The 43,117-nt window shown below is 32.4% G+C and carries 44 protein-coding genes and 3 tRNA genes; 32 read left to right on the forward strand and 15 right to left on the reverse strand.

Features of this window, described 5'->3' with window-relative positions:
- From N4A31_04325 to N4A31_04335, 3 genes are all read left to right on the forward strand, one after another.
- A partial coding sequence (locus tag N4A31_04325; GenBank protein MCT4635455.1) for a S1 RNA-binding domain-containing protein occupies positions 1-366 on the forward strand: 366 nt, incomplete at its 5' end.
- Positions 366-1,046 carry a ribosome biogenesis GTP-binding protein YihA/YsxC gene (yihA, locus tag N4A31_04330; protein ID MCT4635456.1) on the forward strand — a complete coding sequence of 227 codons (681 nt, stop codon included), beginning with the start codon at positions 366-368 and terminating at the stop codon, positions 1,044-1,046. The genes N4A31_04325 and yihA, both read left to right, overlap by 1 nt.
- Before the next feature lie 4 nt (positions 1,047-1,050).
- A complete protein-coding gene (locus N4A31_04335; protein ID MCT4635457.1) occupies positions 1,051-1,920 on the forward strand; it encodes a hypothetical protein in 870 nt (289 codons plus the stop codon).
- On the opposite strand, the gene N4A31_04340 is transcribed toward N4A31_04335, so the two are convergent.
- The 5 genes from N4A31_04340 to infA all read right to left on the reverse strand — a co-directional run bounded on the left by N4A31_04340 (position 1,917) and on the right by infA (position 5,038).
- A complete protein-coding gene (locus N4A31_04340; protein MCT4635458.1) occupies positions 1,917-2,807 on the reverse strand; it encodes a hypothetical protein in 891 nt (296 codons plus the stop codon). The genes N4A31_04335 and N4A31_04340 overlap by 4 nt on opposite strands.
- Before the next feature lie 86 nt (positions 2,808-2,893).
- Complete coding sequence (locus tag N4A31_04345; GenBank protein MCT4635459.1) at positions 2,894-3,232, reverse strand: hypothetical protein; 339 nt, start codon at positions 3,230-3,232, stop codon at positions 2,894-2,896.
- Between the two features lie 187 nt (positions 3,233-3,419).
- Complete coding sequence (locus tag N4A31_04350) at positions 3,420-4,244, reverse strand: 4-(cytidine 5'-diphospho)-2-C-methyl-D-erythritol kinase (protein MCT4635460.1); 825 nt, start codon at positions 4,242-4,244, stop codon at positions 3,420-3,422.
- Positions 4,219-4,815, reverse strand: a complete 597-nt coding sequence (locus N4A31_04355) for a Maf family protein (GenBank protein ID MCT4635461.1) — start codon at positions 4,813-4,815, stop codon at positions 4,219-4,221. Before N4A31_04355 ends, N4A31_04350 begins: the two co-directional genes overlap by 26 nt.
- Positions 4,816-4,819: 4 nt before the next feature.
- Complete coding sequence (infA, locus tag N4A31_04360) at positions 4,820-5,038, reverse strand: translation initiation factor IF-1 (protein ID MCT4635462.1); 219 nt, start codon at positions 5,036-5,038, stop codon at positions 4,820-4,822.
- Between the two features lie 333 nt (positions 5,039-5,371).
- On the opposite strand from infA, the gene rho reads away from it, so the two are divergent.
- The 12 genes from rho (at position 5,372) to N4A31_04420 (ending at position 17,216) form a co-directional block, all read left to right on the forward strand.
- Positions 5,372-6,766 carry a transcription termination factor Rho gene (gene rho / locus N4A31_04365; protein MCT4635463.1) on the forward strand — a complete coding sequence of 465 codons (1,395 nt, stop codon included), beginning with the start codon at positions 5,372-5,374 and terminating at the stop codon, positions 6,764-6,766.
- A 72-nt stretch (positions 6,767-6,838) separates the two neighbouring features.
- Positions 6,839-7,786 carry a malate dehydrogenase gene (mdh, locus tag N4A31_04370; GenBank protein ID MCT4635464.1) on the forward strand — a complete coding sequence of 316 codons (948 nt, stop codon included), beginning with the start codon at positions 6,839-6,841 and terminating at the stop codon, positions 7,784-7,786.
- A gap of 12 nt (positions 7,787-7,798) precedes the next feature.
- Positions 7,799-8,962 carry an ADP-forming succinate--CoA ligase subunit beta gene (gene sucC / locus N4A31_04375; GenBank protein MCT4635465.1) on the forward strand — a complete coding sequence of 388 codons (1,164 nt, stop codon included), beginning with the start codon at positions 7,799-7,801 and terminating at the stop codon, positions 8,960-8,962.
- Between the two features lies 1 nt (position 8,963).
- Complete coding sequence (gene sucD / locus N4A31_04380) at positions 8,964-9,839, forward strand: succinate--CoA ligase subunit alpha (protein MCT4635466.1); 876 nt, start codon at positions 8,964-8,966, stop codon at positions 9,837-9,839.
- Positions 9,840-10,500: 661 nt separating this feature from the next.
- Positions 10,501-11,412, forward strand: coding sequence for a DMT family transporter (locus N4A31_04385; protein MCT4635467.1), 912 nt, complete (start codon positions 10,501-10,503; stop codon positions 11,410-11,412).
- A gap of 63 nt (positions 11,413-11,475) precedes the next feature.
- Positions 11,476-12,111: an SCO family protein gene (locus N4A31_04390; protein MCT4635468.1), complete on the forward strand. Its 636-nt coding sequence runs from the start codon at positions 11,476-11,478 to the stop codon at positions 12,109-12,111.
- A gap of 22 nt (positions 12,112-12,133) precedes the next feature.
- Positions 12,134-12,415 (forward strand): hypothetical protein, encoded by a 282-nt coding sequence (locus N4A31_04395; protein MCT4635469.1) that lies wholly within the window; start codon positions 12,134-12,136, stop codon positions 12,413-12,415.
- On the forward strand, positions 12,399-13,136 hold the full coding sequence (gene tatC, locus N4A31_04400) for a twin-arginine translocase subunit TatC (GenBank protein ID MCT4635470.1): 738 nt from the start codon (positions 12,399-12,401) through the stop codon (positions 13,134-13,136). The genes N4A31_04395 and tatC overlap by 17 nt, the downstream gene beginning before the upstream one ends.
- A complete protein-coding gene (gene serS, locus N4A31_04405) occupies positions 13,136-14,407 on the forward strand; it encodes a serine--tRNA ligase (protein MCT4635471.1) in 1,272 nt (423 codons plus the stop codon). The genes tatC and serS overlap by 1 nt, the downstream gene beginning before the upstream one ends.
- A 26-nt stretch (positions 14,408-14,433) precedes the next feature.
- Positions 14,434-15,225: a hypothetical protein gene (locus N4A31_04410; GenBank protein MCT4635472.1), complete on the forward strand. Its 792-nt coding sequence runs from the start codon at positions 14,434-14,436 to the stop codon at positions 15,223-15,225.
- The gene (gene ubiG, locus N4A31_04415; GenBank protein ID MCT4635473.1) at positions 15,222-15,938 is read left to right on the forward strand and encodes a bifunctional 2-polyprenyl-6-hydroxyphenol methylase/3-demethylubiquinol 3-O-methyltransferase UbiG; all 717 of its coding nucleotides are present in this window, start codon (positions 15,222-15,224) and stop codon (positions 15,936-15,938) included. Before N4A31_04410 ends, ubiG begins: the two co-directional genes overlap by 4 nt.
- A gap of 72 nt (positions 15,939-16,010) precedes the next feature.
- A complete protein-coding gene (locus N4A31_04420; protein MCT4635474.1) occupies positions 16,011-17,216 on the forward strand; it encodes a hypothetical protein in 1,206 nt (401 codons plus the stop codon).
- On the opposite strand, the gene N4A31_04425 is transcribed toward N4A31_04420, so the two are convergent.
- Positions 17,217-18,506 (reverse strand): sodium:proton antiporter, encoded by a 1,290-nt coding sequence (locus N4A31_04425; protein MCT4635475.1) that lies wholly within the window; start codon positions 18,504-18,506, stop codon positions 17,217-17,219.
- 207 nt (positions 18,507-18,713) lie between these two features.
- On the opposite strand from N4A31_04425, the gene N4A31_04430 reads away from it, so the two are divergent.
- The 4 genes from N4A31_04430 to N4A31_04445 all read left to right on the forward strand — a co-directional run bounded on the left by N4A31_04430 (position 18,714) and on the right by N4A31_04445 (position 21,869).
- Positions 18,714-19,853: a sulfate/molybdate ABC transporter ATP-binding protein gene (locus N4A31_04430; GenBank protein MCT4635476.1), complete on the forward strand. Its 1,140-nt coding sequence runs from the start codon at positions 18,714-18,716 to the stop codon at positions 19,851-19,853.
- A 112-nt stretch (positions 19,854-19,965) separates the two neighbouring features.
- Positions 19,966-20,042: transfer RNA gene (locus N4A31_04435), tRNA-His, on the forward strand.
- 74 nt (positions 20,043-20,116) lie between these two features.
- Positions 20,117-20,809: a 4-hydroxy-tetrahydrodipicolinate reductase gene (locus N4A31_04440; GenBank protein ID MCT4635477.1), complete on the forward strand. Its 693-nt coding sequence runs from the start codon at positions 20,117-20,119 to the stop codon at positions 20,807-20,809.
- Positions 20,802-21,869, forward strand: coding sequence for a methyltransferase (locus N4A31_04445; protein MCT4635478.1), 1,068 nt, complete (start codon positions 20,802-20,804; stop codon positions 21,867-21,869). The genes N4A31_04440 and N4A31_04445 overlap by 8 nt, the downstream gene beginning before the upstream one ends.
- Here N4A31_04445 and N4A31_04450 read toward each other — a convergent pair.
- Genes N4A31_04450 through N4A31_04465 form a run of 4 tightly spaced genes read right to left on the reverse strand, consistent with a single transcriptional unit; the run spans position 21,857 to position 24,528 of the window.
- Positions 21,857-22,246 (reverse strand): hypothetical protein, encoded by a 390-nt coding sequence (locus tag N4A31_04450; GenBank protein ID MCT4635479.1) that lies wholly within the window; start codon positions 22,244-22,246, stop codon positions 21,857-21,859. The two genes, N4A31_04445 and N4A31_04450, sit on opposite strands and share 13 nt — an antisense overlap.
- Before the next feature lie 10 nt (positions 22,247-22,256).
- On the reverse strand, positions 22,257-23,360 hold the full coding sequence (ispF, locus tag N4A31_04455) for a 2-C-methyl-D-erythritol 2,4-cyclodiphosphate synthase (protein MCT4635480.1): 1,104 nt from the start codon (positions 23,358-23,360) through the stop codon (positions 22,257-22,259).
- 43 nt (positions 23,361-23,403) lie between these two features.
- A complete protein-coding gene (locus N4A31_04460; protein ID MCT4635481.1) occupies positions 23,404-24,234 on the reverse strand; it encodes an SDR family oxidoreductase in 831 nt (276 codons plus the stop codon).
- Positions 24,235-24,237: 3 nt separating this feature from the next.
- Positions 24,238-24,528, reverse strand: coding sequence for a hypothetical protein (locus N4A31_04465; GenBank protein ID MCT4635482.1), 291 nt, complete (start codon positions 24,526-24,528; stop codon positions 24,238-24,240).
- A gap of 510 nt (positions 24,529-25,038) precedes the next feature.
- Between N4A31_04465 and N4A31_04470 the strand changes: the two genes are divergently transcribed.
- The 8 genes from N4A31_04470 (at position 25,039) to N4A31_04505 (ending at position 33,877) form a co-directional block, all read left to right on the forward strand.
- The gene (locus N4A31_04470) at positions 25,039-25,482 is read left to right on the forward strand and encodes a GNAT family N-acetyltransferase (GenBank protein MCT4635483.1); all 444 of its coding nucleotides are present in this window, start codon (positions 25,039-25,041) and stop codon (positions 25,480-25,482) included.
- 124 nt (positions 25,483-25,606) lie between these two features.
- Positions 25,607-28,759, forward strand: a complete 3,153-nt coding sequence (gene ileS, locus N4A31_04475; GenBank protein MCT4635484.1) for an isoleucine--tRNA ligase — start codon at positions 25,607-25,609, stop codon at positions 28,757-28,759.
- Positions 28,760-29,048: 289 nt separating this feature from the next.
- Complete coding sequence (locus N4A31_04480; GenBank protein ID MCT4635485.1) at positions 29,049-29,558, forward strand: CarD family transcriptional regulator; 510 nt, start codon at positions 29,049-29,051, stop codon at positions 29,556-29,558.
- A 99-nt stretch (positions 29,559-29,657) separates the two neighbouring features.
- Complete coding sequence (locus tag N4A31_04485) at positions 29,658-30,347, forward strand: phosphatidylserine decarboxylase (GenBank protein MCT4635486.1); 690 nt, start codon at positions 29,658-29,660, stop codon at positions 30,345-30,347.
- Entirely contained in the window at positions 30,347-31,117 is a 771-nt protein-coding gene (locus tag N4A31_04490; GenBank protein MCT4635487.1) for a phosphatidylcholine/phosphatidylserine synthase, read from the forward strand. The genes N4A31_04485 and N4A31_04490 overlap by 1 nt, the downstream gene beginning before the upstream one ends.
- 297 nt (positions 31,118-31,414) lie before the next feature.
- On the forward strand, positions 31,415-31,900 hold the full coding sequence (locus N4A31_04495; protein ID MCT4635488.1) for a DUF374 domain-containing protein: 486 nt from the start codon (positions 31,415-31,417) through the stop codon (positions 31,898-31,900).
- A gap of 1 nt (position 31,901) precedes the next feature.
- A complete protein-coding gene (locus N4A31_04500) occupies positions 31,902-33,158 on the forward strand; it encodes a 3-deoxy-D-manno-octulosonic acid transferase (GenBank protein ID MCT4635489.1) in 1,257 nt (418 codons plus the stop codon).
- A 14-nt stretch (positions 33,159-33,172) separates the two neighbouring features.
- Positions 33,173-33,877, forward strand: a complete 705-nt coding sequence (locus N4A31_04505) for a hypothetical protein (protein MCT4635490.1) — start codon at positions 33,173-33,175, stop codon at positions 33,875-33,877.
- Positions 33,878-33,893: 16 nt separating this feature from the next.
- Here N4A31_04505 and N4A31_04510 read toward each other — a convergent pair whose 3' ends face one another.
- Both N4A31_04510 and N4A31_04515 read right to left on the reverse strand, forming a co-directional pair.
- On the reverse strand, positions 33,894-34,352 hold the full coding sequence (locus tag N4A31_04510; GenBank protein ID MCT4635491.1) for a transcriptional repressor: 459 nt from the start codon (positions 34,350-34,352) through the stop codon (positions 33,894-33,896).
- A gap of 8 nt (positions 34,353-34,360) precedes the next feature.
- Positions 34,361-34,624 carry a succinate dehydrogenase assembly factor 2 gene (locus tag N4A31_04515; GenBank protein MCT4635492.1) on the reverse strand — a complete coding sequence of 88 codons (264 nt, stop codon included), beginning with the start codon at positions 34,622-34,624 and terminating at the stop codon, positions 34,361-34,363.
- Between the two features lie 65 nt (positions 34,625-34,689).
- Here N4A31_04515 and N4A31_04520 point away from each other — a divergent pair, with 65 nt between their 5' ends.
- Both N4A31_04520 and N4A31_04525 read left to right on the forward strand, forming a co-directional pair.
- Complete coding sequence (locus N4A31_04520; GenBank protein MCT4635493.1) at positions 34,690-35,703, forward strand: HlyD family secretion protein; 1,014 nt, start codon at positions 34,690-34,692, stop codon at positions 35,701-35,703.
- Positions 35,693-37,249, forward strand: coding sequence for a DHA2 family efflux MFS transporter permease subunit (locus N4A31_04525; protein ID MCT4635494.1), 1,557 nt, complete (start codon positions 35,693-35,695; stop codon positions 37,247-37,249). Before N4A31_04520 ends, N4A31_04525 begins: the two co-directional genes overlap by 11 nt.
- Here N4A31_04525 and N4A31_04530 read toward each other — a convergent pair.
- From N4A31_04530 to rlmB, 3 genes are all read right to left on the reverse strand, one after another.
- Positions 37,239-38,900, reverse strand: a complete 1,662-nt coding sequence (locus tag N4A31_04530) for an ankyrin repeat domain-containing protein (protein ID MCT4635495.1) — start codon at positions 38,898-38,900, stop codon at positions 37,239-37,241. The genes N4A31_04525 and N4A31_04530 overlap by 11 nt on opposite strands.
- 6 nt (positions 38,901-38,906) lie before the next feature.
- Positions 38,907-40,700 carry a hypothetical protein gene (locus N4A31_04535; protein MCT4635496.1) on the reverse strand — a complete coding sequence of 598 codons (1,794 nt, stop codon included), beginning with the start codon at positions 40,698-40,700 and terminating at the stop codon, positions 38,907-38,909.
- A gap of 116 nt (positions 40,701-40,816) precedes the next feature.
- The gene (gene rlmB / locus N4A31_04540) at positions 40,817-41,566 is read right to left on the reverse strand and encodes a 23S rRNA (guanosine(2251)-2'-O)-methyltransferase RlmB (protein ID MCT4635497.1); all 750 of its coding nucleotides are present in this window, start codon (positions 41,564-41,566) and stop codon (positions 40,817-40,819) included.
- A 121-nt stretch (positions 41,567-41,687) separates the two neighbouring features.
- On the opposite strand from rlmB, the gene N4A31_04545 reads away from it, so the two are divergent.
- The 3 genes from N4A31_04545 to tuf all read left to right on the forward strand — a co-directional run.
- Positions 41,688-41,774: transfer RNA gene (locus N4A31_04545), tRNA-Tyr, on the forward strand.
- A gap of 8 nt (positions 41,775-41,782) precedes the next feature.
- Positions 41,783-41,856: transfer RNA gene (locus N4A31_04550), tRNA-Gly, on the forward strand.
- 71 nt (positions 41,857-41,927) lie between these two features.
- On the forward strand, positions 41,928-43,117 hold a 1,190-nt coding region (tuf, locus tag N4A31_04555; GenBank protein ID MCT4635498.1), incomplete at its 3' end, for an elongation factor Tu.

Raw genomic sequence — 43,117 nt, forward strand, 5'->3', positions numbered from 1 at the left:
GTTAAAATTATGGAATTTGGTGCTTTTGTTAATCTTGTGGGTGCACGCGATGGCTTCTTACATATTAGTGAAATTGCTAATGAAAAAACAGCTGACATCAATGACGCCTTAACAGAAGGAAATCAGGTATGGGTTAAAGTGATTGGCTATGACCAAAGAGGCAAAGTTAAATTGTCTATGAAAGTTGTAAACCAAGAAACTGGTGAAAATTTAGCTGAAGATGTTGAAGTAAAGCCTAAAAACACTTCAGATAAACCTAACAGAGAATCTAAATCTGGCAATGGAAATAGACGTTCATCTTCTCCTCGCAAAGAGAAAGAAGCTGAACCACAAGCTAAAACTGAAAAAAGGAAGTATTTCAGTTAATGCAAAAGAAAGCCATTAATCTTGACGGAGGAGAGTTAAATTATAACGTAGAGCTAATGAAAGATGCCGAACGTTTCTTTAGCTCTCCTTGTCAATTTGTAATTGGTGTTACAGATTATTCTCTCTTTCCTCCAGATAAAGTTCCTGAATTTGCGTTTATTGGCAGATCCAACGTAGGAAAATCAACTCTTTTAAATAAACTAGTAAAACGCAAAGGCTTGGCTAGAGTTTCAGTAACTCCAGGACGAACCCAACAAGTGAACTTCTTTCAACTTGGAGAGAAAGCTGATAAGTCTATAATGTTAGCTGATTTGCCAGGATATGGCTTTGCTAAAGCACCAAAAAACTTGGTCAAAGCTTGGGAAAGAATGAGCTTAGGATACTTAAAAAACAGAAGAAGCTTAAAGCGTTTATTTTTATTGATTGATTCTAGACATGGATTCAAAGATAACGATTTAGAATTTATGAAGCAGTTAGATAAATTTGCCATATCATATCAAATAGTTCTAACTAAATTAGATAAAACCAATAAAGAACAAGTAGAAAAAATAATAGAAATTGCTAAAGAATGCCTTCTAAATCATGCGGCCATGTTTCCAGATATTATACTCTCTAGTAGTAAATCTGGACATGGTATAGAAAATTTAAGAAATTACATGTATAACTTATTGATCGGTTAAAATTATGACTAATTCAATTAGTATCTTAAAAGATGCTTTTACAAAACTCAAAGAATACTCCAATGACACATTTGTGATAACATGTGATGGAGAATTGCTAGAAAACGATAATCTTCTGACTGCATTCTGTGAAGATGTAGTTATGTTAAAAAACGCTGGAGTGAATGTTGTTTTAGTTCATGATGGAACTAACATAGTAAACTCAATGATGGAAAAGTTTTCTTTAAAAGGAGCTTCTGCTAATTTGGCTTGCACTGATCAAGCCACTGTAGAAATTGCTGAAATGATTCTTTCTGGCCATGTAAATAAAAAAATAGCTTCAAAAATCAATCTAGCTGGTGGAAGTGCAATAGGTATTTCTGGTAAAGATGGTCATTTCTTGGTGGCAAAGCGCTCTAAAATTGCTAAATATGATAATAACGCCTGTGATAACGTTCTTCATTTTGGTTTTCTTGGTGAATTGGCTTTGATGAATCCTGATATATTATTAATATTAGAAGATAGTAATTTAATTCCGGTGATTTCACCAATAGCTATTGGAGAAGATAATAGAACATATAAAATTGATGCTCATGATATTGCAGGAGCTGTTTCTGCTATACTTAGCGCCAGTAAGCTAATTTTTACTTCTGATATTCCTGGTATAACTAACTTAAAAGGAGAAATCATCCCCGAAATTAATTTAGAACAAGCAAATAAGATTATCAATGAAGATAAAAAAGAGAGTTCTATTTCTGCAAAGCTTAGATCAGGGATAATGGCCTTTGAACAAAACACAGACACAGTCCATATTATCAATGGAAAAATCCCCCATTCTCTAATCCTAGAAATCTTCACCGATAATCTAGTGGGAACTAAGATAAAGGGAGTTTAAGAAGATCCTCCTCCCCATCCAAACAATGAACCAATCGTTTCTATTATACCACCACCAGAAGCTTGATTGTTAAGTTGAGTTATCACGTCTTGTGGGTTTAATACATTATTACCTTCAACTATATCATATTCATCAACTGTATTATCAATTGCTTCCTCTTCTACCCATACTACATCTTCTTCTGCTCCTTGGTGGACTCTAATTTGCTCCAATATCTGTGGTAAATTATTTACAATTTCTTCTAATCTTAATCTAAATGCATCCTCTTGCACTAGAGGATGTACAATAATAGCTCCAGTTTCTGGCGTAAGAGTTAAACCTTCCTCAACAGTAACATTATCTGCATCTTCTTGTTGTTCTCTGGCTTCCAATATTCTCTGTAATAAATCTCTTGCAAACCCTTGTTCTCTTGCTCTATTAGCATCACTCTGTACTACTATATCTATAATACTTGGTAAGTTTACACCTTCACCAAAAGATAAAATTCTTCCAGCAGAAAGATAATCCATCAGTGTTTGTAGAACTTGATTACCTTCTTCCCCTGCTCCCTCAAGATCTGCTCCAATTTGAAGAGCTGCTGCTTCATCTATTTCTCCTTCTTCTACTCGTGGCTTCTCATTCCCTTCTTGAACCCCACCATGTTCATCCACCATTCTATTAAGCTCAGTTATCGCTAATTCTCTATAATACGCTTCTAACAATGAAGCAATATTATTCATAACATTGTCTTCTTGCTGAGTTTCTTTCTTAGCCTCTTCTTCTGCCTGTTTTGCCCTGGCTGCTGCAACATTCTTTTCTATCTCAGCTCTCTTAACTGCTAATTCCCTTTGTTTTAACTCTTCTTGTTTAGCTTTCTTTTTAGCTGGATTTCTTGATTTCTTACCCATAATTTTTACCTATTGTTTTTTTATGTTGTACAAATTATTTTAAAATTAAATAGAGAAGTATTTTTATAGATTATAATCTCATGACCTCAAGAAACTTCTTCTAGCAGAGGAGAATTATTATCTCCTCTAAATGTTAGCCCTGTATAACCACTCTCCTCATCGACTGTTATATTTATATGATGAACCATTACAAGACCATTCTTTTCTTCTTCTTCTCTTTCATCTGCTTGTCTTCTTAATTCTTCTTCTCTTTGATTTTGCAGCCTCTCCTCTTCCCTTTGAGCTTCCATTTCTTCTGGAGTAAGTTTTCTGTCTTCAGAATCAATTTTTTTAGTGTTATCTTCTTTCTTAAAACAATTGTGAAAGGCTGAGATAATCACAGAACTTACTCCACCAGGAAATTTAGGAATAAATTTACTTCTCATATAAATCTCCAATTATTAAAAAATCATCTTATTAATATAATGATATAAGTAAAAAATTTATAAAACAATATTGAAAACAAAAAATCAAACGTCTAATACCATTAAATCTGAAAGATTACAGGCTATGTTAAGCAATAATAAAATTATTTATTTAATAGAGGGAAATTAAGAAAAAATATTAGAGAAATTAGATGCTACTATACCTAACCCAATAATGTGGATGGATATCTTCTATATCTTCTTTTGCTTTTATGGCATATTTTTTTGTTTTAAAAACAGCAAAACAGGTTGGACCAGATCCTGACATTCTAGAAACAAAGCAACCATCTTGCGATTGAAGCAATTCTAAAATATCTTTAATTTCTGGCATTAACATAACAGCAGATTCTGTTAAATCATTAGAAAGAGGGGATATAAACTCTATAAGCTTTTCGACATTACCGTTAAAATCTACAGGCTTATTTCCAATTGAAGGAGTATTTATTTTGCTATTATTTATAAACACATCTTTAGTGAGCAAAGTTTTATTTGGATTTACTAAAACTAAATGAGCTTTTGGAAAATTTTTAATTGGCTCAATAACTTCACCAATTCCACCACAAAACGCTGGAGCATCATGATAGCAAATTGGCAAATCAGCTCCTATTTCTAATAATTCTTTTGATATATTTTCTTTAGAAATATATTTAGCAACCATTGCTGCGTCAGATGAGCCACCACCTAACCCTGCTCCAATTGGAATATTTTTAGTAAGCTTGCAATGATATTTAACATTACTAGTGAATTTTTCTAGAACATTATCAATTAAATTATTTTTTTCATTGATAAGTAAAGAAGCAAAATCTCCTCCTTCAATAGAGGTGGAGTTAACTTCAAACTCAGTAATCTCAATTAAATCATATACATCATCAGCGAACACCACTAGGCTTTCTATTAAATGATATCCATCATTACGCTTACCGATAATTTGAAAAAAAAGATTTATTTTAGCTCTTGGTTTTATTATATGCATTATAACCCACTCCCTTTAAGAGGTTCGCTGTTTCGTATAATGGTAATCCAACAATTCCTGAGTAAGATCCAGACACCCATTTCACTAAAGTTTCTCCCAAACCTTGAATGGCAAACCCACCTGCAACACCAATACCATGATTACTATCTAAATAATGCTCAATCTCTTCATGGCTAAAGCGCTTAAATTTTACAATGCTAGTTGATAATTTTTGGCCCAATTTAGTAACTTCTTCATTCTCTATTTGAAGAGCAGCAATAGCACTATGTATGGCTATTCTTCTTCCTGAAAAGAATTGTAAAAAGCTTTCTACTTCTTCTCTAGTATTTGCCTTATCAAATACTTTAGCTTTTGTGGCCACAATAGTATCGGCAGCTAAAACAAATCCATTGTCTATTTTTATAGAATTTACTTTCTCTAAAGCTAATCTTGTAGCCAATTTTTCAGGCTTTTCTTTTGCTAAAATGCTCTCATCAATATTAGGAGATATTATTTTATCTGGATGGACTGATATACTTTGCAACAATGCAAGTCTTCTTGGAGAGGACGATGCTAAAATAAGTTTCTGCATTCAACTATTTTAAACGTAGTTTAATTCTTGCTTTAGTTAAATCATAAGGAGTCATTTCCACCGTTACCTTATCAGCAAGCAAAATTCTAATTCTATTCTTACGCATTTTACCAGAGGTGTGAGCAATAACTTCGTGACCATTATCTAACACCACTCTAAACATTGCGTTAGGCAATAATTCTGCTACCACCCCATTAAATTCAATTAATTCTTCTTTAGCCATAAACCTATGTGTTATCCTAATTTATAAAAAACTTTTAACAGTTATATATATTACATATATTTATGCTCTTGGGAAGTTATTTTATACAAATAACAATAATAACACTTGTAGGATAGTATAAATATGCTACACTTCAAACTTAGAATAGTTTTAGAACTACTAATAAAACAAACAATCCTGGGCCTCCCAGGAAAGACTATGGCTTTATAGTTATTTCTTGAAAAAAGATAATCTGACATTGTTGCTTAATTTATAATTTAATCTAAAATGCTTAAATTTAAAAATAGCACCATGTTTTATAATTAATCCTATTAATCTAATATCAAAAAAAATATGACAAAAATCGAAGAAAGCTCAGAGACACTTAAGGCTCCTGCAAAAAAATCTCCTCATAAGAAAACTGAACCTGCTGTAAAAAACACTCCTATAAGTAAAACCGAGGAGTCTGTAGAAAAAACACCACAAAGAGTTGTATATTTGCAGGATCTTAAACAAAAGAACCCTGAAGAATTACGTATATTTGCAGAAGAAAGCGGCATTGAAAATGCTGGGATGATGCTTAAACAAGACATGATCTTTTTAATACTAAAGAAACTTGCTGAGCAAAATGTTGCTATTATTGGAGTGGGCGTAATAGAAGTATTGCAAGATGGATTCGGATTCTTAAGATCTTCAGATGCTAATTATGCTGCTGGGCCTGATGATATTTATGTTTCGCCTAGTCAAATCAGAAGATTTGCACTTAACACTGGAGATACAGTCCAAGGACAAATTAGAGCTCCAAAAGCAGGAGAAAGATATTTTGCTTTGTTAAAAGTTATTGAAATAAATTTTGATAAGCCAGAAAGGGCAACTCACAGAGTAAAATTTGATAATCTTACCCCTCTGTATCCTGATCAATTACTAAAACTTGAAGTCGAGAACTCCGAAAACAAAGACTTAAGCACAAGAGTTATTGATCTTGTATGCCCTATGGGTAAAGGACAAAGAGCTCTAATAGTAGCCCCCCCAAGAACAGGTAAAACTGTTTTAATGCAAAATATTGCTCACTCCATCACCACTAATCACCCAGAAGTGACCTTAATTGTTTTGTTAATTGATGAAAGGCCTGAAGAAGTTACTGATATGGCAAGATCTGTCAAAGGGGAAGTAGTCAGCTCAACTTTTGATGAACCAGCTGTTCGTCACGTACAGCTTGCTGAAATGGTCATAGAAAAAGCAAAACGCTTAGTTGAACACAAACATGATGTGGTTATTCTATTAGATTCTATCACTAGACTTGCCAGAGCATATAACACTGTAGTTCCTTCATCAGGAAAAGTTTTAACTGGTGGTGTTGATTCCAATGCCCTACAAAGACCTAAAAGATTCTTTGGAGCTGCTCGTAATATTGAACATGGCGGATCTTTAACTATCATATCTACTGCGTTAGTCGATACCGGATCAAGAATGGATGAAGTTATTTTTGAAGAATTCAAAGGAACTGGTAACTCAGAAATTATTCTTGATCGTAAACTTTCTGATAAAAGAACTTATCCTGCTATTGATATTAATAGGTCTGGCACTAGAAAAGAAGAGTTATTCTTTGATAAAGCTACTCTATCTAAAAGATGGGTATTACGCAGGATTCTTAATCCTATGGGAACCATTGATGCAATTGAATTCTTGACCGACAAGCTAAAACACTCTAAAACTAATGGAGACTTCTTTGACTCAATGAATAATTAATTTTGTTTTGTTTTATACTGTGATAAAATTATAGCGTTGTAAAGTAATGAACATGCAAGGAGTAAGTTTATGATAGCCAAAAGAAAAAAAATTGCGTTATTAGGAAGTGGCAATATAGGTGGAACTTTAGCACATTTAGCTAGTTCAAAAGAGTTAGGAGATGTTGTCTTATTTGACATCGCTGAAGGAATCCCACAGGGAAAAGCTTTAGATATCTCTCAAAGTAATTCAGTTGACGGATTTGATAATAAAATTTCTGGAAGCAATGACTACTCAGATATAAAAGATGCTGATGTAGTTATTGTTACAGCTGGAATGCCTAGAAAACCAGGAATGAGTCGAGATGATTTAATATCAATCAATAGTGAAGTTATGAAATCTGTTGGCAAAGGAATTAAAGAAAATGCTCCAAATGCCTTTGTGATTGTGGTAACTAACCCTCTTGACGCTATGGTTTGGGTAATGAGAGAAGTTACTGGATTTGCTCATAATAAAGTAATCGGCATGGGAGGAGTATTAGACTCTTCTAGATTTAGTTACTTCCTCGCAGAAGAATTTAATGTATCCATAAAAGATGTTAACTCTTTTGTATTAGGTGGACATGGTGATACTATGGTCCCATTAATGCGTTACTCAACAGTTGCAGGAATTCCTATACCCGATCTAATAAAAATGGGTTGGTCTACTAAAGAAAAGATTGAAGCCATTATAAAAAGAACTCGTGAAGGTGGTGCTGAAATTGTTGGGCTATTAAAAACTGGCTCAGCTTTTTATGCTCCAGCTACAGCTGCTATTACTATGGCAGAAAGTTATTTAAAAGATCAAAAAAGAGTTTTACCATGTGCTGCTTATATTAATGGAGAATATGGTGTAAAAGATCTTTATGTTGGTGTACCTGTAGTTATAGGTGCCAACGGTGTTGAAAGAATTGTTGAAATTGAATTGAATGAAGAAGAGAAATCTGCTTTCAATAAATCAGTAGATGCAGTAAGAAATTTAATAAGTACTATAAAACTATAATTCGGAGAGAATATGAATATTCATGAATATCAAGCTAAGACTATTCTTTCGTCATATGTCCCTGTACCAAGGGGAGCAGTTGCGCTCAACATAGGCGAAATTAAATCAGCCGTTGCTGAAATAACTACACCTGTTATTGTAGTTAAATCTCAAATTCATGCAGGTGGTAGAGGTAAAGCTGGTGGTGTTAAATTAGCCAAATCAAAAGAAGAAGCAGAAATCATTGCTAAATCAATGTTTGGCATGACATTAGTAACTCCTCAAACTGGTCCTGAAGGTCAAAAAGTTAGGCGTGTTTACTTCGAAGAAGGATCCAACATAGAAAAAGAATTTTACTTAAGTGCAGTAGTTGATCGTAGTAGCAACTCCATCTTATTTATGGCTTCTTGCGAAGGTGGTATGGAAATTGAAGAAGTTGCTGCTAAAAATCCAGAAAAAATATTTAAAATTAGTATTGATCCAGCAACTGGAATGAAACCATTCCATGGCAGAAAATTAGCTTTCCTTCTTGGACTAACAGGAAAACAAGTTGGTAAGTTCACCAAAATGGCCTTAGGTTTATATCAAGCATTTATAGACCATGATGCAAGCCAAGTGGAAGTGAATCCTTTGGTTCTCACAAGAGAGGGAGAAGTTATAGCTTTAGATGCTAAATTCAATTTTGATGATAATGCATTATACAAACACCCTAAAATTGTTGAAATGCGTGACGAATCAGAAGAAGATGAATATGAATTAAAAGCAGCTAAATCTGATATCAGCTATGTGAAAATGGATGGTGAAATTGGATGTATGGTTAACGGCGCAGGACTTGCAATGGCAACCATGGATATTATCAAACTTTATGGCGCAGAACCTGCTAATTTCTTAGATGTTGGTGGTGGAGCTGACAAAGAAAAAGTTACTGAAGCGTTTAGAATTATCTTCTCTGACCCTGGTGTAAGAGGTGTATTAATTAATATCTTTGGTGGAATCACTCGTTGTGATGTAATTGCTGAAGGGATCATTGCTGCCGCAAAAGAAGTAGACGTAAAAGTACCATTAGTTGTTAGACTAGCTGGAACTAATTTTGAATTAGGTAAAAAATTACTTGATGAATCAGATTTAGAAATCACCTCTGCAGATGACCTTGCAGACGCCGCAGAAAAAATAGTTAAAGCAGTTAAGGGGAAATAATATGTCGATATTAGTTGATAAAAATACAAAAGTTATCTGCCAAGGGTTCACAGGATCTCAAGGCACATTCCACTCAACACAAGCTATTGAATATGGTACAAAAATGGTTGGTGGTGTTACTCCTGGTAAAGGTGGCGCAAGCCATCTAGATTTACCAGTATTTAATACAGTAGAAGAAGCTGTAGCAAAAACTGGAGCAAATGCTTCCGTTATTTATGTTCCACCTCCATTTGCTGCAGATTCAATTTTAGAAGCTATCGATGCGCAAGTCCCATTAGTTGTTTGTATAACTGAAGGAATACCTGTGTTAGATATGATTACAGTTAAACGTGCTTTACAAGGTTCAAAAACTCGTTTAATTGGACCTAACTGTCCTGGTGTCATCACACCTGGTGAATGTAAAATTGGTATTATGCCAGGACATATTCACAAGAAAGGTAGAGTGGGTATCATCTCCAAATCAGGAACTTTAACCTATGAAGCAGTTGCTCAAATTACAGCTGAAGGATATGGTCAAAGTAGTTGTGTTGGTATTGGTGGAGATCCAATTCAAGGAAGTAGCTTTATTGATATGTTAGAGTTGTTCCTAAAAGATGACGAAACAGACTCAATTATCATGATTGGTGAGATTGGTGGTTCTGCAGAAGAAGAAGCAGCTGAATTCATCAAACAAAATAAAGTTAAAAAACCAATGGTTGGATTTATTGCTGGTAGAACCGCTCCTGAAGGCAAGAGAATGGGACATGCTGGCGCAGTTATTCTTGGTGGCATGGGGAGTGCTGAAGGAAAAATTGAAGCAATGAAAAGTGCTGGATTTTCTGTAGCTGAATCTCCTGCATTAATTGGCCGCACAATGATAAATCTACTAAAAAAATAATATTCTTTGAATTAGGCTAGTTTTAAACTAGCCTAATTTAACTCCTTCCCTTCACAAAAAGCTTTATTACTTCATGGAATATTATATGTTTATTATTTATTTAAATAGAAGCATAAACCATTAAACTAGTTAGTATTAATACTGTTATATTCAATAACTCTGACAGTATGATAACTAAATATGCAAAAACTACCGAGACTTCAAAAGAAAGTATATTTGAACAAATAAAATGGGCTCCCACCACTTTTTCCAATTGCATTTATTGATATCATAGCTAGATACATCCCTTACTCACTAAGATATATTCCATTGATAATTATAACTAGGATGGTTTGTTCCACTTTAAAAATTTAATATACAAATTTTCTGCATTAAATGGATTAAACATAACATTATATCATTAACCTCACTATCAGCTATAAGCTCTATATTACCTTATATCTACCACCTCTATAATTATTTTTATTCAGAAATAGACAATAATAATATATTACCCTTCTATTAGAGATGAGCGGGATGAATGAACATATAACTAAAACCCAACAAAATGAATTATAAATATTATTTGGACATCAACTTCTGATACAGATATAAATTCTTCTATTATAGCATGAACATTAATGTTATAAGTTCTATATTCAAAAATTTCTGAGTCTTTACAATGACAAAAACTTCATTATCGCACCGTAATAACCTCAAAGGCATAATATTCATGATACTTCATGCATTGTCTGCCTCTATGTTATTTGCTTTAGTAAAAACACTCTCAAAGGATATCAGCTCTAATCAAGTGGTATTCTTATATAAATTTACATTGCTTCTAATAATCTCTCCTTGGATAATTAAAAACGGATTAAAAGTTTTTTATACTGAAAGGTTAAAAACTTATATAGTGAGTGGTATATTTGGCACCTCAGCAACTTTATGCTTAATGTATGGAATACAACATATCCCTCTAGCCAATGTAACCGCCTTATGGTATATGGAGAAAATATTCTTGGTTATTATTGGGGTTATTTTTTTTAAGGAAAAAATAGATATAAAAAGAGCAACAGCAATTATTTTAAGCTTTATTGGAGCTATAATTGTGATTCTACCTCGTCTAAACCTATCTAATTTTAACAACTATTATTATTTTATATTCGCAGCAGTCATATTATGGTTGTTATATTGCCTAACTATAAAGTCTTTAGGAAAAACTGAAAAACTAACAACCCAAACTTTGTATAATATATTAGTTTCAACTATATTATCTTCTCCAATAGCTTTTATTGGTTACTCTAATGGAAATTTTAGCTGGACAACACAAACTATCGAGTTAATACACCTCCCTTTTCTTCTTCTAACCTCGCTATGCTATTTAATAGTATGCACTTCTAACTTTAAATCTTTTCAATGCGGAGATCTTAGTGTAGTTGGGCCCTTCGGATATACAAAGATTATATTTGCGGGAATACTTGGAATGATATTCTTCAATGAATATCCACTGATAAATAGTTATATTGGTTACATTATAATTGGTTTATGTTCATGGTATTTAGTCAAAACAGCTATTAAAACAAAGACTATTTAGTTGATCTACGTCCAATAGATATGATATAAAATAAATATTATTAATTCTAAGGAACAAAACGGCATGAGCAAAAAAGCACTAATCCTAATGGTATTATTTAGTCTAATATTAATTATATCTTCATTATATGTAATAAAAACCTTGGATCCAGGAGAAAAACCTAAACCAACTTCTGAAATCACTAATATTCCTAATAATACTATTGTGGTAAATACTGATTTTAAACTCATGTCAGACAATGGAAAAGAATTTAACTATAATGATCTAAAAGGAAAATTCACCGTAATGTATTTAGGCTTCAGTTATTGCCCTGATATATGCCCTGTTGTTTTACAACAACTCAGCAAACTTGCAGATTCTTTTGAAGCGTCACAATTAGATAAAATCCAATTTCTTTTTGTTTCTGTTGATCCTTCAAGAGATACTCCAGAAACTTTAAATAACTTTGTTTCTCAATTTGGCGACAAAGTTATAGGTATAACTGGTGATAAACTTGAAATAGATAAGCTAGCGTCTTCTTTAAAAGGATATTATGCAAAAGCAGAAAATAAAGAAGACCCTGACAATTACTACGTAGATCATTCATCTTTCATTTATTTGCTTGATCCACAAGCAAATTTAGTTAGTCAATTCACTTCAGGGGCTTCTGTAGAAGAGATGTACAATAGCCTAAAAGAGAGATTAGCTAAATCTGAATAAATAATATGCTTGAGGATTATAAATGTTTGATATTGGGTGGACTGAAATTATTGTAGTGGTTATAGTGTCCTGTCTTGCATTAGATATAAAAGATATACCTAAGATTCTAAGAACCATTAAACAAGCCATGCGCTATTTAGGCAATCTAACTGATGAAATTAAAACATTCTTTATTGACTTAGAAGAAGAAACTAAAACCATCCTTGATTTAGATGGAAAAGAACAAAAAACTTACGATTTAAATCATATAAAACCAGATATAAAAAATTCTAAAAGTGATGAAGATAATGAGAAAAAATTATAATCTAACATCACATTTTAACGAACTTAAACTAAGGATTTTTTACACCTTAAGTTTTTTCTTTTTTTGCTTTATTTTAGCATATATTTACTCTGAGCAAATTTATAAATTTCTTCTAATTCCATTGGTTGATACCTGGATCAGCCAAGATAAACATATGATTTATACCAATCTATCTGAAATATTCTTTAGCTATCTAAAGTTATCTTATTACTCAGCTTTATTTTTAGCCATACCTTTCTTTATTTGCCAAGTTTATATTTTCATTGCCCCAGGTTTATATAAACATGAAAAAAAAACTTTCTTACCATTTTTAATATTATCACCAATTCTATTTGCTCTAGGTATGATATTTGTTTATTATATTATCTTTCCGTTAGCATGGAGTTTTTTCTTAAGCTTTGAACAACATACTGTAGGAAGCTTACCGGTAAAACTTGAAGCTAAAGTTAGTGAATATCTAACGCTTGTGATCAACATGTTACTTGCATTTGGTACTGCCTTTCAGATGCCAATTTTGCTAGTATTATTAGCCAAGCTTGATATAATCACTGGACAAAGTTTAAAAAACAAAAGGCGCTTCGCTATTGTATTAATATTTATATTGGCAGCAATTCTAACTCCACCAGATGCGGTAAGCCAAATTGGCCTTGCTATTCCAATGTTAATACTTTATGAATTGTCGATATTAGCTTGCACAAAAATAAATAAGGGTAAAACGTAATGCATGATATAAAATGGATTAGAGAAAACACTGAAGAATTTGATATAGCTTTAAAAAAACGTGGTATTGATCCAATATCTCAAGAAATTCTTGTGTTAGATGAATCAAAACGCAAATTAGTAACTTTAATCCAGAAATTACAACATGCCAAAAAAGAAAAAGCTGCTCTAATAGCTAAACACGGTAATGTTCATACTCCAGAGTTAGTAACTTTAAAACGTGATGCTAGCCACATAAAAGATAAATTATCCGAATTAGAGTCAAAACTTCATAGTGAAGTAGAACTAGAAAAATTATTATCTACTCTTCCTAATATTCCAAGCGATGAAGTTCCCGTAGGGGAAAATGAAGATTCTAATATTGAAATTAGAAAATGGGGTGAAATTCCTAAGTTTTCTTTTACTCCCAAAGCTCATTGCGATCTTGGTGAAACAATGGGAACAATAGATTTTGTTCAAAGTGCTAAAATATCTGGTAGTAGATTTGTAACACTAAAAGATGGACTCGCAAAACTTGAAAGAGCTCTGGTAAACTTCATGCTCGATCTTAATACTACAAAATTTAACTATACCGAAATTAGCCCCCCTCTTTTAGTAAGAGATAGCGCAATGTATAATGCAGGACAGCTACCTAAATTTGCTGAAGATTCCTTTCTAACAACTGACGGGCATAGATTAATCCCAACATCTGAAGTATCTCTAGTTAATCTAGTATCTGACCACATTATTAATGCTGAATCGCTACCTTTACGATTTACTGCATTTACTCCTTGTTTTCGCTCTGAAGCTGGTGCTGCTGGAAAAGACACAAAAGGAATGATTAGACTACATCAATTCTCCAAAGTAGAACTAGTAAGCATTACCACTCCTGAAGAATCAGAAGCAGAACATGAACGCATTACTTCCATAGCTGAAGAAATGTTAAAATTACTTGGTCTTCCTTACAGAGTGATGTTATTATGCACTGGAGATATGGGGTTCACCTCTAAAAAAACTTATGATTTAGAAGTATGGCTTCCAAGTCAAAATAAATATCGTGAAATATCGAGTTGTTCTAATTGTGGAGATTTCCAAGCGCGAAGACTAAAGGCAAGATATGTAGCTAATGCCTCTAGTCGTGAGAAAAATTTAGTTCATACTCTCAATGGATCAGCTTTAGCTGTTGGAAGAACCATTGTAGCTATTTTAGAAAACTATCAACAAAAAGATGGTAGTATTCAGATACCAGAAATTCTTATACCTTATATGCATGGGGTTAAAACATTAAAATAAAACAACTTTAGAATAGGTAAACAACCATGAAAGTATTTTTATTATTATTAAGTATATTGATTCCATTTATTTGTTTTGCAACAGAAAAACCTACAATAGAAAAAACTCCTACAAAGGTTTTTATTGTTTTAAATGTTGATCATACCATAGTTGATAAAATTACTCCCCAAGGACCAACTGCTAATAATGAATCAGCATCAAAGTTAGTTGAAAAAGGTCTTCTAGTTCAAAATTTTGAGTTCTATAGTAAAAAAGAAGAAGACCCTTTATTTGAACTTTATAAAACGAAAAAAAATTCTCAAATGTTAGTGGAAATAGAATCTGAAGATAAAATAAAAATATCTGAAATGATTGCTATTCGTCCAAGTATCTCTGACTTCCTTCACGAAATAACAAAATTAAAATTACCTACACATATTCTCATTTGTCCAAGAGGAAATAACGATAGGGCTAAAAGCATTGTAAACAGTCTTAAGTTGGATATTAATGAAAAACCTTTCAAAGATGCTGTAGATTTTGTCTCTGGTGAAAAATGCCGGGCACAAATTAAATCCATTTCATCTCATAAAACGGGTGGAAAAAGTGCTTGGCAGCTTAGAAAGAAATATAATGGTAAATTTGGAAGAATAAAAAAAGATGATTATGTAGTATCAATAGATCAACTACCTAACCATCGTTTTATATATTCAAACCCTGAGAAAGATTTAAACATTAATCTTCCTCCATTCTATAGTAAGAACTATGAAACAAATACAAATAATGATAAAAAAAACATGGATTTGGCGCTTAAAAAAATCAAGGAATTCATTAAAAAATGACCATTTCTACATCCTCAGCTAGAGAAATTGTTAAATTTGAATCAATGGCTGAAGAATGGTGGAATCCTCATGGGAAATTTAAACCTTTGCATGACTTGACACCGTTGCGCCTTGAATATATTACTAGCCTAGCTAAACAACATTTTAAAAAAGATTCACTTAAAGGAATTAAAACTCTTGATATAGGCTGTGGAGGTGGATTAATAAGTGAGCCTTTAAGTAGGCTTGGCACTAAAATTACTGGAATTGATGCTAGCTCTGTTAATATTAATATAGCTAGATCTCATGCTAATAAATGCAACCTTAATATTAACTATCAACAGATTTTAGCTGAAGACTTAGCTAAAACTAAACAAAAATTTCAATTAATTTTAGCACTAGAAATTATAGAACACGTTGAAAATATTGAATTATTTATTAAATCATGCGCTACATTACTTGAAGAAGGAGGCATCATCATTTTCTCTACCATCAACAGAACTAGCAAATCATTCTTAGAATCTATTGTTGCCGCAGAATATATCTTAAGATGGTTACCTATTGGAACTCATTCTTGGTCAAAATTTGTGAAGCCATCTGAAATTAATAAATATGCTATTAGGTTTGGATTAAAAGAACCAAATATTCAAGGACTTTCATTTTCTCTAACCTCATCTTCTTGGAATTTAAGTGATGACATTAGAAACAATTATTTTATTAGCTACACTTCTTAGAGAAATATATTGAATATTATTTCAAACATATTAACTTATAAGATATACAGAAACATAGTTTAAAGATAAAAAATGACAAACCTAACTTATTTATTCCACCTAGAAAAACCACCTCAAATAACCATTGATGCTTATAATTTAATAAGTCATTTTTATACAAATAGTCCTACTTTATCATCAAGATCTCTAGGAGTGGTACTTAAATACACAGCCCAAGAATTTTTTTTAAAAGAAAATGTACTCACTCAAGATGGAAACCCAACAGTTACTAATGTTATAAGAGAAGGAGTGAATGTTATACCTTTGTCCTACAATACTTACAAAGGAGAAAAACATACTGCTGGAAGAAATGAAACTTTAGAAGGAATATATTTGCTTGGACAAGAAACTAGATTTTTGTGCAAAGCAATTCCACAATATATATCTGGTGGAGACACAACTTATGCTAGGCTCCTGAATATAGGCTGCGACTCCCCTTCTATAATGGGCAATCATTTATCTAAAATTAGTCAACATAACCCAAATCAAAAAGTATATTGGTTCTGGAAAGAGGAAGACCCTTCCATAAAAAACATATGGGTATGGGACTTTATTAAAGAAAAAGCTACTCCTGATTATATTAGGGAAGCTATAACAACAGCTGGAATAAAAGCTATAATTCTAGACCAATTGGGTGAAGTAATAAAAGTAATAACAAAATCATCCATTGTTAAATCTTCATATCAATATATAGCCTCCTCACAGGAAGGGATAGTAAATATAATATCTTCTAATCCAGTTTCTAACAACATTAATAAACTAATTGGTTATGCTCTTCCAAAAAAATATATAGCAGAATGGGCAGAAAAATCTATAACAGGTGAATTATTATTAAGTGGTTCTTTCTCTATATTCAACTCTGCACTGCCGGATTTATTTATCACTGGACCTTTTATGCTTTCTATGTCAAATGATATTGTCAGAATGTATAATACTGCCACAGAGAAAGAGGGTAATGCCATTCTGTTTAATAGCTTCTTACTATTTACATTTAAAAATCAATTATTTTCATTAGCAACAGAAGCAGCCCCCTATACCCTACCAATTTTAGCAATCTTCCTTGCGTCAGATGAGGAATATGATAAATTTAAAAATCAAGTGTCAGAAGATTTAGAAGTCATATATTTAAAAGAACAAGACTATATTTCTTACGCTATAGAGGAAATTGGTAATTTACCTTCAAACACTATAAACTTCTTAATTGGAGAAAACGGATTCTATCCAGATGATCCTTGTTAATTATTTTTCATCTTTATGAATCTTATGCATTATAATATGTGCAATTGTTACTGCTCCTAGAATGTAGCAGTAATAAACATGCGGAGTTACACTTAAAGGAGAAACTCCTGCAATTATGCTCACCAATAATACTTGCGCTCCATAAGGTATGATTCCCTGACAAACGCAAGAAAATATATCTATCCAAGCAGCGCTATAGTGGGCTGGTATTTTATGTTTTTTAGATATGTCTCTTACAATTTCACCACTAAATATTATAGCAATAGTATTATTAGCTAGTAATATATCAAAAATACAAACAATCTTAGCTATAACAAACTGAGCCATTCTTCTACTTCCATGCTTAGATATCCAATCTCCCAATTTTTGTGCAAGCTCTTTAGAACCACTACCTATAAGCCCAGAAAGACCACCAACTAATAAAGAAAGTATCATTATCTCCTGCATATTGGCAAAACCTTCGGTAATATCATGACTTAAAGATAAAATGCTATACTCACTACTTATAAAACCTGTTAACCCAGCAAATACCAAACTAACAACCAAAGCTACAAAAACATTAAGACCAGAAATAGCTAACATGATTAAAAATATATATGGAGCAACCAAAAGAGGAGAATAATCTCCAGCTTCTATTAGCTCGTTACCACCATTATTGATCAGTAAAACTGCAATAGTGACAATCGCAGCAATTAAGGCCACCTTAGCATTAAGTGCTAACTTTGGTTTTATCTTAGCTTTTTGTGACATAACTGAAGCTATGGTTGTGTCAGAAACAATAGATAAATTATCACCAAACATAGCACCACCAACTACAGTTGCCGCTCCTAATGCTGCTGGAAAAGCCCCCTGAGCGCTTAATCCCGCTGCAATAGGAGCAATTGTTGCTATTGTTCCCATAGAAGTACCAATAGAAGTGGCAATAAAAGCAGATGTTAAAAACAAACCTATAAGTAGAAACTTAGAAGGAATAAAAGACAAAGAGAGATTCACTGTAGCCTCTACACTACCTATAGACCTGGTAACAGCACTAAATGCCCCAGCTAATAAAAATATTATACACATTGTTATAACATCTCTATGCCTAACTCCATCAAGAAAGGCGTGCATTCTATCTTCTGTGGTTCCACGATGCAGCAACCACCCTAGCATTATTGCAGGTATTATAGCAGCCAAAGGGGAAAGTTGGTAAAAAGCATTATCAACCCCCATCCAAGTAAAATATACCCCACTACCAACAAAAATAGAAACAAATAAAAGAACAGGTAAGAAACCTCTAGTATAAGACATTCACTAACTCAATGATTAAAAAAAACAATAATATATTTATTAATATATCTCCTATTTTTTATAAACGTAAAACTCATAATTTTCAAGTATAAACTAGTTTATAAGTAAATGTTATAACGAAAAATATACTTTAAATCACCTAATGCAATATCATATAAACTATAGTATAGTGCTTATAATATTTAAGTAATACATTGAGGAATGTATATGCAAATAAGACTCAACCAAGTAAGCAAATCTTATAAAGAATGCCAAGCTTTAGAAGCCATCTCCATGACAGTTGAAGAAGGAGAGCTCATTGCTGTAATTGGACCTTCTGGCTCTGGTAAAAGCACTTTACTTAAAATTATTTCCGGTCTTGAAACTCTAACTCAAGGACAAATACATATCAACAGTAAAAATGTTACTAAGTCATCACCAAAAGATCGTGACATAGGATTTGTCTTTCAGCATTATGCTCTTTTCAAACACATGACTGTGTTTGAAAATATTGCTTTTGGTCATAGAGTAAAAGAAAAAAAACATCGCTTACCTAATCAAGAAATTGAAAATAGAGTAAATAAGTTATTAGAATTAGTACAAATTAACAACCTACATAATCGTTATCCCCACGAATTATCAGGAGGACAAAGACAAAGAGTAGCCTTAGCTAGAGCCTTAGCAGTGGAACCAAAAATATTACTATTAGACGAACCATTTGCTGCACTTGATGCAAAATTAAAACTTGAACTCAGAAGATGGTTACGTAAATTACAAAAACAAACTAAAATTACCATCATTTTAGTAACTCACGATCAAGAAGAAGCATTAGACATTGCAGATAAAGTCATGGTGCTAAATAATGGGCATATTGAACAAATTGGAACCCCTAAAGAAATATACCACACACCTAATAATCCTTTTGTTTATAACTTTATAGGACATTACAATGTGTTTAATGCTATTAAGAATAATAACGGAAAAATATCTATTCTTAATAAAGAAGCAAGTAGCACTATTAAAAAAGAAAAATGGTATAACAAACATAAAATTGTTTCTAATATAGCAAGCATATTTAACCCCAATAAATTGGAAACTGTAAATGACCAAAAAATAGAAGAATATTTTGAGGTATTTGTTAGACCTCATGATATAGAAATTTCTAATAAACCCGTTGATAATGAACATATAGAAGCTACTATTACTCATATAAATCTAGCTGCTCCTTTAGTTAAATTAGAGCTTGAATCCCCTAAATATGAATTGATTCAAGCTGAAATTACTCAAGACATGTTTAATAAATTAAAAGTTAAGAATGGAGACATAGTGTTTATCAAAGCTAAACAGTTTACTATGTTTGCTGAGTAATTACATTAAGATCAGATTCTTAAAAAATCATTTTTATAATTTTAACACATATCTTGATTTATTTATTGACAGAATCTCAATTACAGATATATTTAATCTCTACTACCTGATGGCGAGTGTAGCTCAGTTGGTTAGAGCACTAGATTGTGATTCTAGGGGTCGCCGATTCAAATTCGGTCACTCGCCCCATCTTTTATTATCGAAAAATTCAAATATAATTGTTATAGTTTATTTATGTCAGTATTTTCTAAATGGAATAACAAATGAGAATAGGTATTGTTGGATTAAATGGTAGAATGAGTAAAGTAGTGATTGAAGAAATCAACAATCATCCTGAATGCACTGTTTCTGGAGCTCTAGTCAGAGACAAATCTCAAGAATCATCTATCACTCTTTATGATAAAGTAGAAGAACTGGCTGATGTTAGTGACGCTATTATAGATTTCAGCACCTCATCTACAAGCTTATCTATTATAAAAGATTTATCCAATAGCAACGTAACTCTAGTTTGTGGCACAACAGGTTTCTCAGCAAAAGAATTTGAAGCATTCAAAGCTCCGTCCATAACCTTAATTTACTCTGCGAATATGAGTATAGGTATAAACCTATTACAAAAACTGCTAAAAACCACCTCCTCTAAACTAAGTGATGATTTTGACTCAGCTATTATTGATATTCACCATAAACATAAAAAAGATAGTCCTTCTGGAACTGCATTGATGTTAGCCAGTACCATAGAAGAAGTCAGAAGAAATAAAGTACAAATATCTGATCTACGTATTGGTGAAGTTCCAGGAGAACATAGTGTTATTTTTACTAATAAAGATGAATCTATAACTCTATCTCATAAAGCTTTTAATCGAAATATTTTTGCTAAAGGTGCCATCACAGCATGTCTTTGGGGAAAAGATAAGAAGCCTGGATTATACTCAATGCAAGATGTGTTAAATGACTAAAGAATTTACCCCTCTTCCCCAAGAGGCGCCCTGCCCTTATTTTGGAGAATGTGGTGGATGTAGTTTACAAAATATTAGTAACAGTGGTGAATATAAAGAATTCTTGCTAAAAAAATCTTTAAAAAACATTGATACTAAAATTCATAATATTTATCAAATATCTACAAATAGCAGAAGAAGAGCTAATTTCAAAGTCACCAATAATAAACTAAGTTTTAATCAATTTCATAGTAAGAATACATTAGCCATAGCAAATTGCTTATTACTAGAAAATTCTATTAATAATTTAATTACTCCAATCAATAATTTGCTTAAAAAAACCAAAAATAAAATTACTTCTATAAATATAACTAATAGCGACACAGGAATTGAAATAGTTTTTCAAGCGCAAGAAAAAAGTGATTTAGATACTGAAATTATGATAACTGAATTTGCCAAAGCACATAATATAGCAATAGCAGCCTGGCAAACTAAAACTCATCCAGCTTATGTAATTATTCAATATAAACCTGCACAACTAAAATTTAAAAATATTCATGTAAATTTACCAATTAATAGCTTCCTTCAAGTGAGCAAGGAATCTAATGATTTAATGGCTAAAATCATCTTACAATATCTAGATAAATCAAAGCAAATCTTAGAGTTATATTGTGGCATTGGAAGCTTCACTATTCCAATATCTGATAAAGGACAAATTACAGCAATTGAAGGAAGTGAAGAAGCAATAAAAGCTTTAGAGAAAACTATAAAGAATCATCAATTACCAATAAAAACTATCATAAAAGATTTATATCAAACTCCTTTACCCTATAATGCTTTAAATAAATATTCTCAGATCGTTATTAATCCTCCTCGTAATGGAGCAACACCTCAAATAAAACAAATATCTGAGGCTAAGTCAGTTGAGAAAGTCATCTTAATATCCTGTAGTTTAGAGAATTTTACTCGAGATGCTAAAATTTTATTAAAGAGCGACTTTACTCTCACAGACGTATATCCAATTGATCAATTCCTCTATAGTAAACATCTGGAAATTATTGGAATTTTTCAAAAACCATGATGAACAGGAATAACATCAAATAAAGAAAGATGAGGAGAAACATTCTCTTGAGCATTGGGCATAAAAAACCCATTCCATGTGTTTCCCAATAAATAATATAATGAACTTAATGAATTGCTAGAAACAGCCCCATAATCTATCTCAGGATAACTTGTAAATTCTTCATAATTTGGAAAATGATTAGGATTAAATGAAAAAACAATCGATTCTGTTGGCACTGTATATACATGAGAAAAAGAAGGCTCAACTCTATTCATCACCTCTTGAAAAAAACTTGCCTGATGCTTAACCCACTCGTTTAATTCATGATTAGAACTCAATAAATTACTAAAAACAACTATAGCATATCCATAAGGAACTTTTATTTCAGAATACATATTCACCTACCTATAAACTAACTGAAACCATAGTCTGCACCGCGATACCCTCACCTCTTCCAGTGAATCCCATTTTTTCTGTGGTGGTAGCTTTAATATTAACCCTATCTTCAAAAATTCCTAGAATATTTGATAAATTACTACGAATCTTTTCTCTATAAACACCAAGGCGAGGTTTTTCACAAATAACTGTAATATCAACATTATTAATACTACCATTTTTATTCTCAAGTAATTTTTTAGCATGAACAAGAAATTGTTCAGAACTAGCGTTCTTCCATTTCATATCACTTGGAGGAAAATGCATTCCAATATCTCCTTCACCTATTGCTCCCAATATCGCATCAACTAGAGCATGAATCAACACATCCCCATCAGAATGAGCCTCTAATTTTTTCTCAAAAGGAATAGTAATTCCACCTAAAACCACATTATTATTTTCTGAAGTTTCCGCTGAAAATTTATGCGCATCAAAACCACTTCCACATCTTATATCCATTGGTAAATCCTCTTGATAAGTTATTTTTATATTTTTTCTATCACCAGGAATATAAATAACACTTCCTTCCATTAAGCTAGATTCATCAGTAAAAAATTTATCTGTTTTAGTATATGCTTCTAACAACCGCTTAAAATAGAACCCTTGAGGAGTTTGAATTAAAAACAGATTATCACGATCCACTGATTCTATCCTTCCATTAACAATACTCTTTACCGTCTCAGGAACTTCAATACTTGGCACAACACCAAATCCTGGATTCTCCTTTAGCTTATCGATTACTTGATTAATTAGCTCTACCGACACAAAAGCACGATTAGCATCATGAACCAAGACTAGTTCAGCATTATATTTCTCAATCACCTGAAGACCATTTTTAACTGAAGCGCCTCTGGTATCTCCACCAAATACCACTGGAAGTAATTCCATATTGCAAGTAGCCTGATTATATAATTCTATATCTTCAGGGCGAATGACCACCTGCACAGCATCAATTTTAGCTTTTAAAAATTGTTTGATGGTTTTAGTTAAAATAGAGGAAACATATTGTTTGGGAATGCTACTACCAAATCTAGAACCAGATCCTCCAGCAACTATTACTGCTATGGTTTTCATTGTTTTGTTTTCTTTTATAATTTGTTATAACTATAGACTAATCTTAAGTTTTTTCACCTAAATTTTTAATACAATCTTTTAAACCTTCTTTATAACTGGGAAATAGTAAATTTAAGTTATAAGTATTTTTAATTTTATTATTACTAACTCTCTTACTCACGGAATAATACCTTAGCATAGCCTCAGATAGATTAGCCTCTTCCACATTCACCATTTCAGGAGGATCTATATTAAGCAATTCGCATCCATAAGAAATTACTTCATGTTGCGCACTAGGTAAATCATCAGCTATATTATAAACTTCTCCAATTTTGGGATTATCCATAATAATCTGAATAATTTGTGATATATCTTTAACATGTATTCTAGAAAAATAATGATTCTCTTTAAAAACTCTAATAGCTTTTCCAGATAAAATAGTTTCAATGGCTGATCTTCCATGTCCATAAATTGCAGACAACCTTAGGATATTTACTGGCAAACTAGACCCTAGCCATTGCTCCTCGGCCATCAATCTTTTTTTTCCTGACAAACTATCTGCCTCAGTTTCTTCAGTAACCCATCCCCCTTGGTGATCTCCATAAACTGATGTGGCTGAAAAATAACCAATCCATTCTAACTTAGGAAGGTTTTTTATTTGCTCTAGATAAGATAAAAACACTGGATCTCCTCCATCACCAGGAGGAATAGATATGAGAATATGAGTGATATCCTGAAGGGAATTCAAGTCAAATTTAACATTATCATTAAATATATATTCATTAGTTTTTACTTCTCTTTTTCCTGTATGTGAACCACTTACTTTCCATCTTTTCCCTAGCTCGGAAGAAATTACTTTAGCTACATAACCTATTCCAAAGCAAAATAAATGCATATCTTAAAAACCTAAACAATCTAAAAATCTGGGAAAATCATGTATTAACGTAGGACATTCATGAGAAATATCCGTTATGTCTTTAATAACTCCAGAAATAATATCACTAATATTATCAATAATACTTTTACCTGTAGAGTCTTTTGTATCTAAAGCTTTAAAAACATTATAAGTGATATACATTGCAGGAATAGCAACAAGATAATAAATCCTATTTATGATCACATAAACAAATGCTTTACCTAATTTACTCACCTTAGCTATTGCATTTTGACTAGCATTTATATTAACCACACCAAAACACTCCTAAATTTTAGATATAATGAATATATAGGTTCAGTCTATCACTTATTTTCTTTGGTAGGAAACATTTTAATAAAATATATTACAAAACAAGATCAAACAGGATTATCAATTGTAGGCTGACTAACTCCAACCAAGTGTAGATCATCTACACTTAAAGCTTAATTACTTGTGGCAGCACGATATGAATGTGAATCTTCATTAAATTGGCTCTCAACAATAGGAGAAGCTGTAGGAGAAAAAGTCGTAGTATTAGTCATTTACTGTATTGCTCTTTTTAGACTTTATTAATTATAATTAAAAAAATATTAAGAAGAATTAATATATAAATAAAGAGATAATAAAGTTAATACAAAAAATTAAAGAGAAAATCTTCTCTCTTGCGTCAAACTCCTGCGGATAATAAACTAGAAAATATAATATCATCTAAACAAATATTTCTTTGAAAGAAATTGCTATTTTGGGCAATTAAAATTCATCTAAAAGCTTAGGAGTTAAGATATGATTAGCATTCGTAAAGCCCAAGTTACAGATATAGAAGCTTTACTTCCCTTATTAGAGCAACTTGGTTATCCAAGCACAAAAGAAGAATTAGAAAAAAGGTTTATCCACTTTTTAAACAAAGATGGATATGGCGTTGCTGTTGCCTGTTTAAATAATAAAATAGTTGGTTTTGTAGCTTTCTCTAAATCTGAGCTTTTTGTATCTGATATGACAAGAATTCATATTGAGGGAATTACAGTTGATAAATCCATTCGAGGACAAAACATTGGAAAACAACTGATGGAATTTGTTGAAAAATATGCCCAAAGATTTTCTCCTGCGGTTATTGATTTAACATCCGGATTAAGACGTGCAAGCGAAGGAACCCATGAGTTCTATAAAAAATTAGGCTATAAAAATGAAGGATTGATGGCAAAATTATATTTAAGAAAAAACTGTTAACATAATTTACTATCCATAATATGTACATGTATAAAAAACTAAATAAAAACTTATCTCTTGCGTCAAACCCCTGTACATACTAAAATGCAAACCTAAAATTATAAAACAAAGAAAGCAAAAAAATATGACTAAACATTACCCAGAAACACAAGCCAATCCAGATGTAGTAAAAGAAGAAGAAAAAGTTCTAAAATTTTGGAAAGAAGAAAACGTGTTCCAAAAATCTATTGATATTCGCCCTAAGGATAATAGTTTTATTTTTTATGATGGACCTCCATTTGCTAATGGTCTTCCTCATTATGGCCATTTACTAACTGGTTTTGTTAAAGATACAGTTGCACGATATCAAACCATGCAGGGAAAAAGGGTAGAGCGCCGTTTTGGTTGGGATTGCCATGGTCTGCCAGCTGAACTTGGAGCTGAAAAAGAATTAGGTATTTCTGGCAGGATTGAGATCACTAAATTTGGAATTGATAAATTTAATGAACAATGTCGTTCATCTGTAATGAAGTATTCTTCTGAATGGGAATCATATGTTACTCGTCAAGCACGTTGGGTAGATTTCAAAAATGACTATAAAACCATGGATACTAATTACATGGAATCAGTAATCTGGGCATTTAAAGAATTATACAAAAAAGGCTTAATCTATCAAGCAATGAGAGTGATGCCATATTCTTGGGCAGCTGAAACTCCTTTATCAAATTTTGAAACCAGACTTGATAATTCCTATCGTGAAAGAGCAGATAATTCTGTTACCGTTAGCTTTGAATTAAACACTCCACCTAAGTCTGCCCCAAGTAATTGTAAGTCATATAAAATCATGGCATGGACCACCACTCCATGGACTCTCCCCTCAAATCTAGCTTTAGCAGTTCATCCTGATATGGACTATGCTTACGTACTGAAAGACGAGACCTGCTATATTTTGGCTAATTTTGCATTAAAAAACTATGCACCAGAAATTGGCGATCAAGTTGTTGGAAGCTTAAAAGGGTCTGAATTAGTAGACTTAACCTACCAACCATTATTGCCATATTTTAAAGATCATCCTAATAGCTTCAAAATATTATCTGGAGATTTTGTCCTAGAAGGCGATGGTACTGGCGTGGTTCATATGGCTCCAGGATTTGGTGAAGACGATCAAATACTTTGTGAAAAACAAGGAATTTCCGTAGTATGTCCTGTAGACTCTCAAGGAAAATTTACCACTGAAGTTTCAGATTTCACTGGTATGAATATATTTGATGCCAATGATGAAATAATCAAAAAACTCAAAATCTTAGGCTCTTGGATGCGCACAGAACAATATATTCATAATTACCCCCATTGCTGGAGAACAGATACTCCATTAATTTATAAAGCCGTACCTTCATGGTATGTTAAGGTTAGTGAATTTAAAGACAGAATGGTGGAATTAAACCAACAAATAAACTGGACGCCTAATCATGTTAAAGATGGATTATTTGGAAAATGGCTAGAAAATGCTCGTGACTGGTCAATAAGTCGCAATAGATTTTGGGGAACTCCTATTCCTATCTGGATGTCTGATGATCCACGCTACCCACATATTGACGTATATGGCTCTATTGCTGAACTTGAGAAGGATTTTAATGTTAAAATAGATGATCTTCATAAACCATTTATAGATAGTTTAACTCGCCCTAATCCTAGTGATCCAACTGGAAAATCAGTAATGCGTCGGGTTGAAGATGTGTTCGACTGCTGGTTTGAAAGTGGATCCATGCCTTACGGACAGGCGCATTATCCGTTTGAAGGACAGAAAAGTTTTCCTCAAGCAGATTTTATTGTTGAATACTCAGCACAAACACGTGGATGGTTTTATACACTCATGGTATTATCAACCGCTCTATTTGATCGTCCACCGTTCTTAAATTGTATTTGCCATGGAGTAATTTTAGATTCTAACGGACAAAAACTTTCAAAGCGCCTAAAAAACTATGCTGACCCTAAAGAACTATTCAATATTTATGGATCAGATAGTTTACGCTTCCTTATGCAATCTTCTCCTGTTCTCAAGGGACTTGAATTATTAATTGATAAAGATGGAAAAATGGTAAAAGATTCATTACGTCTTTCAATTAAACCAATATGGAACGCTTATAATTTTTTCACTCTTTATGCAAATTCAGATAAAATAAAATCTGAACTTGATTTTTCATCAAGTCAACTTTTAGATCGATATATTATTGCTAAATTAAAATCCAGTGTAAATAAAATCCAAGAAAATATGGATTCGTATGAAATTGCTCATGCTTATGATGCAATCAATGAGTTTTTTGAAATTCTAAATAATTGGTATATTCGTCGTAGCCGCCAACGCTTCTGGAAATCAGAACATGACAGCGATAAACAACAAGCTTATAACACATTATATAGCTGTTTAATAACCATTTTAAAAGCTTCAGCTTCTTTGATTCCATTAATTTCCGAAAGGATCTATATAGGTTTAGTACATAATGATCAATTTACAGCAGAAAACTCTATTCATTTATGCTTCTTCCCTGATGTAAGCGATCTCAATGATGAAAAGAATCTAAGCCACCAAATGGATAAAGTACGCGAAGTATGCAGCGCGTCACTTTCTATTCGTAGCAGCGCTAATATTCGCACCAGACAGCCTTTATCTAAATTAACGGTTTATGGAAATGATTTAGATTATCTATCTAATTTTTCTGATTTAATTCATGATGAATTAAATATCAAAGAATTAGTTATAAGTAACTCCTTGTCAGAGCAGGCTAATTTTAAACTGAAGATTAATTTTCCTGTTTTAGGAAAACGACTGGCTCATAAAATAAAAGATATTATCTCTGCCAATAAGCAAAACTTATGGGAGCAACAAGATGATGGATCCATTGTTATATCAGGTGAAACACTACAAAACAATGAAGCGCAACTAACTCTAGAAGCCAAAGATCCAAAATGCAGCCAAGCTTTGCCTGACAATAAAGCATTATGCGTACTAGATACTAAATTAACAAAAGAATTAGAAAATGAGGGATTAGTTCGTGATCTTATAAGAATAATCCAACAGGCTAGAAAAGACCTGAGATTCAATGTTTCTGATCATATAAAACTAGGTATTGAATTCACCAACAAAGATTTAACAAACCTTGATAACTTTATAAAGTTTATTAATGAGCAAACCTTGTCTGACAGTCAATTTGCACCTGTATTAGAAAAAGACTTTGTTCATGTCATAGAAAGAGAAATGGAAGGAGTCAAAGTGAGACTAGGCATATCCAAACATTAATAGCTAATAGTCAATAAAAATAAATTAGTTTGCCGCCTAGTCGAAGCCAAACCTTAAATTTAATTAACCTTTAAAAAGTTAAATTTATTGTTGCTTTTTATTTAATATTTGCTATAATATAATCCTAAATAAGCTTAAACTTAAATAGATAGTTGATCTTATTTATCGCTATTAAAACTCAATAATACTTTGGAAGTTATTTTATAAAATTTGTTTTATTCAAATACTAGTTAGTATTATGTGATCAGTGTTTAGGTTATTTAAATTATCAATTTTATAAGGTAAAGTTATGTCCGTATCTGAAGATTTTAAAGTTGGCGATCAAGTGGTTTACCCTTCTCATGGAGTGGGAGAAATTATTGGTGAAGAAGTACAAATTGTTGGTGGAATGGAGCTGAGAGTATATATTATTTCTATGCTTAAGGAAAAAATGACCTTGCGAGTACCTGTAAAACGAGCGTCTGTTGCCGGACTTAGACTCCTGTGCTCATCTGAGAAACTAAAAAGCGCTTTTACGATTTTACAAAAAAAATCTAAAACTTCAAAAGGGATGTGGAGCAAAAGAGCACAAGAATATGAACTTAAAATCAACTCCGGAGATATTCACTCCCTAGCTGAAGTGGTGAGGGATTTATATAAGAACGCAGATGATCCAGATAGATCATACAGCGAACGAATCATATATGAATCTGCACTAAATCGGTTAGCTGGTGAATTTGCAGCCGTAAAAGGAATATCTATCGATAAAGCGATCACTATCGTTACAGATTCGCTTTACGAAAAAGAATATGCTGCATAAATCTTGATCAAAATCACAGAAAATATTTGTTTTTCTTTATGTTTTATCTTATAACTATTGTTTTAATTTCTACAAACTAGAAAAACATAAGGATCCAAGATGGACATACTTAAAAACTTTATACCCCCAATTCATAAGGAAGGATTTATCTTTATAATTATCTTCCTTATTGTTACTATAGTCTTGTCATATTTCTCTAATTTCCTAGGCATAATAGGATTGGTTGCTAGCATATGGTGTTTTTTCTTCTTTCGCGACCCGGCAAGAATAGCGCCAATTGGTGATAATTTAATAATTAGCCCTGCAGATGGAGTTGTTCAAAAAATAGAAGAAGTTGACCCTCCAAGTAATTTGGAAATGAAAAAAGGAAAAATGACAAGGGTTAGTATCTTCTTAAACGTTTTTAACGTGCATGTGAATCGTGTACCAGCCACTGGAACTATCAAGAAATTATATTACCACCCAGGAAAATTCTTCAATGCCTCTCTTGATAAAGCAAGTGAGTTCAATGAACGACAAGAAGTTTTAATGACTATGAGCAATGGGAAAGAAGTGGCATTTTCTCAAATAGCCGGACTAATTGCTCGCCGTATAGTATGTGACTTAAAAGAAAATGAAGAAGTTAAAGCTGGAGAAAGATTTGGAATCATAAGGTTCGGCAGTAGAATGGATGTATATTTACCAAAAGGCATAAATCCCTTAGTATCTGTTGGTCAAACAATGATCGCTGGAGAATCCATAATTGCTGATTTGGAAGATAAGGAAGGTCGCTTAGGGGAGCTACGCTAATGCCTCCTAAGACCAAATCTAAGACAAATAAAATTACTGAATTACCCGTTAGCCGTTTATTTCCTAATATAGTCACTATAATAGCTATATGCTTTGGGTTCACTTCCGTTCGCTATGCTCTAGGAGGTCAATGGGATACTTCTATAAATTTTATTGTTATCGCGGGATTTTTAGACATGGTTGATGGACGACTAGCAAGGTTTCTAAAAGCAACCAGCAACTTTGGAGCTCAACTTGATTCTTTAGCAGATTTTATAAATTTTGGTATAGCTCCTGCTTTGGTTATGTATTTATGGATTTTAGAGAAAATTGAAATAAAAGGACTTGGATGGGCTATAGCTTTATCTTATGTTATATGCACTACAATAAGATTAGCTAGATTTAATTCTGACTTAGCAGATGAAAACAGACCTGATTGGAAAAACGGATTCTTCGCAGGAATCCCTTCTCCTGCAGGTGCATATCTCTCTATTATGCCCATAATGTTAAGTTTTGAAACTGAGATAATAAATTACATTCCGCCCGTTGTAATAGGTGTTTATATAATCATCATGGGAATAATGATGGCCAGTAGAATCCCAACTTTTTCTACTAAAAGACTAGTTATAAAAAAAGAGAATACATCTCTAATATTAGTTTTAGTTGGACTAATCGTTGGAGCGATTATTATCAAACCTTGGGCGATTCTACCAGTCTTAGGCTTATTATATCTCTGCTCTATTCCTTTTAGCATTAAGTATTATCGTAAAATATCTTCAACATTTCAGTAACATAGTTTTATAAAGTAATATCACTTATATATGGCTATTTAGTTTATTACTGACAACTTGGTTTACTTATGTTACTTAAAATAGGAGTAATACTGTAAATTTACCACTCTTATGAAATTAATTAAAAAAGTTATAAAAAGCAATTTTGTAAAAGAATTACTCTGTAAACTGGTTTACGTATACATAAGATTTGTATTGTTGACTAGCAGAATTAATACAACCTATCAGGGATTTAACTTCGAAAAACATAAGAACGACCAATGTATCTTAGCAACTTGGCATGGAAGAGTCATGATTATGCCAATTATAAATCCTTTTAAGCTACCCTCTTCCGCAATAGTTTCTGATCACAATGATGGTCGTTTAATTGGTAAAGTAATAGAACAAGCTGGAGTAGAACTAATATTTGGTTCAAGCAACAGAAGAAGACTTTCGTCTCTAAAAGAAATTCTTACTTATATAAAAAAAGGATTCAATTTTCTAATTACTCCAGATGGCCCAAGGGGCCCCAATAGAGAAATAAATGGAGCTATTATAAATATTGCCAGTAACACAGGATTACCAATTATTCCAGCCATATGCTCAGCAAAGTCTGCTAAAATATTTAGTAGTTGGGACAGTTTTATGATCCCATATCCTTTTACTGAAATAGAAATTATTTTCTCAAAACCTATTCATATTCCTAAAAAGATGAATAATGAAGAAAAAATTCAATATACAAAATTACTGCGTGATGATTTAAATAAAATAACCAATCTTGCAGACTCTAAGGTTGGAAGATAATATGTACCAAATATATAAATTCATTTCTATATTAATTTACCCTCTAATCCGAATCCTGTTATTAAAAAGAGTTGATAATGGCAAAGAAGATCCAGATCGTTATGTAGAAAAACTAGGATTTTTTAATATATCAAGACCTTCAGGCAAATTGATATGGTTTCACGCTGCAAGCATTGGCGAATTTAACGCTATTTTACCAATAATTAGATCTATATCCTCTGAATTTCCTTCAATAAATATATTAGTTACCACCGTCACTATCACGGCTGCTAAAATAGCTAAAAACAATTTACCTAGGAATGCAATACATCAATTTGCTCCGCTTGATTGCCACAATATAGTAAAAAGATTTATAGATTATTGGCAACCTAATTTATCTATTTGGACAGAATCTGAATTCTGGCCCAATATGCTTGTATTAGCAAGCAATAGAACTAAATTAGTATTAATTAATGCTAGATTATCAGAAAAATCATTTTCAAGATGGAGATGTGCAAAACCTTTAGCAAAATCGATTTTAGGCCTCTTTAGCCTAATATTAACTCAGAATAGAGAGAGTAAAGTTTTTATTGAGAAGCTAGGTGTAAAAAATGTCATAGAATCTGGAAATCTTAAATTCATAGCAGAAAACTTTAGCTTTAACTCAAAAGAAATAGAAGCTTTTAAGAAACAAGTTGAAGAACGCCCTGTTGTAATGGCAGCCAGCACTCACCCAGGTGAAGAAGATATATTCATTCAAATTCAAAAAAATTTACAAGAACATAATTTATTGACTATAATTGCCCCACGCCACCCAATTCGCACAGAAGAAGTGTTAAATCTTCTACAAAAATCTAATTTAAATTTTATTACCAGATCAAGTAAAGAAAAAATCACTAATAATACTGATGTATTATTAGTGGACACTTTAGGAGAATTTGGTTTATTCTACCGCCTCAGCAATATTGTATGCATAGGAGGATCATGGACTAGAATAGGACATAATTTTATAGAACCTGCAAAACTAAGAAATATTATTATATTTGGCCCTAATATGGATAATTCACGAGAAGTATCTGATTTATTCTTGAATAAAAAAGCAGCTATTAGCGCAAAAAACACCTCAGAAATTCAAAAATTAATTGAAAATTATATACTTAATCCACAGGATTTTTATACTTATCAAGATAATGCTGAAAACACAGTCAATGAAATGAATAAAATAAAAGATGTGGTAATGAATTATATAAGACCATATATTAATAAAATAATAACTTAAGGAATCCCATAATAATGTTTACTTCTTTAATGTTGGTACTCTCACTAAGATTAGCTTTTGACATACGACGCTTTGTTAAAAGAAAATTAGAAGATATAGAAAGAGATGAAGATGGTAACATTAAAATCTCTGACCCAAAAGCAAAATGGTGGAAACGTATTCTACAAAAAGCTTTAGCAATATTAAATCAAATTATTCGAGCAAAACAAAAAGAGCTTCTTGTAAAAAAGAAAATTAGAAAGAAAACTATAAAAAAAAGAGAGAAGGAGTCTATAAAAAGCAAAGCCATCTCAAAGGATTCTATTAGTTATATTGCTCAACTGCTAACTAAATTTGAAGAATTTGTAAAACAAGACCTTACTATAATGATAAAAGAAATGAATAGTTTTCTTCATAGCTTAAGGCAAGAAATAGCTAACCATGTTGACCATGATATTTATAAAGTTAATACAGATCTTCAAGCTATAAAAAAACTTTACCATGACTCTGAGACTATGCTAGATAAATTTACAAACCAATGCTATGGATATCAAAAAACTATCCTTACTCCCCAAAAGAGTACTCCACAACATAAATTGATACAATCTCGATTAACCAAAGTTATGCAGCAATTAGAGAAAGGTCATAAAATGACAGACCTAACTAAAAACAAAGATTTCACTTATCTTGATAGATATTTAAAAGAAAAAGCTCCACAAGAATATTCAAAAACTATATGAATCTTTACATAAAGGATTAATAACAGTTTTTACAAATTCCATGTATTTCAAAAGTAATATGTTTTACCAAGAATTTTTCTTTTTTAAGGTCATCATAAATAGGAGTTAAAAAGTTATTTGTACATCCCTCACTTACTACATTACACTTACTACATATAGTAAAATAACAATTATGTGATTCTCTCGGGTGAGAACAACCAAAGTAAGTATTCTGACTTTCTATTTTATGAATCATTCTATTTTCAATTAAAAAATCTAAAGTACGATAAATTGTAATTGGTTTTGCCGAAGAGTCTTTCTTTTGCAGCTGATCTAAAATATCATAAGCTTTTAATGGCGAATGACTTTGCCAAATTAATTTAAATACACTTCTACGTAATGGTGTGAATTGCAATCTACGCTCTAAGCATATACTTTCAGCTACCCTAATAGCTGAGTCTATACATTCATGGTGAGAATTACATATATCATTCATATAATTTTCTAACAATTAAAAATTCTAAAATTCTGAAGCAAAGCCATCACCTCATTATCATGCTTCTCTGGAATAGATATTTTTTTTGTAATCCAGTTAAAAATATCTCCATCTGGTTCATCAAGAATAGCATCAAGCATAATTAATTCTTGGAGACTAAAATCATTAATATGTTGTTTAGTAAACTCTCCCAGTAACAAATCTGTCTCTTTCCATCCACGATTAGCGCTTTTATAAAAAAGCTTTTTTCTGTATATAGTAATATCTTCCATATTTTATAGCTTTAAACACATAATTCACATATAATTCATATCACCTACTATACAGGAATTATATCATGAGTAAAAATATAAATATTAAAAAATTGATGATAAGCAGCTTAATAATCCTTCTGCTAATATTAGGTATATTTTTGTTTTTTCGTAAAGACACAGCTTTCACAGATAATGCATATTTAAAATCAGATATTGTAATTATAAGACCTAAAGTAACCGGATATATAACTGAAGTGTATGTTGACGATAATCAAGATGTGAAGACCAATCAAATAATAGCTAAAATTGATGACAGAGATTACAAACTTAAAGTTATGCTCGAAGAAGCAAAAGTTGCAGCTGCCAATGCTAGATTAGATAATATAACTCAAACACTTAATATAAAAGAGCTAGATATTAATAAAGCTATCCTAGAGAAAAATTCTGCTAAAGTTAGTTTTGAAGTAGCTAACAACGAACTTAAAAGAGCAGAGTCTTTGGTGAAAAACAAAAGTATTTCACAACAAACTTTAGAAAAAAAACGTGACTTACAAAACAGCTTAAAGAATGATTATTCTGCCGCAGAATTTAATTATAAAGAAGCAATATTAAATAGAGACATCACAATCTCTAAGCTTAATGAAGCAAAAGCCTTTCTTAACGATGCTAAGATTAAATTAGATTTAGCCTTAGTGGATTTAGAGTATACCACTATCAGAGCCCCTAACGAAGGAAAAATAAGCCGTAGGTCCTTACAAATAGGACAGCTAGCTTCTCCACAAACGGCTTTAGCCTATTTAGTTCAGCGTAATATCTGGGTTGAAGCTAATTTTAAAGAAACCAAAATAGGAAAGATGAAACCCGGTCAAGCATCTATAGTTACGGTTGATAGTTTTAAAGGAGTTAAATTCAAAGCTAAAGTAGATGGATTATCTCCAGCTACCGGAGGAGAATTCAGCATATTACCTCCTGAAAATGCTACAGGGAATTTTACTAAAATAGTCCAAAGAATCCCTGTAAAAATTATTTTTGACTCAAATCAAGATTTATCTCTATTAAAGTCTGGATTATCTTGCGAGGTGAAGGTTGAGTTCTAATATAGAAAACACCGTTAGTACAGAAACCTGGATAGCTTTTATAAGCATGGTTTTTGGTATGTTTATGGCCATATTAGATATTCAAATAGTTGCAAGTTCTCTTAGAGAGATTCAATCTGGTTTATCTTCCACTCAAGATGAAATAAATTGGGTGCAATCTTCATATTTAATTGCTGAAGTAATAATTATTCCTATTTGCGGATGGTTATGCAAAGCTTTCTCCACAAGAATAGTATTTAGTATTTCTTGTGCTGGATTTACTATAATGAGCTTAGCATGTGCACTAGCCTGGAATCTTGAGTCTATGATAATATTTCGCGCTCTCCAAGGTTTCTTTGGTGGAGCTATGATTCCAACCGTGTTTGCAACTATTTTTGTAGTGTTTCCTCCTAAAATGAGACCAAATGTTACAGTGGTAATTGGGCTAGTAGTTACAATAGCACCTATAACCGGCCCAATCATTGGAGGATATATAACGGACTATCTCTCCTGGCCATATCTTTTTCTTCTTAATATTATACCTGGAATATTAGTGACTTTTTTTGTTTTTAAATTAGTGAACTTTGATCAAGCAAAATATGAATTATTACAAAAAATAGACTTTATAGGAATATTTCTGATAATAATTTGCCTAGGAACCTTACAATATACGCTAGAAGAAGGAACCAAAAAGCAATGGTTTGATAGCCACCTTATTTGCTTATTATTAGCAATATCTCTGCTCTCAGGAATTCTAATGATATATAGAGAATGGATAATAGAACATCCTGTAATTAATCTTCACGCTTTTCGTGACAGAAATTTCACCTGCGGATGTATCTTTAGTTTTGTTTTAGGCTGGGGATTATATACGGCTGTATTTCTTTTGCCCATTTACCTTGGATTTATAAAAGGTCTGAATAGTCTTCAAATAGGCGAATATTTATTTGTGACCGGAGTCTTCCAACTTCTATCCGCTCCAGTAGCAGGTATCTTATCTAAAAAAATAGATTTAAGACTAATGCTTGCCACAGGAATGTTTTTATTTGGCCTAGGGTGTTATATGAACACTAATATAACTTATGAGTCTGGATTTGATGAATTTTTCTTACCTCAAGCTGTAAGAGGATTTTCTCTAATGCTTTGTTTTCTACCCATCACTAGTTTAACCTTTGCCACCCTAAATACAGAAGAAGTTCATACAGCTAGTGGATTATATAACCTAATGCGTAATTTAGGAGGAGCAATTGGTTTAGCTGTAACTAATACTTTATTGCAAGATTGGACAAAAAGAAATTATTCTCATCTTAGAGATAACGTTAATTATAATAATGATGCAGCTAATAATACATATAATTTAATAGAATCTAATTTAACTAGTTTTGATTATGTTGAACCTGGTTCTGCTGCTATAAAAATGATAACGCAACTTGCTGAACGTGAAGCTTATATTATAACCTTTAATCAAGTATTTTTTATTATAGCTTTGTTGTTTTTTGCCAGTGTTCTATTAATGCCTATAGTACAAAAACTTGATCTTAATAAAAAAGATGATACTACTGTCTAACCTTAACAGGCTTACCACTTATTACCTTATTTAACCTAGCCCTAGCAGTAGACTTTGAAGATAATTCTCTTATTTCTTTACCTAATTTACTTTTTTTTATTTTATCTGCATCCGATAGATAATCTCTAACAGGCTCTGTGTCTGGATAATTAGCAAGACGACCAAGAAAAGATCTTTGATTCTTAACCGCCACTTTCTCAGGGGTATCACCATCTTTATTTTCTGCAGTTACATTAGCTCCATTTATAACCAAAACTTCTGCTAATTTTTTATCTCCCTTGAGCGCAGCCAGATGCAACGCAGTGTTTCCTTCTTTATCCATAGCTTGTGATAAAACATCCTGCCTCACCTCTGGGGACATTTTTTGTAAAACCTTATCTATTTTACTCATATCTGAGGACTCTAAAGCCTTTCTAAAATTTTCAAACACTATTGTTCTATCTATTTGCTCTTGAAAATCTTGACCAACTTGCAAAATCTCCCTTGCTGTATCTATTGCCTTTTGTATGTATCCATCATGATCATAATAATTTACCCATCCAGATGCTCCTGATTGATAAAGAGAACTAGTTTTATCCTTCTGCCCATGCAATACTTCTTCTAATATCACTAAATTTTTACTCCCTAAATATTCTAAAGGATTCTTCTGAAAATCTTCAGTTTTAGAAATTTCTTGTAATTTTAACAAAGCAGATTCCGTAAAAATATCTGATGCAGGAGAGGACTTCTTGGCATGATGCGTATAAAATTGTTTTATTTCTTCGACTAGACCTTTAGCTAGTGTTTCATTCCTTTGAAACTCGACATCTTTAACTTTTGTATTCGCTAAATATTCTCTAACCTTATCTGTGTCTGGAGCATCACTAAGTTCATCAAAAACAGATCTTTGATTATTAATTGCTTCTATTTCTGGTGTATTTCCTTTTTTATTTTTAGGCTCTAAGGAAGCTCCATTTCTAACTAAAATTCTAGCTAAATCTATATCCCCATCTATAGCTGCAATATGTAAAACTGTATTACCTTTAGCGTCTATTGGCTGGTCTAATACGCCCTTTAACGCCCCCTTTCCAAATCTCTCATCTATAGCTCTTATAGTTCCTTTTATAAGGTTATAATTTGATGGATCTTTTTCTATAAGATGCTTAAATATTATTTTTACTGCCCTAACTGATTCTAAATCTTTTTTAGCTTGTTTGGCTTTTTTAACTTGTGTTCCTCTGGCCATGCTCTGAAACTTTGTTACTACTTCTGCTGTGTCTTTGATCATAGCTTGAGTTTTTGTTGTATCGCGATAATCGGTATATCCGAAAGTTAAAGCATTCAATGCTTTGCCTATCATAGTAGCATTTTCCGCCCTTGCCACCTCTAGAGGGGTTTTTCCGAGGTTGTTTTTTATATCTATTTGCGCTCCATATTGAACAAAAAGTTTGGTTAATTCCTCATCTCCCTTAGCAGCAACTATATGTAAAGCTGTATTTTCCTTATCATCTATCGGCTGATTTAATATCTCACTTAATTCTTTTAGATCTATCTTATTTACAAATAAAACATTTAACATATCTTTAAGAAATTTTGTATCTACAAAATCTGACTTCATAGATTTAATAAAGTCTTCTTTAAAAATAGCCTTTCTTACTTCAAAATTATTCATATCATTTTATTCCTGAGAACGACCAAAAGATCGTTGTTTGTTCTCACGTTTTTCCTCTAATATTCTTTCAGCATGGCTTCTTGGGGATCTTGAAGAAGTAACCGATTTTTTCTTTACGGGCTCTTTCTGTCTCATATCATAGATAGATTTCTCTAAAATCAATTTGTCGTAACCTTTTTCAATATCATGATATTCTTTTATAAGCCCATCAATGTATTTCACCTTTAAATTAGAATTATCAAGATTTTTGAAATCTTCTTTTATTTGTATAACTCTATTTTCTAAATCATATGCTTTTTCTTTTGTCTGCAACAAGCGATCTAAGCTTTCTCTAGTTTTTTTATACAAAGGAGAGTTCTGCTGTTGTTGATCGTATAGATAATTTACTTCTCTTGTGAGTTTATTTGTTTGAGATGTCAAATCGTTATATATCTTTGTAAGATCTTGATCTGAATTCACAATGTTAGAAATTAAAGATTTTGCTTCCCTAATCTTTTCTGGAGCTGCGTCTTCACCAAAATTTTGAGTATAGAAATTATAAACTTTTTTAGCCCCCATTGCTACAGCCCCTACAGCAACTGCCCCTAATGCCAATTGAGAGGTTGTAGGAACTTTACTTTGTGGAACATTAATAGATGTATTATCTCCTGGTGCTGGCAATGCATTACTACCCTCTCCTACATTAATCTCCTTAGAAACATGTAATGTATTATTACCACCCGCCAAAGTACCCCCTTTTGAAACAGGTAATGCATCATCTTTAGAGTTTGTAGTCACACCATCTATTGATGGAGTAATAACACCTTGCTTCTTAGGTGTAAAAACATCCGTTATGGCGTTACTCATACGAGTTGGAAGCTTAGTAAGAATCTCTCCTATAGTATCAGGAATATCTCTATACGTAGGATCAGATAAAACTTTATGTTTATGAAGAGAATAAAGAATAGTTTCTGGAGTTTGTTGTATAGCCTCTTCTACTGGCAATCCCATTATAAGGGATTGATATTGGTAATTATCTGAAAATTTCATTGCAATTTCTGCTTTACCGTTTCCTGGATATTTTGATAAATCCGTTTGATATTGATAGTCACGCATTAATTTATTATCAGCTTTACCAGATTTTAATAAACTATCACCTTCTGCACCACGCCCCTCAGGTGTCATGCGCTCTATAATACGCTCCATATCTATATCATCACGAGACATAGATCTCTCTAACTCTCTTGTTAAACTCTCTAATTGTCTTTGATTGGGAGTTGAATCATATGTTACCACAGCTTGATTCACTTTCTGTAAATTAGAAGAACCATCATCCCCCCTTCCAGACTCTAACATTTTAAACGCTGATAATTTTAGATAACCCTGCGGATATAACTTCTCATAAAAATGAGGCTGAAAATTATGCTTTGGATTAGAAAAGTGTGCATATAGAAGATCATCCACATTAGATCTAAATTTATTTATTGATATTGGAGAATCTTCATTAGGACGATAACTTTGACTATGAAAATTATGCGTAAAAATTCTATCCGTTAAACTGAGTGCATCTTTAATAGATTGTTTGTCACCAGATTCTATCGCTTTATCCATAGCATAATAAGCAAAATTTACTACATCTGGATGCTTATCAGGCATCGCTCCAACAGTTCTACTTAACTCTTTTAACCTAGCAAAGTCTTTGTTACTCCAATCATCCTTCTGACAAATTTTAATAAATTCATCTCTTTCAACTGATGCATCTTCAAAACTATACATATCAGGATTTATTTCTGTAAATACAAAATCATCATCATCCACCATATTATAGAAACCTTTGTCTTAAAAATTAATTTCTTGGGTAAAAAGAGTAAATCAGAAAAGGTTAATATAAGGTTAATTCAACTTTATTATGCAATGTTGTTATATAATTATAATATTTAACTGCTGTATTTTGAAAACTCATATAAAGCAATTGCAGCCGCATTAGAAACATTAAGACTTTCTAAATTCTTAGAAATTTTTATTTTTGCTATATAATCACAGCTTTTCTTGGTGAGATTTCTCATTCCTTTATCCTCAGAGCCTAAAACGAAAACTATTTTATCCGAGAAAATAGAGTCATTCAACTCTATATCAGTATGCCCATCAAGACCTATGATCCAGTATCCTTCTTTCTGTAAAATTTTCATACAATTAGCTAAATTAGTTACTTTAACTAAAGGAATAGACTCACAAGCTCCAACAGCACATTTTATAATGGTTTGATTTTCGCTTGGACTATTATGCTCTGTTAAAATTATAGCATCTGCTGAAAATGCTGCAGCTGACCTTATAATGGCACCTATGTTATGAGGATCGGTAATCTGATCAAGAATTATTAAACAAGACTTTTCTTTAGCAGAATTCTTTTCAAGAACATCTTCAATTTCTAATGCCTTTAATGGAAAAACTTCTAGCACTATATTCTGATGATTAACTCCATCTGGTAATCTCATATCTATTTCATGAGCTTCCATTAAATGAACTTTAATTTCCAGCTTAGGAAAAGATAATTTTAATTCTCTCCAAATCTCCTGCGTTGTATATAATTTTTTATACTTACGATTAGGATTATTTAATGCAGCAATGACTGGGTGTTTACCGTAAATAAATAATTCTTGAGTTTTGTTTTGTTTTTTATGTGACATATTTTTATCTTTTGTTAGAAACATATGTTAAAATGATTGACAGATAATACAAGATATATTAAAAATATCAATCCTATAGATGTTCAGTGTCTATTAGATGTTCAGTGTCTATAGTGGATTGGGAGAGATGGCCGAGTGGTTAAAGGCAACAGACTGTAAATCTGTCCGTGTAATGCGTACGAAGGTTCGAATCCTTCTCTCTCCACCATAATTTACGCGGGTGTAGCTCAATGGTAGAGCCCCAGCCTTCCAAGCTGGTTACGTGGGTTCGATTCCCATCACCCGCTCCATTATAAAAAGATCTTCGCTATTTTAAATTAGTGAAGTCTATCACAATTTAAGAATGAGGAGAAATTTAAAGATGGCCAAGGAGAAGTTTTTAAGAAATAAGCCACACTGCAATATAGGGACAATTGGTCACGTTGATCATGGTAAAACAACCTTAACAGCAGCAATTACTGGTATAATGTCAGAGCTTGGTGGTGGTGATAAAATAGACTACGATCAAATTGATAGAGCGCCTGAAGAGAAAGCTCGTGGTATTACAATTGCAACAGCGCATGTTGAATATGAAACAGAGAAGCGTCACTATGCTCACGTTGATTGCCCGGGTCACGCCGATTATGTAAAGAACATGATTACTGGAGCTGCTCAAATGGATGGGGCGATATTGGTTGTTTCGGCAGCAGACGGTCCAATGCCTCAAACAAGAGAACATATTCTTCTTGCTCGTCAAGTTGGTGTTCCGTCTCTAGTTGTGTTTTTAAACAAAGTAGATATGGTTGATGATCCAGAATTATTAGAATTAGTAGAGATGGAAGTAAGAGAGTTATTAACTTCTTATGGTTTCCCAGGTGATGACATACCTGTTATTAAAGGTTCGGCGTTAGCAGCTATTGAAGGTAATAATCCTGAGATTGGTAAAGACAAGATTATTGAGTTGATGGCCGCGGTAGATAGTTTCATTCCGCAACCAGAGCGTCCTGTTGACCGTCCTTTCTTGATGCCTATTGAGGATGTGTTCTCAATTTCAGGTCGTGGAACAGTTGTTACTGGAAGAGTTGAGACTGGTATTATCAAAGTTGGTGAAGAGATTGAAATTGTTGGAATTCGCCCTACGCAAAAAACCACTTGTACTGGTGTTGAAATGTTCCGTAAGTTATTGGACGAAGGTCAGGCTGGTGATAATGTTGGTATATTACTACGTGGTACAAAGAGAGAAGATGTAGAGCGTGGTCAGGTGTTAGTAAAACCAGGCAGCATGACTCCACATACTAACTTTGATTCAGAAGCATATATCTTGAATAAAGATGAAGGTGGAAGACACACTCCGTTTTTCGGAAATTACCGTCCACAGTTCTACTTCAGAACCACAGACGTGACAGGTACAATAGTTTTACCTGAAGGAAAAGAAATGGTAATGCCAGGAGATAACGTAAACTTAAAAGTTGAATTAATATCTCCTATCGCAATGGATGAAGGCTTAAGATTTGCTATTCGTGAAGGTGGTCGCACTGTTGGTGCTGGCGTTGTTGCTAAAATTTTAAAATA

It is taken from the genome of Rickettsiales bacterium (assembly GCA_025210695.1).
GTDB lineage: Bacteria > Pseudomonadota > Alphaproteobacteria > Rickettsiales > CANDYO01 > CANDYO01.

Bases quoted from the DNA above. Each gene is read 5' to 3' on its own strand.
- yihA (MCT4635456.1), top strand. From the start codon at position 366: ATGCAAAAGAAAGCCATTAATCTTGACGGAGGAGAGTTAAATTATAAC.
- N4A31_04335 (MCT4635457.1), top strand. From the start codon at position 1,051: ATGACTAATTCAATTAGTATCTTAAAAGATGCTTTTACAAAACTCAAA.
- N4A31_04340 (MCT4635458.1), bottom strand. From the start codon at position 2,807: ATGGGTAAGAAATCAAGAAATCCAGCTAAAAAGAAAGCTAAACAAGAA.
- N4A31_04345 (MCT4635459.1), bottom strand. From the start codon at position 3,232: ATGAGAAGTAAATTTATTCCTAAATTTCCTGGTGGAGTAAGTTCTGTG.
- N4A31_04350 (MCT4635460.1), bottom strand. From the start codon at position 4,244: ATGCATATAATAAAACCAAGAGCTAAAATAAATCTTTTTTTTCAAATT.
- N4A31_04355 (MCT4635461.1), bottom strand. From the start codon at position 4,815: ATGCAGAAACTTATTTTAGCATCGTCCTCTCCAAGAAGACTTGCATTG.
- infA (MCT4635462.1), bottom strand. From the start codon at position 5,038: ATGGCTAAAGAAGAATTAATTGAATTTAATGGGGTGGTAGCAGAATTA.
- rho (MCT4635463.1), top strand. From the start codon at position 5,372: ATGACAAAAATCGAAGAAAGCTCAGAGACACTTAAGGCTCCTGCAAAA.
- sucC (MCT4635465.1), top strand. From the start codon at position 7,799: ATGAATATTCATGAATATCAAGCTAAGACTATTCTTTCGTCATATGTC.
- sucD (MCT4635466.1), top strand. From the start codon at position 8,964: ATGTCGATATTAGTTGATAAAAATACAAAAGTTATCTGCCAAGGGTTC.
- N4A31_04385 (MCT4635467.1), top strand. From the start codon at position 10,501: ATGACAAAAACTTCATTATCGCACCGTAATAACCTCAAAGGCATAATA.
- N4A31_04390 (MCT4635468.1), top strand. From the start codon at position 11,476: ATGAGCAAAAAAGCACTAATCCTAATGGTATTATTTAGTCTAATATTA.
- N4A31_04395 (MCT4635469.1), top strand. From the start codon at position 12,134: ATGTTTGATATTGGGTGGACTGAAATTATTGTAGTGGTTATAGTGTCC.
- tatC (MCT4635470.1), top strand. From the start codon at position 12,399: ATGAGAAAAAATTATAATCTAACATCACATTTTAACGAACTTAAACTA.
- serS (MCT4635471.1), top strand. From the start codon at position 13,136: ATGCATGATATAAAATGGATTAGAGAAAACACTGAAGAATTTGATATA.
- N4A31_04410 (MCT4635472.1), top strand. From the start codon at position 14,434: ATGAAAGTATTTTTATTATTATTAAGTATATTGATTCCATTTATTTGT.
- ubiG (MCT4635473.1), top strand. From the start codon at position 15,222: ATGACCATTTCTACATCCTCAGCTAGAGAAATTGTTAAATTTGAATCA.
- N4A31_04420 (MCT4635474.1), top strand. From the start codon at position 16,011: ATGACAAACCTAACTTATTTATTCCACCTAGAAAAACCACCTCAAATA.
- N4A31_04425 (MCT4635475.1), bottom strand. From the start codon at position 18,506: ATGTCTTATACTAGAGGTTTCTTACCTGTTCTTTTATTTGTTTCTATT.
- N4A31_04430 (MCT4635476.1), top strand. From the start codon at position 18,714: ATGCAAATAAGACTCAACCAAGTAAGCAAATCTTATAAAGAATGCCAA.
- N4A31_04440 (MCT4635477.1), top strand. From the start codon at position 20,117: ATGAGAATAGGTATTGTTGGATTAAATGGTAGAATGAGTAAAGTAGTG.
- N4A31_04445 (MCT4635478.1), top strand. From the start codon at position 20,802: ATGACTAAAGAATTTACCCCTCTTCCCCAAGAGGCGCCCTGCCCTTAT.
- N4A31_04450 (MCT4635479.1), bottom strand. From the start codon at position 22,246: ATGTATTCTGAAATAAAAGTTCCTTATGGATATGCTATAGTTGTTTTT.
- ispF (MCT4635480.1), bottom strand. From the start codon at position 23,360: ATGAAAACCATAGCAGTAATAGTTGCTGGAGGATCTGGTTCTAGATTT.
- N4A31_04460 (MCT4635481.1), bottom strand. From the start codon at position 24,234: ATGCATTTATTTTGCTTTGGAATAGGTTATGTAGCTAAAGTAATTTCT.
- N4A31_04470 (MCT4635483.1), top strand. From the start codon at position 25,039: ATGATTAGCATTCGTAAAGCCCAAGTTACAGATATAGAAGCTTTACTT.
- ileS (MCT4635484.1), top strand. From the start codon at position 25,607: ATGACTAAACATTACCCAGAAACACAAGCCAATCCAGATGTAGTAAAA.
- N4A31_04480 (MCT4635485.1), top strand. From the start codon at position 29,049: ATGTCCGTATCTGAAGATTTTAAAGTTGGCGATCAAGTGGTTTACCCT.
- N4A31_04485 (MCT4635486.1), top strand. From the start codon at position 29,658: ATGGACATACTTAAAAACTTTATACCCCCAATTCATAAGGAAGGATTT.
- N4A31_04490 (MCT4635487.1), top strand. From the start codon at position 30,347: ATGCCTCCTAAGACCAAATCTAAGACAAATAAAATTACTGAATTACCC.
- N4A31_04495 (MCT4635488.1), top strand. From the start codon at position 31,415: ATGCCAATTATAAATCCTTTTAAGCTACCCTCTTCCGCAATAGTTTCT.
- N4A31_04500 (MCT4635489.1), top strand. From the start codon at position 31,902: ATGTACCAAATATATAAATTCATTTCTATATTAATTTACCCTCTAATC.
- N4A31_04505 (MCT4635490.1), top strand. From the start codon at position 33,173: ATGTTTACTTCTTTAATGTTGGTACTCTCACTAAGATTAGCTTTTGAC.
- N4A31_04510 (MCT4635491.1), bottom strand. From the start codon at position 34,352: ATGAATGATATATGTAATTCTCACCATGAATGTATAGACTCAGCTATT.
- N4A31_04515 (MCT4635492.1), bottom strand. From the start codon at position 34,624: ATGGAAGATATTACTATATACAGAAAAAAGCTTTTTTATAAAAGCGCT.
- N4A31_04520 (MCT4635493.1), top strand. From the start codon at position 34,690: ATGAGTAAAAATATAAATATTAAAAAATTGATGATAAGCAGCTTAATA.
- N4A31_04530 (MCT4635495.1), bottom strand. From the start codon at position 38,900: ATGAATAATTTTGAAGTAAGAAAGGCTATTTTTAAAGAAGACTTTATT.
- N4A31_04535 (MCT4635496.1), bottom strand. From the start codon at position 40,700: ATGGTGGATGATGATGATTTTGTATTTACAGAAATAAATCCTGATATG.
- rlmB (MCT4635497.1), bottom strand. From the start codon at position 41,566: ATGTCACATAAAAAACAAAACAAAACTCAAGAATTATTTATTTACGGT.